General features: G+C 60.3%; 50 protein-coding genes (2 of these 50 only partly in view). 31 read left to right on the top strand and 19 right to left on the bottom strand.

Annotated features, from left to right (window positions below):
* The 5 genes from rsxC to ydgT all read right to left on the bottom strand — a co-directional run.
* Positions 1-355 carry the start of an electron transport complex subunit RsxC gene (gene rsxC, locus F3J39_RS03875; RefSeq protein ID WP_166713836.1) on the bottom strand. It extends 1,928 nt beyond the left edge of the window, so the window shows 355 of its 2,283 coding nt (coding positions 1-355); its start codon is at positions 353-355; its stop codon lies beyond the left edge, outside the window.
* Positions 348-926: an electron transport complex subunit RsxB gene (gene rsxB / locus F3J39_RS03880; RefSeq protein ID WP_039384193.1), complete on the bottom strand. Its 579-nt coding sequence runs from the start codon at positions 924-926 to the stop codon at positions 348-350. The genes rsxC and rsxB overlap by 8 nt, the downstream gene beginning before the upstream one ends.
* Before the next feature lies 1 nt (position 927).
* Positions 928-1,509, bottom strand: coding sequence for an electron transport complex subunit RsxA (rsxA, locus tag F3J39_RS03885; protein ID WP_094111270.1), 582 nt, complete (start codon positions 1,507-1,509; stop codon positions 928-930).
* A gap of 123 nt (positions 1,510-1,632) precedes the next feature.
* Positions 1,633-2,076: a DUF2569 domain-containing protein gene (locus tag F3J39_RS03890; protein WP_166713837.1), complete on the bottom strand. Its 444-nt coding sequence runs from the start codon at positions 2,074-2,076 to the stop codon at positions 1,633-1,635.
* Positions 2,077-2,078: 2 nt separating this feature from the next.
* Positions 2,079-2,294: a transcription modulator YdgT gene (gene ydgT / locus F3J39_RS03895; RefSeq protein WP_039384201.1), complete on the bottom strand. Its 216-nt coding sequence runs from the start codon at positions 2,292-2,294 to the stop codon at positions 2,079-2,081.
* A gap of 619 nt (positions 2,295-2,913) precedes the next feature.
* Between ydgT and ytfQ the strand changes: the two genes are divergently transcribed.
* From ytfQ to yjfF, 4 genes are read left to right on the top strand one after another with little or no spacing between them, the layout of a single operon-like run.
* Positions 2,914-3,870: a galactofuranose ABC transporter, galactofuranose-binding protein YtfQ gene (ytfQ, locus tag F3J39_RS03900; RefSeq protein WP_071668782.1), complete on the top strand. Its 957-nt coding sequence runs from the start codon at positions 2,914-2,916 to the stop codon at positions 3,868-3,870.
* A gap of 55 nt (positions 3,871-3,925) precedes the next feature.
* On the top strand, positions 3,926-5,446 hold the full coding sequence (locus F3J39_RS03905) for a sugar ABC transporter ATP-binding protein (RefSeq protein ID WP_071668783.1): 1,521 nt from the start codon (positions 3,926-3,928) through the stop codon (positions 5,444-5,446).
* Positions 5,439-6,455, top strand: coding sequence for a galactofuranose ABC transporter, ATP-binding protein YtfT (ytfT, locus tag F3J39_RS03910; RefSeq protein ID WP_039384208.1), 1,017 nt, complete (start codon positions 5,439-5,441; stop codon positions 6,453-6,455). The genes F3J39_RS03905 and ytfT overlap by 8 nt, the downstream gene beginning before the upstream one ends.
* Positions 6,452-7,438: a galactofuranose ABC transporter, permease protein YjfF gene (gene yjfF, locus F3J39_RS03915; protein ID WP_039384209.1), complete on the top strand. Its 987-nt coding sequence runs from the start codon at positions 6,452-6,454 to the stop codon at positions 7,436-7,438. Before ytfT ends, yjfF begins: the two co-directional genes overlap by 4 nt.
* Before the next feature lie 485 nt (positions 7,439-7,923).
* Here the strand turns inward: yjfF and araA are convergent, their stop codons facing one another.
* On the bottom strand, positions 7,924-9,426 hold the full coding sequence (gene araA / locus F3J39_RS03920) for an L-arabinose isomerase (protein WP_071668785.1): 1,503 nt from the start codon (positions 9,424-9,426) through the stop codon (positions 7,924-7,926).
* 12 nt (positions 9,427-9,438) lie between these two features.
* Entirely contained in the window at positions 9,439-11,124 is a 1,686-nt protein-coding gene (locus F3J39_RS03925) for a ribulokinase (protein WP_104084806.1), read from the bottom strand.
* Positions 11,125-11,491: 367 nt separating this feature from the next.
* Between F3J39_RS03925 and F3J39_RS03930 the strand changes: the two genes are divergently transcribed.
* From F3J39_RS03930 to F3J39_RS03950, 5 genes are all read left to right on the top strand, one after another.
* Entirely contained in the window at positions 11,492-12,475 is a 984-nt protein-coding gene (locus F3J39_RS03930) for an arabinose ABC transporter substrate-binding protein (RefSeq protein ID WP_104084807.1), read from the top strand.
* Positions 12,476-12,533: 58 nt separating this feature from the next.
* Positions 12,534-14,054 carry an L-arabinose ABC transporter ATP-binding protein AraG gene (gene araG, locus F3J39_RS03935; RefSeq protein ID WP_071668788.1) on the top strand — a complete coding sequence of 507 codons (1,521 nt, stop codon included), beginning with the start codon at positions 12,534-12,536 and terminating at the stop codon, positions 14,052-14,054.
* Between the two features lie 17 nt (positions 14,055-14,071).
* Entirely contained in the window at positions 14,072-15,058 is a 987-nt protein-coding gene (gene araH, locus F3J39_RS03940) for an L-arabinose ABC transporter permease AraH (RefSeq protein ID WP_039384220.1), read from the top strand.
* Positions 15,059-15,112: 54 nt separating this feature from the next.
* Positions 15,113-16,036: an arabinose operon transcriptional regulator AraC gene (gene araC / locus F3J39_RS03945; RefSeq protein WP_039384223.1), complete on the top strand. Its 924-nt coding sequence runs from the start codon at positions 15,113-15,115 to the stop codon at positions 16,034-16,036.
* A gap of 65 nt (positions 16,037-16,101) precedes the next feature.
* Complete coding sequence (locus F3J39_RS03950; protein WP_071668789.1) at positions 16,102-17,142, top strand: oxidoreductase; 1,041 nt, start codon at positions 16,102-16,104, stop codon at positions 17,140-17,142.
* Between the two features lie 36 nt (positions 17,143-17,178).
* Here F3J39_RS03950 and add read toward each other — a convergent pair whose 3' ends face one another.
* The 3 genes from add to manA form a co-directional block, all read right to left on the bottom strand.
* The gene (gene add, locus F3J39_RS03955; RefSeq protein WP_039384227.1) at positions 17,179-18,177 is read right to left on the bottom strand and encodes an adenosine deaminase; all 999 of its coding nucleotides are present in this window, start codon (positions 18,175-18,177) and stop codon (positions 17,179-17,181) included.
* 154 nt (positions 18,178-18,331) lie between these two features.
* On the bottom strand, positions 18,332-19,831 hold the full coding sequence (locus F3J39_RS03960) for a YdgA family protein (RefSeq protein ID WP_039384229.1): 1,500 nt from the start codon (positions 19,829-19,831) through the stop codon (positions 18,332-18,334).
* A 119-nt stretch (positions 19,832-19,950) separates the two neighbouring features.
* Positions 19,951-21,135, bottom strand: a complete 1,185-nt coding sequence (gene manA, locus F3J39_RS03965; RefSeq protein ID WP_104084809.1) for a mannose-6-phosphate isomerase — start codon at positions 21,133-21,135, stop codon at positions 19,951-19,953.
* A 191-nt stretch (positions 21,136-21,326) separates the two neighbouring features.
* Between manA and fumC the strand changes: the two genes are divergently transcribed.
* Positions 21,327-22,724 (top strand): class II fumarate hydratase, encoded by a 1,398-nt coding sequence (gene fumC, locus F3J39_RS03970; protein ID WP_071668791.1) that lies wholly within the window; start codon positions 21,327-21,329, stop codon positions 22,722-22,724.
* A gap of 23 nt (positions 22,725-22,747) precedes the next feature.
* Here the strand turns inward: fumC and tus are convergent, their stop codons facing one another.
* A complete protein-coding gene (tus, locus tag F3J39_RS03975; RefSeq protein ID WP_104084810.1) occupies positions 22,748-23,677 on the bottom strand; it encodes a DNA replication terminus site-binding protein in 930 nt (309 codons plus the stop codon).
* 200 nt (positions 23,678-23,877) lie between these two features.
* On the opposite strand from tus, the gene F3J39_RS03980 reads away from it, so the two are divergent.
* Both F3J39_RS03980 and F3J39_RS03985 read left to right on the top strand, forming a co-directional pair.
* On the top strand, positions 23,878-25,077 hold the full coding sequence (locus F3J39_RS03980; RefSeq protein ID WP_104085335.1) for an MFS transporter: 1,200 nt from the start codon (positions 23,878-23,880) through the stop codon (positions 25,075-25,077).
* Between the two features lie 159 nt (positions 25,078-25,236).
* On the top strand, positions 25,237-25,722 hold the full coding sequence (locus F3J39_RS03985; protein WP_039384233.1) for an Rrf2 family transcriptional regulator: 486 nt from the start codon (positions 25,237-25,239) through the stop codon (positions 25,720-25,722).
* Positions 25,723-25,804: 82 nt separating this feature from the next.
* On the opposite strand, the gene F3J39_RS03990 is transcribed toward F3J39_RS03985, so the two are convergent.
* Both F3J39_RS03990 and F3J39_RS03995 read right to left on the bottom strand, forming a co-directional pair.
* The gene (locus tag F3J39_RS03990; protein WP_145339093.1) at positions 25,805-28,957 is read right to left on the bottom strand and encodes an efflux RND transporter permease subunit; all 3,153 of its coding nucleotides are present in this window, start codon (positions 28,955-28,957) and stop codon (positions 25,805-25,807) included.
* 15 nt (positions 28,958-28,972) lie between these two features.
* Positions 28,973-30,127, bottom strand: coding sequence for an efflux RND transporter periplasmic adaptor subunit (locus F3J39_RS03995; protein WP_108569296.1), 1,155 nt, complete (start codon positions 30,125-30,127; stop codon positions 28,973-28,975).
* A gap of 288 nt (positions 30,128-30,415) precedes the next feature.
* Between F3J39_RS03995 and F3J39_RS04000 the strand changes: the two genes are divergently transcribed.
* The 3 genes from F3J39_RS04000 (at position 30,416) to F3J39_RS04010 (ending at position 31,584) form a co-directional block, all read left to right on the top strand.
* A complete protein-coding gene (locus F3J39_RS04000; protein WP_039384236.1) occupies positions 30,416-30,763 on the top strand; it encodes a helix-turn-helix domain-containing protein in 348 nt (115 codons plus the stop codon).
* An 87-nt stretch (positions 30,764-30,850) separates the two neighbouring features.
* Complete coding sequence (locus F3J39_RS04005; RefSeq protein WP_166713838.1) at positions 30,851-31,312, top strand: ribonuclease domain-containing protein; 462 nt, start codon at positions 30,851-30,853, stop codon at positions 31,310-31,312.
* A gap of 2 nt (positions 31,313-31,314) precedes the next feature.
* Positions 31,315-31,584, top strand: a complete 270-nt coding sequence (locus F3J39_RS04010; RefSeq protein WP_166713839.1) for a barstar family protein — start codon at positions 31,315-31,317, stop codon at positions 31,582-31,584.
* On the opposite strand, the gene F3J39_RS04015 is transcribed toward F3J39_RS04010, so the two are convergent.
* The 4 genes from F3J39_RS04015 to F3J39_RS04030 form a co-directional block, all read right to left on the bottom strand.
* Entirely contained in the window at positions 31,585-33,948 is a 2,364-nt protein-coding gene (locus tag F3J39_RS04015) for a virulence factor SrfC family protein (protein WP_166713840.1), read from the bottom strand.
* Positions 33,945-36,887 carry a virulence factor SrfB gene (locus tag F3J39_RS04020; protein ID WP_166713841.1) on the bottom strand — a complete coding sequence of 981 codons (2,943 nt, stop codon included), beginning with the start codon at positions 36,885-36,887 and terminating at the stop codon, positions 33,945-33,947. The genes F3J39_RS04015 and F3J39_RS04020 overlap by 4 nt, the downstream gene beginning before the upstream one ends.
* 2 nt (positions 36,888-36,889) lie before the next feature.
* Complete coding sequence (locus F3J39_RS04025) at positions 36,890-38,218, bottom strand: SrfA family protein (RefSeq protein WP_039384246.1); 1,329 nt, start codon at positions 38,216-38,218, stop codon at positions 36,890-36,892.
* A gap of 150 nt (positions 38,219-38,368) precedes the next feature.
* The gene (locus F3J39_RS04030) at positions 38,369-39,580 is read right to left on the bottom strand and encodes a benzoate/H(+) symporter BenE family transporter (protein ID WP_071668796.1); all 1,212 of its coding nucleotides are present in this window, start codon (positions 39,578-39,580) and stop codon (positions 38,369-38,371) included.
* A 62-nt stretch (positions 39,581-39,642) separates the two neighbouring features.
* Here F3J39_RS04030 and F3J39_RS04035 point away from each other — a divergent pair, with 62 nt between their 5' ends.
* Together F3J39_RS04035 and F3J39_RS04040 are read left to right on the top strand one after the other, a co-directional pair.
* Complete coding sequence (locus F3J39_RS04035) at positions 39,643-40,224, top strand: helix-turn-helix transcriptional regulator (RefSeq protein ID WP_104084949.1); 582 nt, start codon at positions 39,643-39,645, stop codon at positions 40,222-40,224.
* Complete coding sequence (locus F3J39_RS04040; RefSeq protein ID WP_039384252.1) at positions 40,205-40,762, top strand: isochorismatase family protein; 558 nt, start codon at positions 40,205-40,207, stop codon at positions 40,760-40,762. The genes F3J39_RS04035 and F3J39_RS04040 overlap by 20 nt, the downstream gene beginning before the upstream one ends.
* A 37-nt stretch (positions 40,763-40,799) precedes the next feature.
* Here F3J39_RS04040 and pqqU read toward each other — a convergent pair whose 3' ends face one another.
* A complete protein-coding gene (gene pqqU, locus F3J39_RS04045) occupies positions 40,800-42,908 on the bottom strand; it encodes a TonB-dependent receptor PqqU (RefSeq protein WP_199181673.1) in 2,109 nt (702 codons plus the stop codon).
* A 205-nt stretch (positions 42,909-43,113) separates the two neighbouring features.
* Between pqqU and F3J39_RS04050 the strand changes: the two genes are divergently transcribed.
* Positions 43,114-43,986: an NAD(P)-dependent oxidoreductase gene (locus F3J39_RS04050; RefSeq protein ID WP_071668798.1), complete on the top strand. Its 873-nt coding sequence runs from the start codon at positions 43,114-43,116 to the stop codon at positions 43,984-43,986.
* Positions 43,979-44,761 (top strand): helix-turn-helix transcriptional regulator, encoded by a 783-nt coding sequence (locus F3J39_RS04055; protein WP_166713842.1) that lies wholly within the window; start codon positions 43,979-43,981, stop codon positions 44,759-44,761. Before F3J39_RS04050 ends, F3J39_RS04055 begins: the two co-directional genes overlap by 8 nt.
* Here the strand turns inward: F3J39_RS04055 and leuA are convergent.
* A complete protein-coding gene (gene leuA, locus F3J39_RS04060) occupies positions 44,682-46,394 on the bottom strand; it encodes a 2-isopropylmalate synthase (protein WP_071668799.1) in 1,713 nt (570 codons plus the stop codon). The genes F3J39_RS04055 and leuA overlap by 80 nt on opposite strands.
* A 150-nt stretch (positions 46,395-46,544) precedes the next feature.
* On the opposite strand from leuA, the gene F3J39_RS04065 reads away from it, so the two are divergent.
* The 12 genes from F3J39_RS04065 to F3J39_RS04120 form a co-directional block, all read left to right on the top strand.
* Complete coding sequence (locus F3J39_RS04065) at positions 46,545-47,570, top strand: dipeptidase (protein WP_039384263.1); 1,026 nt, start codon at positions 46,545-46,547, stop codon at positions 47,568-47,570.
* A gap of 139 nt (positions 47,571-47,709) precedes the next feature.
* On the top strand, positions 47,710-47,781 hold the full coding sequence (gene pqqA, locus F3J39_RS04070; protein ID WP_010617686.1) for a pyrroloquinoline quinone precursor peptide PqqA: 72 nt from the start codon (positions 47,710-47,712) through the stop codon (positions 47,779-47,781).
* Between the two features lie 55 nt (positions 47,782-47,836).
* On the top strand, positions 47,837-48,763 hold the full coding sequence (pqqB, locus tag F3J39_RS04075; RefSeq protein ID WP_039384267.1) for a pyrroloquinoline quinone biosynthesis protein PqqB: 927 nt from the start codon (positions 47,837-47,839) through the stop codon (positions 48,761-48,763).
* Positions 48,757-49,512 (top strand): pyrroloquinoline-quinone synthase PqqC, encoded by a 756-nt coding sequence (gene pqqC, locus F3J39_RS04080; protein ID WP_166713966.1) that lies wholly within the window; start codon positions 48,757-48,759, stop codon positions 49,510-49,512. Before pqqB ends, pqqC begins: the two co-directional genes overlap by 7 nt.
* Before the next feature lie 4 nt (positions 49,513-49,516).
* Positions 49,517-49,795, top strand: coding sequence for a pyrroloquinoline quinone biosynthesis peptide chaperone PqqD (gene pqqD / locus F3J39_RS04085; protein ID WP_039384271.1), 279 nt, complete (start codon positions 49,517-49,519; stop codon positions 49,793-49,795).
* A complete protein-coding gene (pqqE, locus tag F3J39_RS04090; RefSeq protein WP_039384272.1) occupies positions 49,782-50,921 on the top strand; it encodes a pyrroloquinoline quinone biosynthesis protein PqqE in 1,140 nt (379 codons plus the stop codon). The genes pqqD and pqqE overlap by 14 nt, the downstream gene beginning before the upstream one ends.
* Complete coding sequence (gene pqqF / locus F3J39_RS04095; protein ID WP_166713843.1) at positions 50,921-53,236, top strand: pyrroloquinoline quinone biosynthesis protein PqqF; 2,316 nt, start codon at positions 50,921-50,923, stop codon at positions 53,234-53,236. Before pqqE ends, pqqF begins: the two co-directional genes overlap by 1 nt.
* Before the next feature lie 110 nt (positions 53,237-53,346).
* Entirely contained in the window at positions 53,347-53,706 is a 360-nt protein-coding gene (locus tag F3J39_RS04100) for a hypothetical protein (protein WP_071668802.1), read from the top strand.
* A gap of 49 nt (positions 53,707-53,755) precedes the next feature.
* Positions 53,756-55,759 (top strand): thioredoxin family protein, encoded by a 2,004-nt coding sequence (locus F3J39_RS04105; protein ID WP_039384283.1) that lies wholly within the window; start codon positions 53,756-53,758, stop codon positions 55,757-55,759.
* Positions 55,759-56,481, top strand: a complete 723-nt coding sequence (locus tag F3J39_RS04110) for a DsbA family protein (RefSeq protein ID WP_166713844.1) — start codon at positions 55,759-55,761, stop codon at positions 56,479-56,481. The genes F3J39_RS04105 and F3J39_RS04110 overlap by 1 nt, the downstream gene beginning before the upstream one ends.
* Positions 56,478-56,984, top strand: coding sequence for a protein disulfide oxidoreductase (locus F3J39_RS04115; protein WP_071668804.1), 507 nt, complete (start codon positions 56,478-56,480; stop codon positions 56,982-56,984). Before F3J39_RS04110 ends, F3J39_RS04115 begins: the two co-directional genes overlap by 4 nt.
* Before the next feature lie 257 nt (positions 56,985-57,241).
* A protein-coding gene (locus tag F3J39_RS04120; RefSeq protein WP_071668805.1) for an MBL fold metallo-hydrolase crosses the window boundary here: on the top strand, positions 57,242-57,671 show its 5' portion. Its footprint extends 407 nt past the window's final position; only the first 430 of its 837 coding nucleotides appear in the window; it begins with the start codon at positions 57,242-57,244; its stop codon lies beyond the right edge, outside the window.

The following is a 57,671-nucleotide window of genomic DNA, read 5'->3' on the forward strand; positions in this document are numbered from 1 at the left end:
TCCAGCGATCTTCACCGTCAGCGCGCAGGAAAATGCACAGCTCTGAGAGCCCGGACGGGTGCGCCGTCATGTGTGGCGCGATAGCCTCTATAGTGCCTGAGGTTGGCGCGTGTACCGGCAGCATGCGTCCGCTGCCAAAGGTGAGCGGCTGGCCGCGCAGCACGCGATCGCCTGGCGAGACGCAGATCTCACCCTCATGGCCAATATGCTGTTTCAGGGGAATAACAAACTGTTCAGGCAGCGGCAGCGTGCTCAGCGGCATACCGTTAGACTGTGTTTTCATTTCCGGCGGATGAATACCGCCCTGAAAATCCCACAGCTTCTCTTTGCGAAACAGATTTAACAGATTAAGCATGATGTTCTGCCGGGATCACTTTTACAGGAATGGTGTTGAGATCCCACTTCCAGCTTGCTGGAGTGGTGGCGACCGGGCGCATTTCAATGCAGTCAGTCGGGCAGGGAGCCACACACAGGTCGCAGCCCGTGCAGACGTCGCTGAGCACGGTATGCATGGCGCGCGTGGCGCCGACGATCGCATCCACCGGACACGCCTGAATGCACTTGGTGCAGCCGATACAGTTCTCTTCGTCGATCCACGCCACGGTGCGTACCGGCGTAAGGATTTCGGCACCGCCATCGAGCGGCTGCGGCTCAACGTTCAGCAGCTCCGCCAGCCTGAGCATGGTCTGCTCGCCACCCGGAGCGCACTTGTTAATCGCTTCCCCGTTGTTGCCGACGGCATCCGCATAGGGACGACATCCGGGGTAGCCGCACTGACCGCACTGGCTTTGTGGCAGTACGGCATCAATCTGTTCGACAATAGGGTCTTCTTCAACTTCAAAACGGCGCGAAGCGTAGCCGAGCAGGCCGCCAAAAATCAGCCCCAGCGCGCTGAGTACAGCGATTGCTATCCAGATAGCGGTCATATCAGAATTTCACCAGACCGGTAAAGCCCATAAACGCCAGCGCCATCAGGCCAGCGGTGATCAGGGCGATAGAGTTACCTTTAAACGGTGCCGGCACGTTAGCCAGCACCAGACGTTCACGCATGCCGGCAAACAGCACCATCACCAGTGAAAAGCCCAGCGAGGCGCTAAAGCCATAGAGCGCAGCCTGCAGAAACGTATGGTTGAGATTAACGCTCAGTAATGGCACACCCAGTACCGCACAGTTGGTGGTGATCAGCGGCAGGAAGATCCCCAGCAGCCGGTAGAGTGACGGACTGGTTTTCCGCACCACCATTTCTGTGAACTGCACCACTACGGCAATTACCAGGATGTAGGACATCGTACGCAGATAAACCAGATCCAGCGGGATCAGAATCAGATGGTTAACCAGCCACGCACACACCGAAGCGAGCGTGATAACAAACGTAGTGGCAAGCCCCATGCCAATGGCCGTTTCCAGTTTTTTTGACACGCCCATGAACGGGCAAAGGCCGAGGAATTTGACCAACACGAAGTTGTTCACCAGCACTGTGCCAACAAAGAGAAGCAAGTAATCGGTCATGGTTTAACCCGGGAAGCCTAAAGGCGTTTATTATCCGGAAATGAGAGCTACATCTCAACCTTTACCCCGGCGAGAGCAGCTCTGAGAGCACGCAGAATTAAATTCCTGACGAATAACGCATCATTACAGAGCGGTGAAGGTCTGTTTAACCCGTCGGGAGCGCTTAAAGTAGGGCACAAACAGGGCCGCGGCCAGCAGCGTCAGAAGCAGGGTCTGCAGCGCTTTGCCGTCTGCAACCGGCGTGAACGCAAAGGTTTTCAGCGCCAGCACGACGGACATCAGCAGCCAGATGGTGTAGTGCCGTGGCAGGCGTCGCGAACGTCTGCAGAATATCCAGCATACCCAGATGCTGTAGAGCCAGACCGCAGCGGCCGTCAGCAGGGAGACCAGCCACTGTGATAACAGCAGATTAGCGTGTGAAAACAGCGTGGTACGCAGCTCGCTGTCAAACAGGGGGCGCAGATAAAGCGCGACAACCAGCGCGCTGGTTAGCATGGTCATAATCAGCCAGGCCAGCGGCAGTAACAGCCAGCCCCCGATGCGCGGTGAGTGAACAGATTCAGACATAATTAAACCACATAGCGCCACACTGATTTAGGCACGCAGCCCAGATCGTATAATCGGCCACCAGAGACCAGTTCAGCGCGGCGATGATCGGCAGCACGATACATATTGATGATGTCGTTATCATCAGTCAGCGAATAGTTGAGATGATCGTAGAGTTTTTCCAGACTCTCAAGATTATTCACTTTGCGAAATTTTAGCAGGTAATCCAGCGCAGTCATGATTGCCATTGAACAGAAAGAACGAAAGAAGGCTCAAGTATAGGGAGCGCGCTGCTGCTGTCTATATATCGGTGTTAAAAAAATTTAAAATTCAGACCAGGTGGAGTAATTACTTCATCAGCAGCGGTTTTTTGAGGGATGTTTCGGGGTATAACAGCCAAACATCTATTTCACAGACACCTTATTTCCGATGCTGTGAGAAAATCTAACAGATGATAACGGCAACATTTTTTGCGTTTATTTTTCGCCGGTAATTAAGTCTTAAATGCAAAATAAAATAATTAAGCCAGCGTAGCCGCTGGTGGAGTGTGCGGGTTATCACAAAATTGCTTATTGCTTTATGAACAACAGCATAACCATTCTTTACGCAGCGGTTGTAATCGCTTCCAGCCCGTTCAAATCTAACCAGTTCTGTTTATTACAGTTATTTGCCCCTTCGGATATTAAAACTTAGCTGTTTTATCCATAAACCTGCCGCGAGCTGATGATGCTATTTAGGCGTAACCCCTTTAAATCATTCTGTTTTGTGAGTTATGTCGCGCTAGTTTTACCTGAATTACGTCAGGCTTAATCTGCGTTTGTACCCCGACTACACACTCCCTTCAGAGGAATGAAAACTATGTGGAAACGTTTACTCCTGACCGCCATGGTAAGCGCCGCGCTCAGCACGCCGGTGCTGGCCGCTGATATGACAGTGGGATTCTCGCAGGTTGGTTCAGAATCGGGCTGGCGTGCTGCCGAAACCAGCGTCGCAAAAAGCGAGGCTAAAAAGCGCGGCATTACGCTGAAAATTGCTGATGGTCAGCAGAAGCAGGAAAACCAGATTAAAGCAGTACGTTCGTTTATTGCTCAGGGGGTGGACGCCATCTTCATCGCGCCGGTGGTGCAGACCGGCTGGGAACCGGTACTTGAAGAAGCAAAAGATGCCAAAATTCCGGTTTTCCTGCTGGATCGCGCCATTGTTGTTAAGGACAAATCTCTCTATATGGCTGTGGTGACGGCGGACAACGTGCTGGAAGGCAAGCTGATTGGCGACTGGCTGGTGAAAACCGTGGGCGACAAGCAGTGTAACGTCGTAGAGCTGCAGGGAACGGTCGGCGCCAGTGTGGCCATCGATCGTAAAAAAGGGTTTGCCGAAGCGATAGCCGGACATAACAACATTAAGGTGATCCGTTCCCAGTCCGGTGACTTTACCCGCAGTAAAGGTAAAGAGGTGATGGAGAGCTTTATTAAAGCTGAAAATAACGGCAAAAACATCTGCATGGTCTATGCCCACAATGATGATATGGCAATCGGTGCCATTCAGGCGATAAAAGAAGCGGGCCTGAAGCCGGGCAAAGATATTCTGACTGGTTCAATCGATGGCGTACCGGATATCTATAAAGCGATGCTGGCCGGTGAGGCAAATGCCAACGTCGAGCTGACGCCGGATATGGCTGGCCCGGCGTTTGATGCGCTGGAGAAGTTTAAGAAAGATGGCACCATGCCGCCTAAAATCATTAAAACGGAGTCGAAGCTCTTCCTGCCGGCGGATGCCCAGACAGAACTCGATAAAAAGAAAAACATGGGTTACTGATCCCCGCAGCCGCCCTGCGGGGGCGGCTCTGCTGACATCAGCGAGGTAGAGCCTGATGAGCACCATTGATGATACACCGCTGCTCACGCTGAGCGGCATCAGTAAAGGATTTCCCGGCGTAAAAGCGCTGGATAATGTGTCATTCACTATCCGCAAAGGCGAGATTATGGCGCTGCTGGGTGAAAACGGCGCCGGCAAATCAACGCTGATTAAAGTGCTGACCGGCGTCTATTCACGCGATGCCGGTAGCATCACCCTTAACGGAGAAGCAATCACGCCCCACAGTACGGCGGATGCGCAGCGCGCCGGGATCGGTACGGTCTATCAGGAAGTTAACCTGCTGCCAAATATGTCGGTAGCAGATAACCTCTATATCGGCCGTGAGCCAAAGCGCTTTGGCATGGTCGATCGCCGGAAAATGAACCGTGATGCGGATACACTGATGCGCAATTACGGCTTTGCGCTGGATGTGACGCGCCCGCTCGGACATTACTCTGTCGCCATGCAGCAGATTATCGCTATCTGCCGCGCGGTCGATTTGTCGGCACAGATACTGATTCTGGATGAGCCTACGGCCAGTCTGGACGCCAGTGAAGTAGAGATGCTGTTTACGCTCATGGCGCAGCTGCGTGCCAGAGGCATGAGTCTGATCTTTGTAACCCACTTTCTTGACCAGGTGTATCGTATTACCGACCGCATTACCGTATTACGCAACGGCCAGTTTATCGCCACGCGTGATACCGCTTCGCTACCACAGATAGAGCTGATTAAACTGATGCTGGGGCGCGAGCTGCTGGAGACCGCGCTGCAGCGACAGGGCAGCACCCTGCGCAGCGATCAGCCGGTAGTGGCGTTTGAGGATTATGGCAGGAAAGGCACCATTGAGCCTTTCAGCCTGCAGGTCAGGCCAGGCGAGGTGGTGGGTCTGGCGGGTCTGCTGGGTTCAGGCCGTACTGAAACCGCAGAGGTGCTGTTTGGCATCCGGCGTGCCGATCGCGGCACCGCGCGTATTAAAGGCAAGCTGCAGACTATTCGCACGCCGGCGCAGGCATCCCGCCTGGGTATGGGATTCTGTCCTGAAGATCGCAAAACGGATGGCATTATTGGTGCGGCTTCCGTGCGTGAGAATATTATTCTGGCGCTGCAGGCGCAGCGCGGCTGGCTGCGTCCGATTAAGCGTCGCGAGCAGCAGGCGATTGCCGAACGTTTCATTAAAAGCCTCGGCATCCGTACGCCGCATGCCGACCAGCCGATCGAGTTGCTGTCAGGCGGCAATCAGCAGAAGGTGCTGCTGTCGCGCTGGCTGGTGACCAAACCGCAGTTTCTGATCCTGGATGAGCCAACGCGCGGCATCGATGTCGGTGCGCACGCTGAGATTATTCGTTTGATCGAATCGCTCTGCGCGGATGGTCTGGCGCTGCTGGTCATCTCTTCTGAACTGGAAGAGCTGGTTGGCTACGCCGATCGCGTCCTGATTATGCGCGATCTGAAGCAGGTGGCTGAAATCCCACTCGAGCAGCTCTCCGTGGCGTCCATTGTGAACGCGATCGCCGAGGGAGGTGCACAACATGCCTGAATCGTCTATGACACAGTCAAAACCTGAAAGACGTAAGCTGAAGCTGCCTCCGGGTATGCCACAGCTTGTTGCACTGATTCTGGTGCTGCTGATTGACAGCCTGGTGGCGAATAACTTTTTTGCCATTCATATTCAGGATGGTCGTCTGTTTGGCAGCCCGATCGATATTCTGAACCGCGCCGCGCCGGTAGCGCTGCTCGCCGTGGGCATGACGCTGGTCATCGCTACCGGCGGGATCGATCTCTCTGTGGGCGCAGTAATGGCTATTGCGGGCGCAACCGCAGCCACGCTGACCGTTGCCGGACATAGCCTGGGCGTGATTGTGCTGGCAACGCTCGGCACCGGTCTGCTATGTGGTCTGTGGAATGGGGTACTGGTGGCGCTGCTGAAAATCCAGCCGTTTGTGGCCACGCTTATTCTGATGGTAGCGGGGCGGGGCGTAGCGCAGCTGATTACGCAGGGGCAGATCGTGACGTTTAACAGCGAAAGCCTGGCGTGGTTTGGCAGCGGTTCGCTGCTCTGGTTGCCGGTGCCGGTGTGGATCACGCTGCTGGTGGCACTGGCTGTCTGGCTGCTGACGCGCAAAACAGCGCTGGGCCTGTTTATCGAAGCGGTAGGTATCAACCTGCGCGCGGCGCGTAACGCAGGCGTTAACGGCTGGCTGGTAGTGATGTCGACCTATGTGATTAGCGGCTTATGTGCAGCGGTGGCCGGGCTGATTGTCGCGGCTGATATCCGGGGTGCTGACGCCAATAACGCCGGCCTGTGGCTGGAGCTGGATGCCATTCTGGCCGTGGTGATTGGCGGAGCCTCGCTGATGGGCGGTCGCTTTAATCTGGTGCTGTCGCTGATTGGCGCACTGATTATCCAGTCGATGAATACCGGGATCCTGTTGTCAGGGTTCCCGCCGGAACTGAACCAGGTGGTGAAAGCGGTGGTTGTGATGTGCGTGCTGCTGCTGCAGTCGCCGCGGTTTATCGCCATGCTGAAGGGGAGGCGTTCAAAATGATAAAGCGTCATTTGCCATTGATGATTACGCTGCTGGTGTTTGTGGCGGGGTATCTGTTCTGTCTGAGCCAGTTTCCGGGCTTCGCATCAACACGGGTTATCTGCAATATTCTGACGGATAACGCTTTTCTTGGCATTATCGCCGTAGGCATGACCTTTGTGATTTTGTCCGGCGGGATCGACCTCTCCGTTGGCGCGGTAATCGCCTTTACCGGCGTGTTTCTGGCCCGCATTATCGGTGATTTCCACCTTGATCCGCTGCTGGCGTTTGCCTTGATTCTTGCGCTGGGGGCGCTGTTTGGCGCCATGATGGGCTGGCTGATTGATGCGCTGAAGATCCCGGCGTTTATTATTACGCTGGCAGGGATGTTTTTTCTGCGCGGCTGCAGTTACCTGGTGTCAGAGAATTCTATTCCGATTGATCATCCTCTTTACGCCACGCTGTCAGGCCTGGCCTGGAAAATCCCCGGCGGCGGGCGGCTGAGCCTGCTGGCGGTAATTATGCTGGTGGTGGTCGCAGGAGGGATTATTCTGGCGCACCGTACCCGGTTCGGAAATCAGGTATACGCCATTGGCGGCAATCTTACCTCGGCGCAGCTGATGGGCGTTTCGACCCGCGCGACGACCATTAAGGTGTATATGCTCTCTACGACGCTGGCGACCCTGGCCGGTATTGTGTTCTCTATCTATACCTCCGCCGGATACGCGCTGGCCGGGCTTGGCGTAGAGCTGGATGCGATTGCTTCGGTAGTGATTGGCGGTACGCTGCTGTCCGGCGGCGTTGGCACCGTGCTCGGCACGCTGTTTGGGGTACTGATTCAGGGACTGATCCAGACGTGGATTAATTTCGACGGCACGCTAAGTTCGTGGTGGACCAAGATTGCTATCGGCATCCTGCTGTTTGCTTTTATCGCGCTGCAGCGCATGTTAACCGTAATGTGGGATCGCCAGCAAAACGCCCCGGTAAAACGTCTCACCCCGTAGGGGAAGCATTTAGCACCATTCTTCCTCGTAGGGGGCGCATTCAGTACCATTCTGCCTCGTAGGGGGCACATTAATGCGCCCCTGGCCGAGATCGGCTCCCGGGCTATACGCCCCCTGGCCGACTACCACGGTCAGTAAAGCCCGGGGCGATCGCAAAGGAACCCGGCGTCCTGCCAGCATTCTCGCTCGTTGCCAGAGCCCAATCTTCACACATCAGGTATCCGCTGCAACCAGGGCGGCATAAATGCCGCCCCTACAGCACAGTATCACCATTCTCCCCGTAGGGGGCGCATTTATGCGCCCCTGGCCGAGATCGGCTCCCTGGCCATACGCATTCATGCGCCCCTGACCGAGATTGGCTCCCTGGCCATACGCATTCATGCGCCCCTGGCCGAGATCGGCTTCCTGGCCGGTTTTAAACCGGGAATTTCAGGCATTAAAAAGCCGCGACGATGCGCGGCTTAGCGTTGGATCAGTAATCGGAATCAGCGGGCTAAACGGTAATAAACTTCGTTCCAGCGCAGCGCATCCTTAAACGCAGGCAGGCGGGTTTCTTCATCGATCACCATCACTTCAATTCCGTTCAGTTCGCCGTAGAGATACATATCCTCCAGATCCAGCGCCTGACTGAATACCGTATGGTGCGCACCGCCGCCGAGGATCCACGCTTCTGACGCAGTTGCCAGCGACGGCTGGGCGCGCCACAGCGCGCGGGCAACCGGCAGCTTCGGCAGCGGTTCAGGCTGTTCAATCGCATCCACTACGTTAACCAGCAGGCGGAAACGATCGCCAAGATCAATTACGCTGGCATTGATCGCGCGTCCGGCAGGCGTTGAGAAAATCAGACGCGCCGGATCGGCCTTACCGCCAATTCCCAGGAACTGGACGTCAATCAGCGGCTTCTCCTCTTTGGCAATGGAAGGGCAGACTTCCAGCATGTGCGAACCCAGTACCAGATCGTTGCCCGGAGAGAAGTGATACGTGTAATCCTCCATAAAGGAGGTGCCGCCGGCACGTGCGCCCGCCTGCACTTTGAGAATGTGCAGCAGCGCTGCGGTTTTCCAGTCGCCCTCGCCGGCAAAGCCATAGCCCTGGCCCATCAGACGCTGCACCGCCAGTCCCGGCAGCTGCGTCATACCGTGCAGCGTCTGGAAGTTGGTCGTGAACGCTTTACAGCCTTCATCCTCCAGGAAGCGCTTCAGGCCCAGCTCAATGCGCGCTGCATCCAGCACGTTCTGCCGTTTGTCACCGTTAACGGCTGCCGCCTCGCTGAAGAGATACTGACTTTCATACTCATCGATCAGCGCGCTGACGTCACCGTCGCTGACGCCATTGATCACCTCGACCAGGTCGCCCACGCCCCAGCCGTTAACGGCGTAGCCAAACTGGATCTGTGCGGCAACTTTATCACCTTCGGTTACGGCAACTTCCCGCATATTATCGCCAAAGCGGGCAACCTTAAGCTGCTGGCTGGCCTGTTTTGCCAGCGCCGCGTTGATCCAGCGGCCGATACGCTGCTGGCTGGTGCGATCCTGCCAGTGGCCGGTGATGACGTTGTGCTGCAGTCCCATGCGGGCGCCGATGAAACCGAATTCGCGGCCGCCGTGTGCGGTCTGGTTCAGGTTCATAAAATCCATATCCATACTGTCCCACGGGATCTCTGCGTTGAACTGAGTATGGAACTGCAGCAGTGGTTTATTCAGCACGCTCAATCCGCCGATCCACATTTTTGCCGGCGAAAACGTGTGCAGCCAGGTGATGATGCCGACGCACTGATTATCGTGATTCGCTGCCCGGCAGAGCGCCAGCGCTTCATCCGGCGATTTAACCAGCGGCTGCAGCACCAGCGGTACCGGCAGCGTGCCAGCCTGATTGAGTCCTTCCATCACCTGACGGGCGTGCTCTTCCACCTGGCGCAATGTTTCCGCGCCGTAGAGGTGCTGTGTACCGATAACAAACCACACCTGCTGTGCGTTATGCTGTTCCATTAAACCACTCCTTTACTGTGCGGATAGGGTGCGCGGCGCGTACTGCGGTTCAGCTGCCTCACACCAGTTTTGATAACGTTGATAGAGCTGCTGATATGCCGCTACGCGTTGTGCGTCGGGCTGCAGCGTGACGGCAACCGGGCTGGCCATCACCTGCTGCGCGGCAGGTACATCGGGATAGACTTCCGCCGCCACGGCCGCAAAAATTGCCGCGCCCAGCGCGCAGCACTCGTCTGAGGCGACAATATCCAGCGGGCGGTTCATCACATCGCAACACGCCTGCATAATGGCAGGGGACTTGCGGGCAATTCCCCCCAGCGTCAGGATGCTCTTTACCGGGATCGCCTGCTGTTCAAAACACTCCATAATCGCCCGCGCACCAAAAGCGGTGGCGGCGATCAGACCGCCAAACAAAGCCGGCGCATCGGTGCCCAGGTTGAGATCGGTGATCACACCTTTCAGCCGCTGGTTTGCATCCGGGGTGCGGCGTCCGTTAAACCAGTCCAGCACCACCGGCAGATGATCGAGCTGCGGATTAGCGGCCCACGCTTCGGTGAGTTCGCGGATCAGATCCTGCTGCAGCGCAGCCAGCTGCGGCTGCAGCTCAGGGTGGCGCTGCGCAGCCTGCTGCAGAGGCCAGCCGAGCAGGCGGCTGAACCAGGCGTAGATATCGCCAAAAGCAGACTGGCCCGCTTCACAGCCAATGGCGCCGGGAACGACGCTGCCGTCAACCTGGCCGCAGATGCCCCGGATAGCACGATCGCCGACGGTTTCGCTGTCTGCAATCAGAATATCGCAGGTCGATGTACCGATGACTTTAACCAGCGTATAGGGCTGAGCACCGGCACCAACCGCACCCATATGGCAGTCAAAGGCGCCGCCAGAGATGACCACCTGTTCAGATAACCCAAGGCGGGCAGCCCATTCAGCGCTCAGCGTGCCAACCGGCAGGTCAGCGGTCCAGGTATCGGTAAACAGCGGCGAGTCGAGCTGTTCTGTCAGCATCGGATCAAGCGCGTTGAGAAAGGCCACGTCCGGCAGGCCCTGCCACTCCGGATGCCAGAGCGATTTATGCCCGGCGGCGCAGCGCCCGCGGCGCAGCTTATCGGGGGCGGTCGTACCGCTTAGCAGCGCCGGCACCCAGTCGCAGAGTTCAACCCAGGAGACCGCCGCCTCCCGCACGGCAGCATCCTCCCGCGAGACGTGTAAGATTTTGGCCCAGAACCATTCAGATGAGTAAATGCCGCCGATATAGCGGGTGTAGTCGGTAAAGCGCCCGCTGTGGCAGAGACGGGTGATCTCTTCAGCTTCCTCAATCGCGGTGTGATCTTTCCACAACACAAACATGGCGTTGGGATTCGCCGCAAACTCCGGACGCAGCGCCAGTACATTGCCGTTGCGATCGACAGGGGCCGGTGTTGATCCGGTTGTATCCACGCCGATCCCGGCAACCGCTGCGCGCTGCGCGGGTGTTAACGCCTGAATCACGCTGACCAGCGCCTGCTCCAGCGCATCGATATAGTCCTGCGGATGATGACGAAACCGGTTGGCGTGCGCGTCGCAGAACTGGCCCTGCGCCCAGCGCGGATAGTTGACCACCGCTTTTTCCAGCTCTTTGCCGCTGTGGCAGTCAACCGCCAGCGCACGCACTGAGTCACTGCCAAAATCCAGCCCAATTGTTATGGCGCCAGCACCCATCGGGATTCTCCTGTGTGAGTTATCTGGGTTCTATCCTGCGAGGCAATGCCATAAGCCGTTAGTCATCAGCGGCTGAGAATATGTACTTTTCTGTCATCGGACAGGTTGTGTGATCGGCCGCAAAAGTCAGACACCGGTTAATTTTGCTGAATATATGGATATTTTTGCCTTCGTTTTGCTATGTGATACCGCTCTACATTTTGCGCCGCGTTTCTCGCTACAACTAGCCCAGCGTTTGCACAGCCTTTCAGCAACTCTTGAGCTAACGCGCTGATTTTGCGCTGTACACGAAAGCAGAATTCAGATGGTAGCGTTTACACAAAAACGTTAATAACAGCGATAAAACACCATTGTGCCGGAGAGCATCATGCATAAATTCACTAAAGCGCTGGCGGCCGTCAGCCTCGCCGCGGTTATGTCACATTCCGCTATCGCCGAGACGATGAAGCTCGGTTTTCTCGTTAAACAGCCAGAGGAGCCGTGGTTCCAGACCGAATGGAAATTTGCCGATAAAGCGGGCAAAGATCTGGGTTTTGAAGTGATTAAAATTGCTGTACCGGATGGTGAAAAAACGCTTAACGCCATCGACAGCCTGGCGGCCAGCGGCGCAAAAGGTTTTGTCATCTGCACCCCCGATCCCAAACTCGGTTCGGCCATTATGGCAAAAGCGCGCAGCTACGATCTGAAAGTGATCGCGGTAGATGACCAGTTTGTCACAGCGAAAGGCAAGCCGATGGAGACCGTTCCGCTGGTGATGATGGCGGCAACGAAGATCGGCGAGCGCCAGGGTCAGGAACTCTATAAAGAGATGCAGAAGCGCGGCTGGGACGTTAAAGAGACCGCGGTAATGGCGATCACTGCTAACGAGCTGGATACGGCGCGTCGTCGTACCGGCGGCTCTATGGCGGCCATTAAAGCAGCAGGCTTCCCTGAGAAGCAGATTTATCAGGTTCCTACCAAATCCAACGATATCCCCGGCGCGTTTGATGCCGGTAACTCCCTGCTGGTGCAGCACCCGGAAGTCAAACACTGGCTGATTGTCGGTATGAACGATAACACCGTGCTGGGCGGCGTGCGCGCCACAGAAGGTCAGGGCTTTAAAGCAGCAGATGTGATTGGTATCGGCATCAACGGCGTGGATGCGATCAGCGAACTCTCTAAAGGCTCTGCGACCGGTTTCTATGGTTCGCTGCTGCCCAGCCCGGACGTTCACGGTTATAAGAGCAGCCAGATGCTCTACAACTGGGTCACTAAAGGCGAAGAGCCCGCCAGATTTACTGAGGTGACAGATGTGGTGCTGATCACCCGCGATAACTTCAAAACCGAACTGGCGAAGAAAGGATTGATGTAACGCACAGGGTGCGCATTTATGCGCACCTGAAATCCGACAGGCACTATCAGGAGTATCCATGGAGACCGATCAGGCATTTCTCTCTTTTCATGGCATCAGCAAAACCTTTCCTGGCGTAAAAGCCCTGCAGGATATCGGTTTTGAGTGCCGCGCCGGTGAGGTGCACGCGCTGATGGGCGAAAACGGCGCGGGAAAATCGACGCTGCTGAAAATTCTCAGCGGCAGCTACCAGCCCACGAGCGGTGAAATCCGCATCAAAGGCGAGGCGAAGCGCTTCAGTAATACGGTTGAGGCGCTGGATGCCGGCGTGGCCATTATCTACCAGGAGCTACACCTGGTGCCGGAAATGAGCGTGGCGGAGAATATCTATCTCGGCCAGCTGCCGCATAAACGCGGCCTGGTAAACCGCAAGCTGCTGCGCTACGAAGCGGGCCTGCAGCTGAAAAATCTCGGGATGGATATCGATCCCGACATGCCGCTGAAATACCTGTCGCTGGGGCAGTGGCAGATGGTGGAGATCGCCAAGGCGCTGGCGCGCAATGCCCGCATTATCGCCTTTGATGAGCCGACCAGCTCACTCTCAGCCCGTGAAATTGAGCATCTGTTTCGCGTTATCCGTCAGCTGCGCGCTGAAGGACGGGTGGTGCTTTATGTATCGCACCGCATGGAGGAGATTTTTGCCCTGAGCGATGCGATTACCGTGTTTAAAGATGGCCGCTATGTGCGCACCTTTACGGATATGCCCAATACCCATCATGACGATCTGGTCGAGGCGATGGTCGGGCGCAACCTGGGTGACATCTATGGCTATGCGCCCCGCGAGCTGGGCGCCGTGCGTCTTCAGCTCGACCAGGTCGAGGCGAAAGGGGTGCGCATGCCCATTTCGTTCAGCGTGCGCGCCGGAGAAATTGTAGGACTGTTTGGTCTGGTGGGCGCCGGACGCAGCGAGCTGATGAAAGGGCTGTTTGGCGCCACGCAGCTGCGTAGCGGCACGGTTTCACTTGATGGCAGGCCGCTCGCGATCCGTCAGCCGATCGACGCCATCCGGGCGGGCATTATGCTCTGTCCCGAAGATCGTAAAGCGGAAGGCATCATTCCGGTGCACTCCGTGCGGGAGAACATCAATATCAGCGCGCGGCGGCATAACCTCACGGCGGGTTGCCTGATCAGGCCCGGCTGGGAGGCAAAAAATGCAGAAAGCCACATCCGTTCGCTCAATATCAAAACGCCTGGCCCGCACCAGCTGATCATGAATCTCTCCGGTGGCAACCAGCAAAAGGCCATTCTGGGCCGCTGGCTCTCAGAAGAGATGAACGTGATCATGCTGGATGAGCCGACGCGCGGTATTGACGTTGGCGCAAAACATGAGATCTACAACCTGATTTATCAACTGGCAGGCAAAGGGATTGCGGTGCTGTTTGCATCGAGCGATCTGCCCGAAGTCATGGGCCTCGCCGACCGCATTATTGTCATGCGCGAAGGTGAAATTGCCGGAGAACTGACGCACGACACGGCAACCGAACAGCTGACGCTCAGTCTGGCGATGCCGAAAACCCCTCAAACGGCCGCCGTGGCCTGATGTACAGGAGAGCAACAATGGCTTCATCTACCACTTCCAATACGCCACCGGTGCAGCGCAGCGGCCTGCAGCTGGGGCGTATCTGGGATAATTTCGGCATGCTGGTGGTTTTTGCACTGCTGTTTATTGTCTGCGCCATTTTTGTGCCGAACTTCGGCACCTTTATCAATATGAAAGGGCTGGGCCTGGCGATGTCGATGTCCGGCATGGTGGCCTGCGGCATGCTGTTTTGCCTGGCATCGGGCGACTTTGATCTCTCCATCGCCTCGGTTATCGCCTGCGCCGGCGTAGTGACGGCGGTGGTGATCAACATGACCGAAAGCCTGTGGATTGGCGTGGCTGCCGGGCTGCTGCTTGGCATGGCAACCGGTTTTGTTAACGGATTTGTTATCGCCCGGCTGAAAATTAATGCCCTGATCACCACGCTGGCAACGATGCAGATTGTGCGCGGCCTGGCCTATATCTTCTCTGACGGTAAAGCGGTAGGGATTGAAGATGAGCGCTTTTTTGCGCTGGGCTATGCCAACTGGCTCGGCGTGCCGGCGCCTATCTGGCTCACGATTGCCACCATGATCGCGTTTGGCTTCCTGCTGAATAAAACCACCTTTGGCCGCAACACGCTGGCGATTGGCGGCAATGAAGAAGCCGCCCGGCTGGCCGGCGTGCCGGTGGTGCGGACCCGCATCATTATCTTTATCCTTTCCGGGCTGGTTTCAGCGGCGGCGGGCATTATTCTGGCCTCGCGCATGACCAGCGGTCAGCCCATGACCTCGCTGGGCTATGAGCTGATTGTGATCTCTGCCTGCGTGCTGGGCGGCGTCTCGCTGAAAGGCGGCATCGGTAAAATTTCATATGTGGTGGCAGGGGTTCTGATCCTGGGTACCGTAGAGAATGCGATGAATTTACTGAATATCTCGCCATTCTCACAGTATGTCGTGCGTGGTCTGATACTGTTAGCCGCAGTGATTTTCGATCGCTACAAACAGAAAAACAGAGCCGTTTGATTCCGTCGGCGCAACGGGTGTTGCGCCGCGCGTCATGCAGAGAGTGAGGGCACTATGTACCATCGCGAACCCCCCAGTGAACAACAGAACCCCCTGCTGCCGGGCTATCCGTTTAACGCCTGGCTGGTCGCGGGACTCACGCCGATTAACGCGCAGGAGCCGCTCGATTTTTTTATCGACCGCCCGCTGGGGATGAAGGGCTATATTCTTAACCTCACCATTCGCGGTAAAGGCCGGGTTTTTGACGGCGAATCCGCCTTTGACTGTGAGCCGGGCGATCTGCTGCTGTTTCAGCCGAAAACACCCCATTATTATGGACGGTCGCCCGACAGCCCGTGCTGGCACCATCGCTGGGTCTATTTCCGGCCGCGCGCCTACTGGATTGACTGGCTGGAGTGGCAGGAGCAGAAGCAGGGCGTGGGCCGGCTGCGCCTGACTGAAGCGTTATGCGGCGAGTTTGATCGCCTGTTTGCCAGTATTGAGCAGACCCACAATTCCGGTCGCCGCTTTGCTGAAGAGCTGGCCATGAACCTGCTGGAGCGTCTGCTGCTGCGCGCGGTGGAAGAGGATCCGCGCAGCCATCAGCAGATTCGCGATCCGCGCGTAATTGAAGCCTGCCAGTACGTGACCAACCATCTTGCCAGCGAAGTCAAAATTGAGGAGGTGGCACGGCATGTTTGTTTATCTCCTTCGCGGCTGGCGCATCTGTTTCGCGAACAGATGGGCATCAATCTGCTGCGCTGGCGAGAAGATCAGCGGGTGATCCGCGCCAAGCTGCTGCTGCAGACCACGCAGGAGCCTATCGCCTCCGTGGGGCGGGAAGTGGGCTATGACGATCAGCTCTACTTTTCACGCGTGTTTCGTAAACGCACAGGCGTCAGCCCGAGTGATTTTCGCCGCCGCAGCCAGGATGCGCATGACGCGCTTGAAGCGCAGCAGAACTGGCCGGAACCCGGCCGGGCGATCTCTTTCAGCTGATTCCGCCTTGTTCTCACCGGCTGATTCGTCTTAAATCAGTCGGGTATATGACAAAAGGAGTGAGAATGAGCGATAAACTACGTGTCGGCCTGATAGGCTATGGCTTTGCCAGTAAAACCTTTCATGCCCCTTTAATCGCCGGAACAGCTGAAATGGAACTGGCAGCGATCTCCAGCAGCGATGCCGGTAAAGTGCACGCTGACTGGCCCTCTGTACAGGTCGTTGCCGATCCGCAGGCGCTGCTGGACGATCCCACCCTGCAGCTGATTGTGATCCCCACCCCCAATGACACCCACTTTCCGCTGGCCAAAGCGGCCCTGAATGCCGGCAAGCATGTGGTCGTCGACAAGCCTTTTACCGTCACGCTCTCGCAGGCGCGTGAGCTTGATCAGCTGGCAAAATCGAAAGGGCTGCTGCTGTCGGTCTTCCATAACCGCCGCTGGGACAGCGATTTTCTGACGCTAAAAACGCTGCTCGGCGAGGGCACGCTGGGCGAGGTACGCTATCTGGAGTCGCATTTTGACCGCTTCCGCCCGGAAGTGCGCCAGCGCTGGCGCGAAATGAAAGGACCGGGCAGCGGTATCTGGTTTGACCTCGGCCCGCACGTGCTGGATCAGGCGCTGCAGCTGTTTGGCATGCCGGTGGCGATCAACGTGGACATGGCAGAGCTGCGCCCCGGCGCGCAAACCACTGACTACTTTCATGCGGTGCTGACCTATCCGACGCGTCGCGTGGTGCTACACGCCAGCATGCTGGTGGCAGCAGAGTCACCGCGCTTTGTGGTACACGGCACGCGTGGCAGCTACGTAAAGTATGGCCTCGATCCGCAGGAGGATCGTCTGAAATCGGGTGCCAGACCGCCGCAGCAGGAGTGGGGCTATGACATGCGCAACGGCACGCTGACGCTGGCAGAAGGCGATATGCTGGTGGAGCAGGAGCTGCTGACGCAGCCGGGTAACTATCCGGCCTACTATGCGGCAATCCGCGATGCGATAGCCGGCACGGGGCAGAACCCGGTGCGGGCTGAAGAGGCGATACAGGTCATGGAGCTGATTGAGCTGGGTCTGCAGTCTGCAGAGAAGCGTCAGACGATGTCACCACGCTGATGTTGCGCGCCGCCCAGCGGCGGCGCGTGTTCAGCCTTAGCCCGCTACGCGCTGGCGCAGCGCCGTTTTCTCCGCTTCGCTCAGAAACGCAATCGCCACGCCATTCTCCTGCGCCTGGCGGATCTCTGCCGCAGAGAGGCCGGCTGCAGGGGCCGCCACCTCATATTCATGCGCCAGCTCCACGCCCTGAACCGCCGGATCGTCAGTATTCAGCGTGGCCAGAATGCCATGCTGCAGAAACGCTTTCAGCGGGTGTTTCTCCAGCGAGGAGACGGTGCTGGTCTGAATGTTTGAGGTCAGGCAGGATTCGATGCCGATGCGCTGCTCAGCCAGGAAATCCATCAGCGCGCGATCCTCTATCGCTTTAACGCCGTGACCGATACGCTCCGCGCCCAGTTCACGAATCGCCTGCCAGATACTCTCCGGACCCGCCGCTTCGCCGGCGTGTACGGTAATACGGAAGCCAGCGTCACGCGCCCGGTTGAAGTGGCTCAGGAACTCACTGCCGGGGAAGCCCAGCTCATCGCCGGCCAGATCCACGGCGGTGATACCGTCGCGATGGGCCAGTAATCCTTCCAGCTCGCGCAGGCACGCCTCTTCGCCAAAGGTGCGGCTCATAATGCCAATCAGATTAACATCCACACCGTACTGCTTCACGCCTGCGCGTACGCCGTCAATCACCGCTTCTGTCACGCCCGCCACCGGCAGGTTATGGGTCATCGCCATATAGCCCGGCGAGAAGCGCAGTTCTGCATAGTGAATACCGGCACGCGCCGCATCTTCGACATTTTCCAGCGCAATGCGGCGGCAGGCGTCAAGATCGCCCAGCACTTTGACGCCCCAGTCGAGCTTTTGCAGAAAACTCACCAGATCGGGCTCGTTCGCGGTGACCTGCACGTGGGGACGCAGCGCGTCAAGAGAGCTGGCGGGCAGAGAGAGATTAAACTGGCGGCCGAGATCGAGAATAGTTTGGGCGCGGATATTGCCATCAAGGTGGCGGTGAATATCGGTAAGAGGAAGCTGCTGGTCGATCATGGCGCACTCGCTTGTCAGGAATAAAGTGCAGAGCATTATAAAAATATCTTGCGCAACTGCGCCAGCGATTTGCGCAAAGCAGGGTGCAGATGGTGAATATTAAAGCGGTAAAGCGCCGCTTCTTCCCGCAGGATGAAGCGGCGCACAGTGCCGGTTACTGCGGCATGCCTTCACTGGTTGGCATACCCAGCATATAGCGGGAGAGGAACTGCTCCAGTGACATCTTGTCGCCGTTCATCGTTACCTGCCCGTTTGCATACTGCAGGCTGGTCACAATGTTATTATCCTGCTGCTGCGTCAGACGGAACATCTGGCCCATCGCAGCCACGCCTTTGACCTGCTGATCCGCCAGCTTCTGCGCATCATCGCCCTGATATCCTTCGGCCAGGCCGACATGACGCATCGCTTCTGTCGCCATCGGCATATTGATATTCAGTTTGCCATCCAGCGTTTTCAGCATGCGATCTACCGCGGCACCCAAGCTCTGCGCCTCGCCGCTGACGGCGGCCGGATCGTTGAAGCCGATATTCAGGTTGAACGTGCTCTCACCCTTATCATTTTTCCAGCTCAGCGGGGCAATGCTGACCGCCGGCGCACCTTTCAGCAGCAGCGGCAGGTTGTTACGCAGAATGGTCTGCACGCTGGCCTGATAGCGAATCGGATCGTCGGCAACACCCGGCTGGCGCAGCAGATCCTGCATCTGCGCGTTGTAGGTGTCAGAAAAAGTTTTCACCGCCTGCGCATCAAACTGCGAAAATTTCATCGCCAGACGCGCTTCACCAAACGGCTGCTGCTGCAGGTTGATATCGCCCACTTTATAATCGATAGTGCCGCCAATCTTGCCCTCTTTATTATCAAAAGAGGATTTGCCGTCAATTTTCTGCAGCGTCATTCCCTGCTGGCCGTTGATGCTGGCTTCCAGTTTATCCAGCGTGATGGTCTGATCGCCCACGCGCACGCCTTCCGGACTCAGGTGAGTATCACCGCCCAGCGCCAGACCGTTAAGCGTAAACAGCACCGGCTGCTCCAGCTGGTTTTTACTGGTGACGGCGATGCTGGAGAACTCACCTTTCAGGCTGACTTTATCGCCTTTGCTGTCGGCGCTGACGTCAAGCTTACCGCCGTTGGTGGCCAGCCGGTCACCGGTCTGCGCGTTGCTGTAATCCACCGGCAGCAGCGTCAGTGCCGTATCGGTAGCCCCGCTGTAGCCAATGCGCGTATCGGCGGCAACCAGTGATTTACCGTCAGTCAGCGCGAACAGCTTTTTCACCGCATCGGTATTAGCAAGCTCGGAATGCACCGAGGCCATCGCGGGCAGAATGTTACCGCGCTTCAGTTGCGCAAACGGGAAAGGGCCGTGATCGATGGTCTCATTCAGCACAATGGTCTGGCCCGGCTTAAGCAGCGGATTATCCACCGTTTGGGAGCTCGCCTGCACAACCAGTTTCGTGCTGCTGCTGAACAGGCCGCGCTGATAGTCCTGATAGCTCAGCGTCAGGCGGCTGTTGGGGGACCAGGCGTTAATCTGGCTGTTGGCCTGTTGCAGCATCTCATCCTTGTGGCTCTCAATCTGCTTGCCGGTAAACCACGCTGCGCCGGTCCAAACCACACCGAGCGCGACAATCACACCTGCTGCAACCTGAGTCTTTTTCATCGCTGAGTCATCCTTATCCTTGCGTCCGCGTCCCGTCGGGGTGACGCGCCGGGTGAAGAAAAACGCCCGCAGGCGTTTAAAGTAATAGTCTGAAAGAATAGCAGTTAACGCGCGCAGCGTCAGCCGTCTGCAGTAAGCATACTGAAGACGCGCGCCAGGCGTCCGCTGCCTGAGGCCGCAACCGGGGGCTCGCTGGCGGCGACAAAACAGGATTCGCCTGGCTGCAGGACAAGCTGGCTATCCGCGCTGGCGAGCCGCGCTTCTCCCTCAATACAGAACAGCAGGGCGGCGCTGGCCGGTGCCAGCGGCTGCGCTACGGCAGAAAGCAGGTGGATGGCAAAGGAAAAATCATTAACCGGCACCGGGAAACAGAGCGCCTGCGCATCGCGCTCAGGCTGCAGCCGCAGCGTATCGGCGGCGCGGGGGGTAAAGTTCAGGTTAGCCAGCAGCTCCGGCATATCGATAAATTTTGGCGTCAGGCCGGCGCGCAGCACATTATCTGAGTTAGCCATGACCTCGAGTGCAGTGCCCTGCAGGTAAGCGTGCGGCGTGCCGGCAGAGAGAAACATCGCTTCGCCGGGCTGCAGCAGCAGCAGGTTAAGCAGCAGTGGTGCAAACAGGCCGTTATCATCCGGGTAATCAGCCGCCAGCTGCCGCACAGTCAGCCACGGCTCCTCATCGTGTGCCGCAGCCGCTGAACAAAGGATCGCCAGCGCGCGCCTTTTTTCATCCCCCTGCAGCGAGAACAGCGTGGCAAACAGGCGGGCAAGGGCGTCCGGGCTGGCCTGCTCAATAAAGTGCCCGATTTGCGGATGGGCGCCCGCTACCGCGCTCAGCAGCGATACCATTTCGGGCCGCTCGCGGAAGCCGTTCAGCGCCTGAAAAGGGGTCAGCGCATAGAGCAGTTCCGGTTTATGGCTGGCATCTTTATAGCTGCGCTGCGGCGCATCCACCGCAATGCCGGCTGCATTTTCACGGGCAAAACCGGCGGCAGCTGCGCGCTTATCGGGATGCGCCTGCACCGAGAGCGCTTTCGCCGCGCAGAGCACTTTGAACAGAAACGGCAGTTCACCGAACCGGTCGGCAACGGCGCTTCCCAGCATGGCGACCGGATCGCGCGCAATGAAATCGCGCAGCGAGGCGTGCCGGCCGTCAACAATCAGCGTGGACGGGCTTTTCGGATGCGCGCCCATCCACAGCTCTGCCAGCGGCCGGCCCTGCGGATCGGCAATACCATAAAGTTCCGTTAACGCCGTTGTGCTGCCCCAGTCGTAGTACTGCAGTGAGTTGTTCAATTTATGCATGTTGCGCCCTCAGCTGAACAGTTATTGCCCAGTAAAGCAGAAAATTTCAGCAATTAGCGCGACCTGTGTGCAGGAAACGCGATGTGCCCGCATACTGTTTTATTGATTCGGATAACAATCCGGCCTGAAGCGGGGCGGTAAGAGGCCGCGCCCGGGGATTGCTTTCACTACTGAGAAAGGAGAAGAGGGCTATGGCAGCCAGTCGCACTGAAAAAGATTCAATGGGTCCTGTTGATGTGCCGGCAGATAAACTCTGGGGCGCACAGACGCAACGCTCGCTGGAGCATTTTCGTATCTCAACCGAGAAAATGCCGGTTGAGCTGGTCCGCGCGCTGGCGCAGACCAAGCGGGCAGCGGCAGAGGTTAACCGCGATCTGCAGCTGCTGCCGGACGATCGCGCGACAGCAATTATCCGCGCGGCGGATGAAGTGCTGGCAAACCAGCACGCCGATCAGTTTCCGCTGGCGATCTGGCAGACCGGCTCCGGCACGCAGACCAATATGAATATGAATGAAGTCCTGGCTAACCGCGCGAGCGAGATCCTCGGCGGCGAGCGCGGTATGGCGCGGCTGGTGCACCCTAATGATGATGTCAATAAAAGCCAGAGCTCTAACGACGTTTTTCCTACCGCTATGCACGTGGCGGCCGTTACGGCACTGCGCGAGCAGCTCATTCCGCAGCTGGAGGTGCTGAAAACCACGCTGGCCGGTAAAGCGGATGCATTCAGTGATATTGTGAAAATTGGCCGTACGCACCTGCAGGATGCCACGCCGCTGACGCTGGGACAGGAGATCTCAGGCTGGGTGGCGATGCTGGAGCATAATCTGAAGCACGTTGAAAACAGCATTCCCCATCTGACCGAGCTGGCGCTGGGCGGCACCGCCGTAGGCACCGGCCTGAATACGCATCCTGAATATGCCGTCCGCGTGGCGCAGGCGCTGGCCGCGCTGACCGGTCAGCCGTTCATCACCGCACCCAATAAATTTGAAGCGCTGGCGACCTGCGATGCGCTGGTGCACGCACACGGCGCGCTGAAAGGTCTGGCGGCGTCGCTGATGAAAATTGCCAACGACGTCCGCTGGCTCTCATCCGGCCCGCGCTGCGGCATCGGCGAAATCAGTATCCCGGAAAATGAGCCGGGCAGCTCCATTATGCCGGGCAAAGTCAATCCGACCCAGTGCGAGGCGATGACCATGCTCTGCTGTCAGGTGCTGGGTAACGACGTAGCGATCAATATGGGCGGCGCGTCCGGCAACTTTGAGCTGAACGTATTCCGTCCTATGGTCATCCATAACTTCCTGCAGTCGGTGCGGCTGCTGGCCGACGGCATGGACAGCTTTAATCATCACTGTGCAACCGGTATTGAACCGGTGCGGGAGCGTATCGATCAGCTGCTGAATGAGTCGCTGATGCTGGTGACCGCGCTGAACACGCACATTGGCTATGATAAAGCAGCCGAAATTGCCAAAAAGGCCCATAAAGAGGGGCTGACGCTTAAAGCAGCCGCGCTGCAGCTCGGTTATCTCGATGAGGCGCAGTTTGATGCCTGGGTGCGCCCGGAAGAGATGGTTGGCAGCATGAAAGCGTAATCCTGCAGGTGGCGGCCGCTTCATCAGGCGAGGCGGTCGCTCCAGAGGTGCAGGCGCGGGATGATCAGATGCAGCGGCTGCGCCAGCGGCTTATAGCGGTGGGCGATATTCTCTGCATCATAATCCAGCAGTTCGCCCAGCACCGGCACCTGGGTTTTATCACGACACAGCACCAGCAGCGGAGAGGGGCAGGCCAGCTGCGTCTGTTTCTTCTCGCTGGCGCGCCAGACGCGGGCAATAGGCTGCACTTTAACCGGCCGCTTGATTTTCAGCTTTGCGCCTGCGGGCAGCGATCGCACCAGTTCCAGCTCCAGCTGCACTTTTTCTGCCCACTGCTCACGCGTCCAGGGAGCCTGAGCGCGATTCGCTTTCAGGCTGCGTTCCAGCTGCTCAATAACGGCTTCCCGCGTCAGATTTTTAATGATGTTTTTGTTCGCCCAGCCAAAGCGCAGCGTATCCGGCGCATTGAGCAGGGGCACGTTGCGATAGGCGTTCAGCGTAATCAGCCCGCGCAGATGCTGATGCACAAATTCAAAGCGGGCCTCGCTCGGCAAGCCGGACTCTACGGTGATGAGCTGCTCCAGCCGCTGTTTAAGCGCGTTGATTTCGCTGACCTGCTGCGTGATCTGCTCAGCGGCCTGCTCGTCCGCCTCAATACAGATTGCTCCCGGCAGCCGCACGGCCGCTTTGGTACTGATCTTTTCTGACTGATGCTGCATAAACAGCCGGCAGTAGTGGGTGAGGGCCATCTCACGCGCGCTTTTGCCCAGATGCTGCGTCACCGCTATTTTGTCAATCTCATCATGTTCGTGCCCTTTTTCAATTGCCGGCAGGCTGAACACGCGCGCCACCAGCAGCGGCTGCTGCTCAATGCTGGTGCGCAGCGCACCAAGGCGCTGTTCCAGCGTGTTAACGCACTCATGTAAATCAGCGACTAAATCGTAGCGAGCCATAATCTTCTCCTTTGTTACAACATACTTAATGTACCTGTGCCTGCGCCGCTGACAAGCTTCCAGTTTAGTTACAACAAACTTTTAAAATTTAAGTTTTACCAGAATCAGCCCCGGAGACCAATAATGGCCTGACAAGAAGAAGGTTCAGCCTGCAGAATATCCATGATATAACAATGCTTTATCTGATACGGGAAGCGCCCGTGCACTATCATTCAAAACCCGCGATACCCGCCATTATTACGCTGGGTGCGGTTCAGATCCTTTCCTGGGGCGGGTCGTTCTACCTGATGGCGGTGATGGCCGCTCCGATTATTGCTGAAACCGGCTGGTCTCAGCAGTGGGTTTATGGGGCGCTGTCGCTCGGCATCCTGGTCTCCGGCTTGCTGGCGCCACTCAGCGGACGACTGATTGCCCGTGGTTACGGGCCGCTGATACTGGCAGGCGGCGGTGTGGTAATGGCGTCAGGGCTGGTGGTGATGGGGATGAGCTACCAGCCTGGCTGGTTTTTTGCCGCCTGGCTGCTGATTGGCACAGGAATGGCAATGAGCCTTTACGATGCGCTGTTTGCAACGCTCGGCACGCTCTATGGCGGACAGGCGCGCAGCACTATCACCGGCGTGACGCTGATTTCGGGCTTATGCACCACGCTGGTCTGGCCGGGAACGGCATGGCTGATTGCGCTCGCCGGCTGGCGTGATGCCTGTTTCATCATTGCTGCGCTGCTTACTCTGCTGGTCTTTCCCGCCTACCGCTATGCGCTGCCGGCGCCGGTCACGCAAACCGGGAGCAGGGGAGGCCGGACCGGCGCGATCTCTGACACTCTGCAGAGCGCGCTCTCGCCGCGACTTTTCTGGCTGCTGTGCGCCATTTTTACCCTCGCTTCGGTTATTATGACCGCCATCTCGGTTCAGCTTATTACGCTGCTTCAGTCCGGGGGCTATTCGCTGAGCGCAGCGCTGGCGCTGAGTGCCGTTCTCGGTCCCTGTCAGATTGGATCGCGGCTTCTGGATGTAATGTTTAAACGTAGTCATCCCATATGGACCGCGCTGTTCTCTGTGGGACTGGTGGCAGCAGGGCTGCTGCTGCTGGCGCTGTTTCCGGCAATGGCGCTGGTCGCTATGGTGCTCTATGGCGCAGGAAACGGTTTGCGGGCCATCGTGCGCGGTACGCTGCCGCTGGCCGTTGTCAGACCGGAACAGTATGCCGTTATCACCGGTCGTATGGCGCGCCCGGCGCTGATCGGACAGGCGCTGACGCCGCTGGCGGGGGGCTGGCTGGCAGCGCATGCCGGCGCTGACGTGACCCTCTGGGTACTGTGCGGGCTGGCGGGTATAAACGTTATGCTGGTGGCGCTGCTTAAGCAGCAGTTACCGGCGCAGGCGTCGTCCGTGCAAAACTAAGCAGCTTGTGCGCTAACCGGGCCGCAGATGGGGAATCCGTGCCCTGTGCGGTTGGGGTTGCTTCTAAAAAGCAACAGTGTTTGTTATATTTATTGCTCATTGTTCACTCATTGACGCGCTATAAAAACAAAAAGATAAGCCGCAACTCAGGATATTGAAATGTTAGATTATCGCTTCCCGACAGCTCTGCAGATGGTTTTAAGCGTCGCGATGGCGGAGCAACTGGGAAAACGCTCGACCAGCGCTATTCTGGCGTATGGTCTGGAGGCGAATCCCAGCTTTATTCGTAAGCTGATGGTTCCGCTGACGCGCGACGGCATTATTGTTTCGACGCTGGGTCGCACCGGCTCCATTCACCTGGGCCGGCCCGCAGCAGAGATCACGCTACGCGATATCTATACGTCAGTCATTGAAGACAAAAAACTGTGGGCGTCGCGGCCGGATGTTGCACCGCGCTGCCTGGTCAGCGCCAACCTCTGCTGGTATTTCAAATCGATTGCTCAGGAGGCGGAGGAAGCATCGCTGAAAGTGCTGGAGACGCGCACCGTGGCGGATGCGCTGAACGAACTGAAAAGCAACGATACCAGCAATTGCGAACCGCTGCCGGACGCTGAACCCGCCGGACTCTGCCAGAAAACCCGTTGATACCGGCGCTGCATGCGCGTCCGACGGTCAAGAGGATATAAAAAAGCCCGGCTTCAGCCGGGCTTTTCCATTTGTACCGCTTTTAAAGTGACGTTGCGCTTTCCGCACGCGTGCGGCGCGTTACCAGCTTGCGCAGCGTAACGTAGAACACCGGCGTCAGGAACAGGCCAAACAGGGTCACGCCAAGCATCCCGGCAAACACGGTTATACCGGTCACACCGCGCACTTCTGCGCCAGCCCCTTCACCCAGAATCAGCGGAACCGTACCGGCGATAAAGGCAATCGAGGTCATCACAATCGGCCGCAGGCGCAGACGACACGCCTCCAGCGCGGCAGCGGTCACGCTTTTACCCTGCATCTCCAGCTCACGTGCAAACTCCACAATCAGAATAGCGTTTTTGCACGCCAGCCCCATCAGCACCACCAGCCCGACCTGGACAAACACGTTATTATCACCGCCGGTCAGCCAGACGCCCGCCAGCGCGGAAAGCATGGTGACCGGGACAATCAGGATCACCGCCAGCGGCAGCGTCCAGCTCTCATAGAGCGCTGCCAGTACCAGAAACGCCAGCAGGACCGCAACCGGGAAAACGATCAGTGCGCTGTTGCCCTGGGTCGCCTGCTGATAGCTCAGGTCAGTCCATTCGATATTCATGCCGTTGGGCAGCATCTGCTCTGACATCATCTCCAGCTGCGTCATCGCCTGCGCGGAAGAGAGCACGCGCGGATCGGCATCGCCAATCAGATCCGCAGCGGGATAGCCGTTATAGCGGATCACCGGATCGGGGCCGTAGGTGGTGGCGACATGCACCATGCTGCCGACCGGCACCATTTCGCCCCGGTCATTACGGGTACGCAACGAAGTAATATCCTCAACGCTGTCACGGAAATCGCCGTCCGCCTGCGCCATCACGCGCCAGGTACGGCCAAACTTATTAAAATCGTTCACGTAGGCGGAGCCGAGATAGACCTGCAGCGTGGTAAAGAGATCGGGTAACGCCACGCCCTGTGCACGGGCTTTGTCGCGATCGACCTGCACATCCAGCTGCGGGACATTGGCCTGATAGGAGGAGATCGGAAACATCATGCCCGGCGTCTGCATCACGGCACCGGAGAGGGTGTTAATAGCCTCCTGCAGTGCGCCATAGCCGAGGCCACCGCGATCCTGCACATAAAGCGAATACCCCGATCCCTGGCCCAGACCCAGAATCGGCGGTGGCATAATTGAGAAGCCAAAGCCCTGCTGAATCTTAGCAATTTTTGCATTCAGCTCCGCGTTGATCTCTGCCGCGCTGCGCGTCCGTTCGCTGAACGGTTTCAGGCCAAAAAACACCGTGCCGGCGTTAGGCGTATTGGTAAACTGCAGCGCGTTCAGGCCGGGAAACGCAACCGCATAGGCGACGCCGTCAGTATGCATGCCAATCTCGCTCATCTCGCGGATCACCGCATCGGTGCGCGCCAGCGAAGCGCCTTCCGGCATTTTTACGCCGCCAATCAGATAGAGCTTATCCTGCGTGGGAATAAAACCGCCCGGCACGCTGTGAAACAGCAGGCCTGCGCCGGCAAGCAGCAGCAGATAAACCGCAAACACCGCGCCGCGCCGGCGCAGCGTGGTGCCTACCAGGGATTCATAGCCTGTTGCACTGCGCTGGAAAAAGCGGTTGAACGGGCGAAACAGCCAGCCAAACAGGCGGTCAATCAGCCGGCCAGGCAGATCTTTAGGCGCGTCATGGGCTTTCAGCAGTTTAGCCGCCAGCGCCGGCGAGAGCGTCAGCGAGTTAATGGCGGAGATCACCGTCGAGATAGCGATGGTCACGGCAAACTGCTTATAGAACTGCCCGGTCACGCCGGAGAGAAACGCCATCGGCACAAACACCGCGCAGAGCACCAGCGCAATGGCGATAATCGGACCGGACACCTCGCGCATCGCCTGGTGCGCGGCGGCCACCGGCGTCAGACCCTGTTCGATATTGCGCTCAACGTTCTCAACCACCACGATGGCGTCATCCACCACGATGCCGATAGCCAGCACCAGCCCGAAGAGGCTGAGCGTATTGAGTGAGAAACCCAGCAGCCAGAGCACGCTAAAGGTGCCAACCACGGAAACTGGTACCGCCAGCAGCGGAATAATCGACGCGCGCCAGGTCTGGAGAAACAGGATCACAACCAGGACAACCAGCGCAATGGCTTCAAACAGCGTCTGCACCACGGCGTGAATAGAGTCGCGAACAAACACCGTGGGATCGTAAGGTGCAGCCCACTGCACATCCTCCGGGAAGCGCGTGGCCAGCTCGTTCATTTTGGCCCGCACCGCGTCGGAGAGATCGATAGCGTTCGCGCCCGGCGCCTGGAAAATACCGATGCCGACCGCATCCTTGTTATTCAGCTGAGAGCGCAGGGCGTAGCTGCCGGAGCCCATCTCAATGCGCGCCACGTCGCGCAGCCGTACCAGAGAGCCGTCAGCCGTGCTTTTCAGGATAATGTCACCAAACTGCTCTTCGCTCTCCAGCAGACCCTGGGTATTGATAGAGAGCAGGAAATCGCTGGCTTTGCGGGTCGGTTCCGCGCCAAGCTGTCCGGCGGAGACCTGTACGTTCTGCTCACGCATGGCGGTAATCACCTCTGCGGCCGTCATGCCGCGCGCGGCGACTTTGTTGGGATCGAGCCAGACGCGCATCGCATACTCACCCGCGCCGAAGATCTGAATCTGGCCGACGCCGGGGAGGCGTGCCAGCTCATCTTTCACCTTCAGGGTGGCGTAGTTGCGCAGGTAGAGCGAATCATACTTGCCGTGCGGGGAGAAAAGATGCACAACCAGCGTCAGCGTGGGCGACATTTTCTGGGTGGTCAGCCCCAGCTGGCGTACCGCTTCCGGCAGACGCGCCTCAGCCTGCGCCACGCGGTTCTGCACCTGTACCTGCGCCCGATCGGGATCGGTGCCGGGGCGGAAGGTCACGGTAGTGACCAGTACGCCATCGGAGCCGGCCACCGACTTCATGTACATCATATTTTCAACGCCGTTGATCGCCTCTTCCAGCGGGGTCGCCACGGAATCCGCGATCGCTTTTGGGTTAGCGCCAGGATATTCGGCGCGTACCTGCACGCTGGGCGGCACCACATCCGGATATTCGCTGATTGGCAGCAGCGGGATCGCAATTAACCCGGTGGCAAAAATCAGTATCGACAGCACCGCCGCAAAAATGGGACGGTCGATAAAAAAACGAGAGAAATCCATAGAGTAGGGTCTCGGTTAAGGAGCGGGGCGCATCGCGACTGAGTGAGCCTGTACCGGCATGCCGGGCATAAAGACTTTTTGCAGACCGTTTACGATCACGCGATCGCCTGGCTGCAGACCCTGCTGAACAATACGCAGTCCGCCAGAGAGATCGCCAGGCTGGATATCGCGCCGCTGCGCTTTGCCTGCGGCATCAACAATGTAGACATAGCGGCGGTCCTGATCGGTGAGAATCGCCTTGTCATCAATCAGCAGCGCGGTGAAATCGGCACGACCCGGCAGCCGGACGCGGGCAAACAGCCCCGGCGTCAGTTCGCGCTGCGGGTTATCGAGCAGCGCGCGCATGCGAATGGTGCCGGTACTGGCAGTAAGCTGGTTATCCAGAAAATCCACCGTGCCGCGATGCGGATAGCCGTGTTCGCCGGTCAGGGAAACCTGCAGCGGCAGGGCGCCGCGCTGTTCGCCCTGGCGCGCCAGCTGCTGATAGTGCAGAAATGTCGCCTCATCGACATCAAACCAGACATACATCCGATCCTGGGAAACCAGCGTGGTCAGTACGCTGGCGCTGTCGCCTGCGGTGACCAGATTGCCGGCGGTGATCAGCGCGCGGCTGGCGCGGCCATCAATCGGGGCGGTCACGCGGGTAAAACTCAGGTTGAGGCGGGCCATATCAACCGCCGCCTGCGCCGCCTGCACGCTCGCCTGCGCCTGCTGCGTGGCCGAACGACGCTGCTGCCAGATCTCGCGGGATACCACCTGGCTGTTGATCAGCTTATCGGTACGATCCGATTCACTGCGCGCCAGCGCCGCCTGCGTGCGCGCACCGGCGAGCTGCGCCTCAGCCTGCGCCAGTGCGGCACGGTAGCTGCGGTCATCAATGGTGAACAGCACCTGACCTTTTTTAACCTCATCGCCTTCGCGATAGTTTACCTGATCGATATAGCCGGAAACGCGCGGGCGCAGCTGAACGCTCTCGACCGCCTCGATCCGGCCATTGAAGTTATCCCATTCGCTGACCTGCTGCCGGATCACCTGTGCCGCACTCACCTCCGGCGGCGGCGGCGGAGCGTTTTGCGCCACGCCGCGATCGCAACCCGCCAGCAAACCTGCCAGCAGTGCCGCGCCTGCCAGGCCAATAGCCTGACGAACCCTGTCTTTTTTTCCGGACATTATTGTTATTCCACGTTGATGAAGCACGAAAGACGACGTAAAAATATGCAACTTTAACGATTGCATTAATCGGGAGGAGTGTAGGTCGCGGCGAAGTGCATCTGCAAGAATATCTGATACACTTTATGTGCGGTCTGACGGGCGCTCAGCGCAGAGAGAAAAACCCTGCTTTATGTGCGGCATTTAATGTAATAATAAAACTTGCATTAAGTGCGATAGTCAGTCACCCTTAAAGTGTAACTGCAACTGATACTGATACTGTTCGTAACGGCGACGGGAGAGAATGGGATGATGAGCGACGCGTTTATGCACGATCTGATTGACTGGATCGATAACAATATCGAAGCACGGCTGGATCTTGATACCGTGGCTGACCGGGCGGGCTACTCCAAATGGCACCTGCAGCGTATGTTCAAAGAGCACACCGGTTATCCGCTGGGCGAATATATCCGGGCGAAAAAGCTGAAAAAATCAGCGGACCGGCTCACCACGACCAACGAGCCTATTCTGAACGTAGCGATTTCGCTGGGTTTTGATTCACAGCAGTCGTTTAACCGCAGCTTTAAGCGCCAGTATGGCGTAGCGCCCGGCGCGTGGCGTCGTCACGCTTCACATGCACCCGGTGCCATGCAGTAAGTTCTCCGCCAGGGCCAGCTACGCTGGCCCGCGTCAATTTCCCGCCTGAATCTGCTATGCTGACCTCCTTTTTTCAGGGGTGTCGCCATGTCAATATTACGCTGGATCGGCCTGCTGGCGATCGTCATTGTTTGCTGGACCGCGCTGCGGCCACAGGTTAGCACTCCGCCTGCCGATCCCACGGCTGGCCACGCCACGGCTTCTTCTTCTGCCACCATTGATGCGCTGACGCAGGCTGAACGCGTTGCGGACTGGCTGGTGCAGCATCAGCGTCTGCCCGATTTTTACCTGACCAAAGCGGCCGCGCGCCGTCAGGGCTGGGAGCCGGATAAAGGCAATCTGTGCGAGGTTCTGCCAGGACGCGCCATCGGCGGTGACCGCTTCAGCAATCGCGAACAGCAGCTGCCGCGTCAGGCGGGACGGCAGTGGTATGAGGCGGACGTCAATTATCGCTGCGGGCGCCGCGGCGCTGACCGTCTGATCTACTCCTCCGACGGGCTGATCTACCTCACCCGCGATCACTATCGCAGTTTCAGAAAGGTGCACTGAGCGTGCTGACTATAGATATCGACTTCGCCACGCTGCGCGACCGCGCGGCGTTTTATCAGGCGCTGAATGCGCAGAGCGGTGCGCCTGCTGCTGTCGGCGCAAATCTGGACGCGCTGTGGGACTGGCTGACCGGCGGCATGGCGCTGCCGGCAACGATCTGCCTGATACATGCAGAGCAGGCCGCGCAGCAGGCGGAGTTTGCGCCGGTACTGGCGCTGCTTGAGGAGGCGGCGCAGCTGCTGGAGGGCGAGCTGCACCTGGTCTGGCGCTGATCAGGCGTGCAGCGGCAGCAGCAGCACCGACAGCGTCTGCCGCGCGCCGGCGGGCAGATCGCTGCCGCCCGTATAACCATTATTCTCCACAATCAGCTGGTTGAGTCCGACCAGCCAGTCATAGATGTAGAACGCCGTATGATTAGCGGGCGCAGCCGTCAGGCGCGTCAGGCGCTGGCCTGACGAGAAGCTGACGCTCGGCGCGGGCGGACGGGAAAAAATCGTCTGCCCCCGGTTTACGCGACTTTCAGGGCGCTCGCTCTCCGGACGCTGTAAAAAACCGAGCCAGGCGACAAAATCACCCAGCACCGTCATGGCGCGCGAAACCTGACGATCGGTGCGTGCTTCATGCGTGCTGCTGTCCGGCTCATTCAGCGCACTCTGCAGCCTTGCCAGCAGCTTAAGACGAAAACTGGCCGCAATCAGCTCCTCGGTCAGCAGCTCCATGGTGGGCTTGTCGACGTTCAGCAGCGTCAGCAGGCTGCGGTTCTCAGGCAGCTGGCGCAGATGCGCCAGCCACAGCGTCAGAACCTGCTGCGGAAACTGCTGCTCGCTGCGGACGCTCGTATGCTGCGGCTCGCCGGCGGGAGCGGGCGCGTCGCTGAACAGATCGAACTCAAAGCCGATACCAAAATAGCTTTGCTCCGCAGCGGGCTTGCCGCTGTGCGCCGTTACCGCGCCGCTGCTCTGACTCAGCCAGAGCTGGCGCACGGCATCACGCGACGGCTGCAGCCGCTCCAGCAGCTCACCGTGCAGGCCGGTGCGGTGCTGCAGACATTTCAGCAGCGTATCGGCGATGGTCTGTTTACGCAGCGCCTGCTCGGGCGAGGCGCTCGCTTCTGTCCACGGCTGCAGCCGGGCCGCGACTTTCTGCTGCAGCGCGCCCGTCAGCAGCGCCAGACGGTCGCGACGCGCCTCGGGCTGCATCTCTTCCTGCAGCCAGCTGCTCATGCGATCGACGCCTGCGCGATCCTGCGCCAGCATTGAGCCCCAGCTCTGACCCGGCTGGCCAATCTGACGCTGCACCGCCTCGTCGACATTGATCTGCTGCGCCTGATAGCGCGCATCGTAAGGGGTTATCGCCCAGATCAGACGCGGTTTTTCGCTGCCGCTGCTTACGCTCTGCTGCATCTGCCACTCGCGCAGCGCGCTGGCGGCGGGATCGGCGTCGTGGCGCTGGCTGGCGGCGGTGCAGATCAGCATCAGGTCAATGCCCTGGCGCGTGGCGTAAAAACCGGGCAGCAGGGCGCGCTTCTGCTCCAGCAGCTGCGCACGCAGCGGATCGCGCAGACGCAATTGTGCCTGCTCCTCCTGCAGCTGGCGATCGGGAAGCGTGCCGGGGGCAGGCAGATCCAGCATGTCCGCCTCATCATAGAGCGCCTGACGCGGCGTGGAGCTGAGCGGTATGGTCAGCTCCAGCGTCAGCAGCGCCAGCTCGCCGAGCGCGACCCGCTGTGGCTTACCGCTGCGGTTGGCTACCACCGGACAGACCTCAATCATCTCCTGCAGATCGGCGTCGTGACCGATCAGCTTTTCAGCCGGCAGCTGCGCATCATCCACCAGCAGCGAGAGCTGCGCCAGCACGCGCGGCGCGTGGCGCAGCTGCTGAAGCAGGTGCAGCAGCGGACGCAGCGTGTCGCTCAGGGCAGGCTGACCAGGCCAGAGCAGGGCATAAAGCTGTACGCGATCGTCAACGCTCAGCCAGGGGGCCAGTTCGGCGGCCTGGGGCCAGAAATGGCGATCCAGCGCTTCCGCGTGACGATGATGACGGCGGCTCCATCCCCACAGGGTGATGAGCGCGTCGCTCTCTGCGCCGGGCTGTGGCTCGCTCTGGCGGTGACGCTGCAGGCGCTGCAGCGTGGTCTCAATGGTGCGGATATCCGCGCCGTCACGCTCAATGCGGGCGCTGGCGAGCAGCAATCGGATCAGCTCCGCTTCATTAAGCAGGGTCAGCTCAACCGGCCACGTGCCGGAGGTCGCTTCACGCTGGTGACTAAAGCGCGTGGCCGCAGCGAAATCGAGATTACCGGGATTGATATGCTGAAAATAGTTGAGCACTTTGTCGCTGAATCGGGTCATCAGCTGACCCTGCGCATCGCCCACCATCTCACTCAGCAGCCAGGCTTTACCCGCCTGCGACTGACCAAACAGCGCCAGCGTAACCGGACGCGCCAGCTGCAGCGCCAGCGCCTGGCTCTCAGCGCGCGCGCGGCGCAGCTGCAGGCGCAGCGTATCTGCTTCCAGCGCCAGGCGCGGCGAGTGCGGCTGCTGGGCATCGATCCAGCCGAGCGCGCTGTCCAGCGTTTCCCGCAGCAGGCTCAGTCGCTTAGCCGGGGTGGCGGTGGTTTTTCTGGTCGTTCTCATCGTTTACAGACGCTCCCGCTGTCAATCCAGTATTGCGCGTTGGCATTGCCGCTGCCGGAAAGGGTATTGAGCTTCAGGCTCAGCTGCTCCAGCGGCACCCGCGTGCCATCATCCAGCCGCGCGTCGCTGAGGATCAGCCGCTCCGGCCCGTTATTATCTGGTCCCGGCTCTGCTGCCAGCTTAATACGCAGCACGCTTTCGCCCGCGACTTTGCGCGCCAGCTGCGGGTCGGTAATGCTCAGGCTGTAGAGCGGCGACGCCGGCCAGCGGTCGTTCTCCAGCTGACGAAAACCGAGGCAAACGTTGCCGCGAATGCGAAAGCTGCTTTTGCGATCCAGGGCAAAACTGCTGCTGTCGAGATCGATTTCGCTGTAGCAGAGATTATCATCGCTGAGCGTGGCATTTTCATCCAGAACGCCAAGATAGCGAATGGTCGAATAGGGCTCAAAATCACCGGCGCGGAACCAGAAGCTGCTGAGACGCAGATCGAGCGCCAGCAGGCAGAGCATCGCGCCCACCGCCGCGGTTGATTTCGGGTTATCGATGCGTCCCTGTTTATTAAACGGATACCAGTCGCTGGTGTGATACCCCTCCAGCGACAGAATACGGCTGCCCGGCAGCGGCTGCAGGTGACGCACCAGCGCCTGGATGCCGGGGAAACGCGACGGCCGGCCGGTCAGCAGCAGAACATCACACTGATAGAGCGACACCACTTCGCACATGGCGCGCAGCGCCGGGATAATAGCCATACGGTGCTGCAAAAATTCGCCGTGCAGCTGCGCCATACTGACCACCAGCGGCACCTGCAGCAGATCAAACCGGCTCTCGCTGCCCAGCGTGCGCTGAATTTCGCCATTCACAAACGCCAGCACCGCGCCTGCCGGCTGCTGCGGCACCAGTTCGCCAAACAGCGCGTTGATCTCGCTGTGGCTGTCGAGCGGATCCCAGTTCTCATACCGCTCCAGCACCGCCTGCGCCAGCGGGATAAACAGCTGCAGCGTAACCTGCTGACGCAGCGTCGCCTGTCCATCCATCCGGCTGTCGTGGCCAAACAGCTTCTGCATCAGCGGCTCGGGCAGGGTGACGCCCGCTTTTTGCAGGCTCTGCTGCAGCGCCGGCAGGATCCAGAGCTGGATCACATCCAGCAGAATATCATCGCCGGCAACCTTAAAGCCTTCGCGAAACAGCAGGCGCGGCGTAATTTTCACATTATTGCCCTGGCCATCATCCAGCCGGTACTGGGTGATCGCGAGGTCGGTGGTGCCACCGCCGATGTCGATTGAGGCGATGCGCAGGCTTTTGCCCGGCAGCTCATCGCTCTCACGCGGGCGATCGGGGCGCGCCATACTGCTGAAAAAATCTTCCGCCCGCCCGGCAAAGTTCACCTGCGTTTCATTAAACAGCCACACCATCTGGCCGCAGGTGGCTTCGTCCCACTCCATCTGCACATCCGGCAGCAGGCGGTGCGCGGGCGCTGTGTCCCAGCCCTCCGCCTGCCACACCAGGGCGAGCGCCTCCTGCATGCGGCGGCGAAATATCTCCCGCTCCGGCTTGGGCATCGCGGAGGGCAGCGTCAGGATCACATGCCGCAGCTGGCGCGGCGCCTGGCTCTGCGGCATGCGCTGGCGCTGTGCAACGCTGTTCATCTGCATCATCGCCTGCGCCAGCAGCTCGCAGAGCATAAAAGTCATCAGCGCGCTGCGGCTGTAGCTGGCGGAAAACACCGGCAGGCGATCCTCTTCCGGCAGCGCCTGCAGCGGCTCTCCCTCATCGTTGATCATCAGCGTAAAGGGCAGCGCAATAGCCTGCGCCTCTTCGCTCTGACCGCCAGCGTTAAAGCGCCAGCCTGGCTGATAGCGCGCCTCATCCCACAGATAACGACGCGGGCTGGAGATACCGGTGCTGCCTTCCGTGCCGGCGCGCTGCAGCGCCAGACGGCTCGCTTCACGCCCCACGCGGGTCAGCGAAGGCCACATAAATGCGTTATCGCGCCCGCTCTGCAGTGAGAAACTCGCTTTGCCAAAGCTCGCCTCTGCGAACTCCAGCCGGCTGTCGAACAGTTCGTTATACACGCGGTGCGGCTGCGATAAATCGCGCAGCTGCATCTCATACGTCTGACGCAGGCCGTTGCTCTCTTCCGGGTGATCCTCCACCAGAATGCCGCAGGTATGCGAGTTGCCGACATCGAGAATGAGATCCACACTGACCGCCGGGGTTTGCAGCGACGCCGCCTGAATAGCGATCTCCGCCAGATCGAGCTGCTCACCCAGCAGCTCCAGCAGATTGAGATAATGCGCCTGATACTCAAACTCGCGCAGCGCCTGCGTCAGCGCCAGCTCCCCGCGCGATTCCAGCGCGACCGCCCGCTGCACAAAGGTCTCACGCAGCCAGCCGTCGACCCAGGTCAGGTCAAGAAACTCGCCCAGCTCATAGTTGTGCCACGCCAGCGCAAAACTCACGCCGTTCTGCGCGTCGGCCGCGCTCAGGCCGAGCTGTTCACCGCCTTCTGCTTCCGGTACCAGCCGGGTGTCAAAGGCGAGGGTAATGCGGTGCGTATGGCCCGCTGCATCCGGTTCGCTGAGCGGCGCAAGGCGGGCGCGCGCCCAGTTATCGGGACCGCCGATAAAGCGGCGACCGCTGGTGCAGCGCAGCACCGGCAGCGGCAGCCACTGATTAGCCAGCAGGGCGAGGGAGTCGGTCAGGGCGACATCCGACTCCGGGCGTACGACCTCGGCCGCGCCTCCCTCCTCCGGGTAGAGCAGGAATTTACCGTTATTGCCATCCACGTGCAGGCGCAGCAGCGGACCGTTGGCGGTCTGGCGCACAAACTGGCGGCGCGCCTGAGCAGAAGGCAGGCGCAGACCAAAGTCGAGAAACTGCACGCCGCTCGCTTCAATCAGCGTGATTTTCTGTTTGTCATCAATCAGAGGAGCCAACATGGTTACTTACTCTCACGCTTAATCGTCAACGGGAAGGCCTGTTCAGCCCCATACTGTGCGTTACAGCTGGCAATACCGTCGCCCGCTTTGCATATCAGCTCCGGCATGCGATAGCGCGACTTGTCGCTGCAGCTGGCGGTATAGCGGCTGCGTACCACCATGGTTCCGGCGCTGGTCATCGCAGCGGTGATATCCGCTTTACAGCGAATATTATCGCCCTGACTGATCCAGGCGGTGCCTTTGCCGTTGCGGATCTTATAACGCAGGCTGGGTGGTTTGCCGGTAGGCAGGTTGGTCTGCCGCAGCGTCACGCGCCAGGTGCCGTCGATAAATTTCACCGAGCCGAGGCGGGCGTCATCCGTGGTCATAACCAGGTCATCCGCCTTTGCCGCTTCGGTATGTTCCGCCACAATTTCTGGCGGTGCGGCGTCCGCCGGTGCTGCGGGAGCCGCAGCCATACGCTGCGGCAGCGTCGCGGAGAGCGTCGCAGCTTTGACCAGTACGCCGGGCAGAACCGGCGCGCTGACCGGGGCGGGGGCTACGGCTGCCGTCAGGTCAGCCGCGGGCGCAGGCGTTTCGCTGCGCTGCATCCAGAGCGTGACGCCCGCGGCTACTGCCGCCGCCGGCAGCAGCAGGGCAAGCGGGCGCAGGCGGGACGGGCGGCGGACCGGAGCGGGCGCTGCCGGTTCTGCCACCGGCGGTGCCTCAGGCGATACCGGCTCAGACGCCGTAACGGCTTCAGGTTCAGGTTTAGTTTCTGGTTCAGGCTCAGCAACCGGTTCAGTACGCACCGGCTCCGGTATGACGGAGGGCTCAGGTTCTGCTACCAGCGCCGGCAGCGTCAGCTCCAGCGTGTCGCGCAGGCAGGCAAGGGCGTCATCGCGCGTGCGCGCCAGCGGATCCACAAAGCCCCAGAAGGTGATCACCGGTTTAGCGTCAACCAGATAGACATATTGCTGATCGGGAAACTGAAAGCTTTTGCCCAGCAGCGCACCAAACAGACGCAGCGCCGGCTTGTCCGCCGCGCGCGCGCGTTCGCTCAGCGCCTGCAGCGCCTGCTGGTACTGCGTCAGCAGCTCCAGCGCCCGGCGCCGCTCGCTGTCGCTGGCGGCGAGCCAGGATTTGACCTTACCCGCGTGCGGGGCGTACCAGTCAAGGCGATCGCCGCTGTCGCTGGCTTGCGGAATAGCGAGACAGCTGGCGAGCGCATCCTGATGACGCAGCCGCAGCGTTTCGCGAATTTGCAGCGCGGAGATCCATACCGGCTGGCCGCTCTCACCCAGAGCCAGTACCGAATCCAGCTTGCCGCTGCGCAGAAAAGTTTTTGCCACTCGTTGGCCCTTATCGATGGAGGTCACGTGCAAAACATCGTGTATTGATGGCGTAAAAGTGATCTTAAGCCAAATACGGAAAATCAAAGGCGCGAAAAGAGGGGGTAAACAGGCTGTTTTTCCCCGGCTCCGGTATGAAGTGGTTACGGATTAACCGCGGCGACGAGCGGTCAGCAGCAGATGGACCAGCACGCCGCCCGCCATGCCCCAGAAGGCGGAGCCGATACCGGCCAGAGAGATGCCGCTGGCGGTGATCATCACGGTAATAATGGCGCTGTCGCGCTGATCCGGCTCCTGCAGCGCGCGCTGCAAACTGCCGGCGAGGGTATTAAGCAGCGCAAGACCCGCCAGCGTCGCAATCAGCACGGCGGGCAGCGCGCCGAGCAGCGCTGCAATCAGCGCGCCGCACAGCCCGGCCAGCAGATAGAACCCCCCGGCGCAGACGGCGGCGATCCAGCGGCGCGCCGGATCGGGGTCGACCTCATCGCCCATACAGATAGCGGCTGAGATCGCCCCCACGCAGACCGAAAAGCCGCCAAACGGCGAGCAGAGCAGCGCGATGGCCCCGGTCCAGCTGGTCAGCATGGAGACCGGCGGCTGATAGCCGTGCGCCTGCAGCGTGGCGATACCGGGCGCATTCTGTGAGGCCATGGTGATAAGAAAACAGGGCAGCGCGACGCCGGTCAGAGCGGCAAGCGTAAAGTGCGGCATCACAAATGCCGGCAGGGCAAAGCTGAAGGAGTCCGGCGGCAGGATCACGCTTTGCTGAAGCAGCGTGACGCCCGCCCCGGCGATTAGCGCCAGAATAATGGCGTAGCGCGGCAGCCAGCGGCGACAGAGCAGCCAGACCAGGCACATGGTGCCGCACAGCACGGCGTTGCTTTCCAGGCCGGTAAAGGTGCCGATGCCGTAGCGCAGTAAAATACCCGCCAGCATCGCCGCCGCGAGCGCGGGCGGAATAAAGCGCATCAGCCGGGCAAATATCCCGGTTACGCCGCTCAGCAGGATCAGCAGGTTAACCGCCACAAACACCCCGATGACCTCATTCAGGTTTAGCCCCTCCACGCTGGTCGCCAGCAGCGCTGCACCCGGCGTTGACCAGGCCGCAATAACCGGCAGGCGGGTGCGCAGCGAGAGCGCCAGCGTGGCCACCCCCATCGCCAGCCCCAGCATGGTAAACCAGCCGGCGGTCTGCGCCGGTGTGGCTCCCGCCGCCTGCGCCGCCTGCCAGATAATGGCAGCGCTGCTGCTGTAGCCGACCAGCACGGCGACAAAACCGGCGACCAGCAGCGGAATAAACGGGAGAGAGCGGGTGTCAGCCAGATGCATAGAAAACGTCCTGTTGTGCGTTATAACGCACATTGTGGCACGCGTGCCCTGCCGCGACAAGTGATACACTGGAGGGTACGCTTTCAGGAGACGATATGGATAATCTGCAACACGAGTTAGGCCAGACGCTGAAGCAGCTGCGTCAGGATCGGGGCTGGAGCCTGACGCTGGCGGCCGCCCGTACCGGCGTCAGTAAAGCGATGCTGGGACAGATTGAGCGCGGCGAATCGAGCCCCACGGTAGCTACGCTGTGGAAGATTGTGACCGGCTTCAACGTGCCATTCTCCCGCTTTATCCACGGCAGCGCGCCACACTCCGCCAGCACCACGGTATTCAGCGAGGCCAGCGCACAGATGCAGGTTCGCCCGCTGCTGCCGTTTGATAGCCGGGTAGGGGTTGATCTGCTTGAGGTGACGCTCGCCGGCGGCGCGCAGAGCAGCTCCTCTGCCCACGAGGCCGGGGTCATTGAACAGGTGGTGGTGCTGGAGGGCGAGCTGCTGCTGGGCCTGGAGCAGGGCGCGCAGCGGCTGCGGGCGGGTGAGGCGTATCAGTTTGCCGCCGATAAACCGCACAGTTACGCGAATCCGCTCGCCACGCCGCTGCGTTTCCACAGTCTGATACACTATCTCTCTGCTAACGAACTGACGAGGAGTCCCCATGGCACTAACCACGCTTGATGCACACACCGCCCTGATTATCATTGACCTGCAGCACGGCATTGTCCGTTTGCCGGTGGCACCGCTGAGCGCTGACGACGTGATTGCGCGCGCCGGTGAGCTGGCTGGCGCGTTTCACGCGCGCAGTCTGCCGGTCGTACGGGTTAACGTCGCGGGCGGCGCGCCGGGGCGCAATGAGATGCCGCGCCATGACGCTGATTTACCTGCCGACTGGGCAGATCTGGTGCCGGAGATGCAGCCGCAAGCGGATGACATCTGCATCACGAAAAAAACCTGGGGTGCATTTCATCAGACCGACCTGCACGCGCAGCTGCAGCAGCGCGGCGTCACGCAGGTGGTGGTGTGCGGCATTGCCACCAGCATTGGCGTAGAGTCGACCGCGCGCGAGGCGTATGCGCTCGGCTATAACGTGACGCTGGCCACCGACGCCATGACCTGCCTCGATGCGCACACGCATGAAAACAGCGTCACGCGCATTTTTCCGCGTCTGGGTGAGACCGGCAGCACCGCAGAGGTACTGGCGCTGCTGGCGGAGTAAGGCCTGCCGGTGCCTGATTTGGTCAGGCACCGGGCGGTCAGTTAAAGGTGTAGCTTACATTAAGACCGGCGCTGTAATTACGACCCGGCGCCGGTTCGTAGTAGCGTCCGTTGCTCTCATTCACAATCACCGAGCCGATATAGTGGCGATCCAGCAGGTTATCCACGCGGCCAAACAGATCCAGCATCCAGTCGCTGATGTGCCACTTGTAGCCGCTGTTCAGACCAGCCAGCGTGTAGGCGGGCGCCCGCACGCTGTTCTCGTCATTGGCCGCAATATCGCTCAGATAGCGCACGTCAGCCCCGGCGTAAAAGCCCTGTTCCGGCGCATACGCTATGCCTGCATAGGCCATGTTACGCGCAATGCCCGGAATACGATGGCCGCGACAGCTCTCGTCACCGCAGGCGTTACTGCGGTAACGGGCGTCCAGCAGCGTCCACGCCGCTTTCAGCTGCCAGTCATAGCCAATCTGCTGATCGAACGCCAGCTCCAGGCCGCGGCGGCGCGTCTCACCGGCGTTTTTAAAGGTTGAGCGTCCTTCATAGCTGCCGGCTGAAACAATCTCATTGCGGGTATCGGTCTGAAACAGCGCGGCGCTGAGCATTCCGTTGCCGAGGCGTTTTTTCGTGCCGAGTTCCAGCGTCTCGCTGGTGGCGGGCTGCAGATCCAGGTTCAGGCCGCTGGTACCGCGGGCGCGATAGGAGAGCTCATTCAGCGTGGGGGTCTCGAAGCCGCGTCCGGCGGAGAGGTAAGCGTTCCAGCCCGAATCGATAGCGTAATTCAGCGCGGCGGCCGGCAGCCAGCGGTGATAGCGACGGCTGCCGCTGTCGTCGGGATCGCTTTCGGTAACGTAGCGATCGTCCGAGGTAAAGTTCACCGTGCTGAAGCGCACGCCCGCATCCAGCGACCACGCGTCCGTCAGCTGCCAGGCGCTCTGTAAATAGGGATCGAGGTTCCAGATCCGGTTGCGCTCATCGCGGCGGCGCTCGCCCTGCACGCCCAGCGTGCCGTCCGGGGTAAAGTTGCGGTAGCCCTTGCGCTTTTCCGTCATGGTCTCATAGTCGAGACCGCCGGTCAGCGTCACCGGCACGCTGAACAGCGCGTCGCGATGGGTCCAGCGCGTATCGATACCCTGATAGTGGCGCGTCAGCGCAATCACGCCGCCGGGATGACCGGGTCTGTTCTGCGCCACAACCGGAATGGACTGATACTGCGTGGTTTCACGCTCGCCGGCCCAGAGCATCAGGCTCAGGTCGTCATGCTCGCTCATCTCGCGCTGATAGCGCACGCCCGCCTGGGTCTGATCCACGCTTTTGCGGGCGTCATAGAGAGAGACATTACTGGCAACCTGACGCGGATTATCGCGCCACTGTGCGTCGGTCAGGCCGCCCGGATCCTGCGCCTCCAGATGCACGCTGTTAAACAGCAGCGTCAGGGTACTCACCTCATCAATGCGCACGCCGAGCTTTGCGTTACCGAGGTTTTTCTGTGCGGCGCTGTGGTCGCGATAACCGTGGGTGGTAAACCGTGAAGCGGAAAGGGTGTAGCTGACGTCGCCCGGCTGCGTGCCGTCTCCCGTCGCACCGCTGGCCTTTATGCTGTTGCGCCAGCTGCCAAAGCTGCCGTACCAGCTGCCCGCTTCCAGCACAGGGGGCTGTTCGCCGCTGGCGGTTTCAACGTTAATCACGCCGCCTGATGCGTTGCCATAGAGCGCTGAAAAGGGGCCGCGCAGCACGTCCACGTGCGCCACCGAGCCGATATCGATATTCGATGTCTGCCCCTGGCCGTCCGGCATGGTAGCGGGGATACCGTCGACGTAAAGACGAACGCCGCGTACGCCAAACGTTGAGCGCGAGCCAAAGCCGCGCACCGAGAGCTGCAGATCCTGGGCGTAGTTCTGCCGGTTGAGTATCTGCAGGCCAGGCACGCTGGCGAGGTTCTCCGACAGATTGACGCGCGGCGCGGCCCGGCGCATATCCTCGCCGCTCACGACGCTTACCGCAGCGGGCGTATCGAGTTCAGAGAGGCCGCTGGCCGCGGGTGCCGCGCTGACCACCAGCGTACGCTCTGCGTTATCTGCGGCGAGCAGCGGCAGCGGCAGGAGCGCCGGCAGCAGCAGCGCCTGACGCAGTAAAGCAATATTCATAATCAAAACCGTCAGAAAAAGAGAGAAATCAGAAAAGCTCAGTGAGCGGTATGTTACCGGTTATGTCATTTGATTGAAAAGCGTAAAAAACCGCGCGGATCGTGGCCGGTATGATGAAAACGTTATCGTCGCGCCACGCACCTCTGGCTGCGTACTACGCTTTCTGTCACTGTAAAGAGAAGTGCTTACATCATCAGGAGAGAAAATGCGTCAGCAACCGGTTGTAGCCGTACTGGGTCTGGGAGCGATGGGCCATGCGTTCGCCGCCAGCTTACTGAAAAAAGGGTTTCGCGTGCAGGGCTGGAATCGTACCCGGTCTAAAGGAGAAGATCTGGAGGCGGCAGGCCTGCAGCTGAGCGGCAGCGCGGAAGCTGCTGCTGCGCAGGCGGATGTGGTGATCACGATGCTGGCCGATGGAGATACCACCCGCGACGTGGCGGCGCGCATCGCGCCGGTGCTGAAGCAGAACGCCACTCTGGTACAGATGGGCACCATTGGCGTCGCGGCAACCGACGCGCTGATCGCACAGATCGCCGCGGCGCGTCCCGATATCAACGTTATTGATGCGCCGGTCTCCGGCACCAAAGCGCCGGCGGAAAACGCCCAGATTCTGGTGCTGGCCAGCGGTGACCGCACGCGGGCTGAGGATGCTGAACAGGTGTTTGCCGCGATCGGCAAAGGCACGCAGTGGCTGGGCGAGGCGGGCGCCAGCTCGCGCATGAAGCTGGTGGTGAACAGCTGGCTGATTGGCCTGATGCAGAGCCTGGCCGAGAGCACGCGGCTGGCAGAGCAGTTTGGTTTCAGCACTGACGATCTGTGGCAGGTGCTGGAGGGCGGTCCGCTGGCGGCCCCCTACGCGAAGGTCAAACTCGGCGCGATTGCCAGCGACGACTACACCCCGCAGATGCAGCTTACCTGGGCACTGAAGGATGCGAAACTGGCGCTGGAGGCGGCGGGAGAGACCCGGCTGCCGGCGCTGGAGAACATTGCGCAGCTCTGGCAGCAGGCAGTGGAGGCGGGCTACGGCGAACAGGATCTGGCCTCCGTCTACGCCTGGCTGAAGCGCGGAGATGAGTAAACAGATAAGCTTCGATTTTTCCCGGCGCCCGCTGATACCCTTTGCGCACGATTACGCGCACGGTGCCCGCGAGCCGTGGCACTATCACACCTGTGCGCAGCTGATCCATACTCTGAGCGGCGTGATACGGGTGGAGACGGCGCACGGCAGCTGGATGGTGCCGCCCAGCCGCGGGGTCTGGCTGCCAGCCGGCACGCGGCATGCGCTGCAGACGGGCGGCCAGGTCGCTGCCCGCACGCTGTTTATCGATCCGCTGGCGCGCGCTGATCTGCCGGCCAGCTGTCAGGTGGTGCAGATCTCCGCGCTGCTGCGTGAACTGATCGTGAGCGCGCTGTCGCTGCCGGAGGACTACTCTCCCGGCAGCCGCAGCGAACGCATTTATGAGCTGATCCTCGATGAGATCAGGGTGATGAATGTGCTGCCGTTTGACCTGCCGATGCCGCAAAGCCCGCGCCTGCTGGCGCTCTGTACCCGGATCCAGCAGAGTGCCGGAGAGCCGTGGACGCTGACGCAGGCCGCGGCGGAACTCTGCGTGGCAGAGCGCACGCTGTCGCGCCATTTCAGCCGCGAAACCGGACTGCGCTTTGGCGACTGGCTGCGGCGCGCCCGGCTGAGCCAGGCGCTGATGCGGCTGGCGCAGGGAGAGAGCGTGTTGCGGGTGGCGCTGGATCTCGGCTACGAGAGTCCGGGTGCGTTCAGCGCGATGTTTCGCCGCGTGCTGGGCGTTTCACCGGCGGGCTACTTTCCGCCGGCAGAAAGGCGTTCGCCGCATTGAGCAGCGCCTGCAGCGAGGCGCGCGTTACGTCACTGTCGATTCCGACCCCCCAGGCGCGTTTGCCGTTTGCGTCAGTACAGCAGATATAGGCAACCGAGCGACTGTCGCTGCGCTTACCCAGCGTATGTTCATGGTAATCCTCAATGGCGATTGCGCGCCCGTAGTGCTGCTGCAGCGCGCTGACGGCGGCGGAAAGCAGGCCGTTACCGCTGCCATTCAGCATGCGCCCGCCCGATGCCGTCGTAAACTGCAGGCGGATACACGTTGCCCGTTCGTCACTCTGGCTCTCCGCCGTGTCAAGCTGGCGCGCCGGCTGCGTCAGGCCGTAGTGGTGGCAGAACAGCTGCCAGAGGGCATGATGCGTCATCTCGCCGCCGTTCGTGTCAGTCTGCTGCTGCACCCGCTGGCTGAAATCCTGCTGCAGCGCGCGCGGCAGCTGCAGTCCGTGGTTCTGTTCCAGCAGCCAGGCACTGCCGCCTTTGCCCGACTGGCTGTTAACCCGGATCACCGCTTCATAGCTGCAGCCAATGTCGCGCGGATCGAGCGGCAGGTAGGGGATCTGCCAGCGGGTTTCCTGCCGCGCTGCACGTTCGGCAAAGCCTTTGCGGATGGCGTCCTGATGGGAGCCGGAAAAGGCGGTAAAGACCAGCTCACCGGCATAAGGGTGGCGCGGATGCAGCGGCAGCTGATTACACGCCGTCACCGTCTCAATCACCTGCTGCATATCGCTGAAATCAAGCCCCGGTGCCACGCCCTGGGTGTAGAGGTTCAGCGCCAGCGTCACCAGATCAACGTTGCCGGTGCGCTCGCCGTTGCCAAACAGGCAGCCCTCGACGCGATCGGCCCCCGCCAGTAGCGCCAGCTCGGCGCAGGCGGTGCCGGTACCGCGATCGTTGTGCGGATGTACGCTGATGGTCACCGCCGCACGCTGACTGAAGTGGCGGCAGAAGTATTCAATCTGATCGGCGTAGACGTTAGGCGTGTTCACTTCCACCGTGGCGGGCAGGTTGATAATCATCGGTCGCTGCGGGCCAGGCTGCCAGATCGCCGCTACCGCTTCACAAATCTCCAGCGCAAAGTCCGGCTCGGTAAAGCAGAACGTTTCCGGTGAATACTGAAACGTCCACGCCGTATCAGGCTGCGCGGCACAGCGGTCGCGGATCTGGCGGGCGGCGCTGCACGCCAGGGCGACAATCTCCGCTTTGCTCTGGCAGAACACACGCTCGCGAAACAGCGGGGCGGTGGCGTTGTAGAGATGAACAATCGCCTGCCGGACGCCCGTCAGCGCGTCGAACGTGCGATCGATCAGATCGCTGCGCGCCTGGGTGAGCACCTGAATGGTGACATGGGGCGGAATGTGATCTTTCTCGATCAGTTCCCGCACAAACGCATAGTCGGTCTGCGATGCGGCAGGAAAGGCCACCTCAATTTCGCTGAAGCCGCAGCGCAGCAGCAGCTGCCAGAACGCCAGCTTGCGGGCGCTGTCCATCGGCACCGCCAGTGCCTGGTTGCCGTCGCGCAGATCCGTTGAGAGCCAGCGCGGCGCGTGAGTGAGCTGGCGCGACGGCCACTGGCGATCGGCCAGCGGCAGCACAGGGGTCGGGTAATATTTATCAGCAGGGTGAGTCAGCATCGTCGTCTCCTTTAGCAGAGCCTGTAGTGTGGCGCAGGTGGATCGCTGCCCGCCTGCGCGTAGCGGACAACCACGCGTGCAAAACGGACAGGTTGGCGAAAGCGGTGCGGGCGCGTAGCATAGCGGCACGGTTTCCGGCTCAGGCAGGCTATGTCATTTATTACGTTCGACGGTCACAACGACCTGTTACTGCGGCTCTGGCTGCATCATCGCGACGATCCGGCGCGCGCATTTTTCTCCGGTACAGAAACCGGGCATCTCGACTTTCCGCGCATGCAGCAGGGCGGCTTTGGCGGCGGGCTGTTTGCGCTGTTTGTGCCCCCGGCTGGCTATCTCAGCGAGGTGGCGCCTGAGCGCGCCGGGGAGCAGCTGCCGCCGCTCACCATTCTCTGGCAGCAGCTCGCGATTCTGAAAACGCTGGCGGCGGAATCAGGCGGACGCGCCCGGCTCTGCCTGAACGCGGAGGAGATTGCCGCCTGCCGGCGCGATGGCGTACTGGCGCTGGTGGCGCATATCGAAGGCGCCGACGGTTTCGACGGTGCCGGCGCAGATCTGCAGGCGTTTTATCAGGCTGGCGTACGCAGCATCGGGCCATTCTGGAATCTGCCTAACCGCTTTGGTCACGGCGTCACCGGCGCGTTTCCCGGATCGCCCGACAGCGGTGACGGGCTGACGGAGGAGGGGGAGCAGCTGATTACGCTGGCCTGTCAGCAGCGTATGGTTATCGATCTCTCGCATATGAATGAAAAAGCCTTCTGGCAGACGGCGCGGCTCAGCACGCTGCCGCTGGTCGCCACGCACTCCAACGCACACGCGCTCTGCGCACAGCCGCGCAATCTGACTGACGATCAGCTGCGTGCCATTCGCGACAGCGGCGGCGTGGTGGGGATAAATTTCGGCAACGCCTTCCTGCGCAGTGACGGAAAACGCGATGACAGCACCGCGCTGACGGAAATTGTTAAACACGCCGCGCATCTGATCGCTATTATGGGCCGCGATCACGTGGCGCTGGGATCGGATTTTGACGGCATCAGCGTACCAGCGACGTTAAAAGATGTTACCGGTTTACCGCGGCTCTATGCGCTATTGCAAAGTCTCGGCTATGATCAGGCATTGACTGAACAGCTCGCGTGGGGCAACTGGCAGCGCGTGCTGCGTCAGATCTGGCAGGCCTGAACCGCGTTTCCCTGATGAATCAGGGTTGATCTCCGCGCGACATTGGCGCAACATCGCCGCGCCTGGTGTACTGCCTGCAGTCGCCAGCGGCATTTATGGCAGAGCCTGCTCTGCGTTTTCATTGATGAGGAAGAACACTATGTGGAAAAAACCTGAGTTTGTTGACCTGCGTCTGGGCCTGGAAGTGACACTGTACATCTCCAACCGCTAAGACTCTCTGCCCGCCGCTCGTGCGGGCATTCTCTTTTTCTGCTTCGGTCTTTCACATGTTTATTAAAGTTCTCGGTTCAGCGGCAGGCGGTGGCTTTCCGCAGTGGAACTGTAACTGCGCCAACTGCAGCGGTCTGCGTAACGGCACCATTCAGGCGCAGGCGCGCACCCAGTCCTCAATTATCGTCAGTGATGACGGAGAAAATTGGGTGTTATGCAACGCCTCGCCTGATATCAGTCAGCAGATTGCGCAGACGCCTGAGCTGGTGAAAAAAGGGGTGCTGCGCGGCACCGCGATCGGCAGTATTATTCTGACCGACAGTCAGATTGACCACACCACCGGGCTGCTCAGCCTGCGCGAAGGCTGCCCGCATCAGGTATGGTGCACCCCTGAAGTGCATGCCGACCTTACCAGCGGTTTTCCTGTCTTTACCATGCTGCAGCACTGGAACGGCGGCCTGAAGCATCATGCGCTGACGCCGCTTGAGCCGTTCAGCGTGGCGGTTTGTCCCGATCTGCAGTTTACTGCGATCCCGATTCTCAGCAACGCCCCCCCTTACTCTCCGTACCGCGACCGGCCGCTGCCGGGGCACAACGTGGCGCTGTTTATAGAAAACCGCGCCAGCGGACAGACGCTGCTCTATGCGCCGGGTCTGGGCGAACCGGATGGGGTGATCATGCCGTGGCTGCAGAAAGCGGACTGCCTGCTGATTGACGGCACCGTCTGGCAGGATGATGAACTGCTGACCACCGGCGTCGGCAAAAACACCGGACGGGCGATGGGCCATCTGGCACTGGCTGAAGAGCAGGGCCTGATGGCGCTACTGGCCGCGCTGCCGGCAAAGCGCAAAATTCTTATTCATATTAACAACACTAATCCTATCCTCGACGAACACTCGCCTCAGCGCCAGTTTCTGACGCAGCAGGGCATTGAAGTGAGCCAGGACGGGATGGCGATCCATCTGCAGGAGTCCGCATCGTGATCACCGACGCTCTGACCCCCGAGGCGTTTGAACAGGCGCTGCGCGCCAAAGGCGCTTACTACCATATTCATCACCCTTACCATAAAGCGATGCATAACGGTGAGGCAACGCGCGAGCAGATCCAGGGCTGGGTCGCAAACCGTTTCTATTACCAGACCACCATTCCGCTGAAAGATGCCGCGATCATGGCCAACTGCCCCGATCCGGCCACGCGGCGTAAGTGGGTACAGCGCATTCTCGATCACGACGGCAGTCACGATGGCGATGGCGGCATTGAAGCCTGGCTGCAGCTGGGTGAGGCGGTAGGCCTGACGCGTGAGGCGCTGCTGTCGGAGCAGTACGTGCTGCCCGGCGTACGGTTTGCCGTTGACGCCTATCTCAATTTTGCCCGGCGCGCTGACTGGCAGGAAGCGGCGTGCAGTTCCCTGACCGAGCTGTTTGCGCCGCAGATCCATCAGTCGCGCCTCGACAGCTGGCCGCAGCACTATCCGTGGATCAAAGAGGAGGGGTATTTCTACTTCCGCAGCCGCCTGAGCCAGGCTAACCGCGACGTTGAGCACGGGCTGGCGCTGGCGCTGGAGCGCTTTACCACGGCGGAACAGCAGAACCGCATGCTGGAGATCCTGCAGTTTAAACTCGATATTCTCTGGACGATGCTTGACGCCATGACTATGGCCTATGTGCTGCAGCGTCCGCCTTATCATACGGTCACCGATCGGGCGGCCTGGCACACAACAAGACTGGTGTAAGCGCATGAAAGATACCCTGATCCCCGCTTTCCGGCGCGGTTATCGTCTGCAGTGGGAAGCCGCGCAGCAGAGCCACGTCGTGCTCTATCCGGAAGGCATGGCGAAACTGAATGAAACGGCAGCGGCCATCCTGGAGCTGGTGACCGGTAAGCAGGATGTGGCCGCGATCGTCAGCACGCTTGACGCCCGTTTTCCCGAGGCTGGCGGCGTCGGCGACGACGTGAAAGATTTCCTGCAGTCAGCCGTTGAACAGAAATGGATCCAGTGTCGTGAACCCGAATAAACCTGCCGTCAATGCGCCGCTCTGGCTGCTGGCGGAGCTGACCTATCGCTGCCCGCTGCAGTGTCCTTACTGCTCTAATCCGCTCGATTTTGCGCAGCAGGAGAAAGAGCTGACCACCGAACAGTGGATTGAGGTGTTCAGCCAGGCGCGCGCCATGGGTAGCGTACAGCTCGGCTTCTCCGGCGGCGAGCCGCTGGTACGCAAAGATCTGCCCGAGCTGATCCGCGCCGCGCGCGACCTTGGCTTTTACACTAACCTGATCACCTCCGGCATTGGCCTGACAGAGAAAAAGCTCGACGCTTTTGCGGACGCCGGTCTGGACCATATTCAGATCAGCTTTCAGGCCAGCGATGAAACGCTGAACGCCGCGCTGGCTGGCTCGCAAAAAGCGTTTCAGCAGAAGCTGGAGATGGCGCGGGCAGTGAAAAAGCATGGCTACCCGATGGTGCTGAACTTTGTACTGCATCGGCATAACATCGATCAGATCGATAAAATCATCGACCTCTGTATCGAGCTGGATGCCGATGACGTTGAGCTGGCAACCTGCCAGTTTTACGGCTGGGCGCACCTGAACCGCGAGGGGCTGCTGCCGACGCGCGAGCAGATCGCCCGTGCGGAAGAGACGGTCGCACGCTACCGGGCGCGCATGAGCGAGAGCGGCAACCTGACCAATCTGCTGTTTGTGACGCCGGACTATTATGAAGAGCGTCCCAAGCCGTGCATGGGCGGGTGGGGCTCCATTTTCCTCAGCGTAACCCCGGAAGGCACCGCGTTACCCTGTCACAGCGCGCGCCAGCTGCCGGTTGAATTTCCCTCCGTACTGACGCAGAGCCTGCAGTCGATCTGGTATGACTCGTTTGGTTTTAACCGCTACCGCGGCTTTGACTGGATGCCGGAGCCGTGCCGCTCCTGCGATGAGAAAGAGAAAGATTTCGGCGGCTGCCGCTGTCAGGCGTATATGCTGACCGGTAACGCTGATAATACCGATCCGGTCTGCAGCAAATCGCCGCATCACGGGCAGATCCTCGAGGCGCGGCGTGAGGCAAACTGCAGCGATATTAAAATTGCCCAGCTGCAGTTCCGCAACCGGGCCAACTCCGCGCTGATTGTCAAACAGCGTCTCTGATGATGCAGCGTACCCTGACGCTGGCCAGCGGCCTGCGCTGCCACCTGTATCACCAGCCTGACGCCCGCGAGGCCGCGGCGCTGGTGCAGGTCGGGGCCGGCAGCCTGCATGAGCCCGATCGCTGGCCCGGACTGGCGCATCTGCTCGAACATCTGCTGTTCTGCGACAGCGCGCGCTTCAGTGGCAGCCAGCGCCTGATGCCGTGGGTGCAGCAACAGGGCGGCGAGGTCAACGCCACCACCCAGCTCAGCCGCAGCGCGTGGTTTTTTCAGCTGCCGGCCGCCGCGCTGGAAGGCGGCGTTACGCGGCTGGCGGATATGCTGATCGCCCCGAACCTCGCGCCTGACGCCATCCGCCAGGAGTGCGCCGTTATCGATGCCGAGTATCAGCTGCTGCAGAGCCACAGCGAGACGCTGAGCGAGGCGGCGCTGCTGCACGCGCTGGGCGGGCGCTTCAGGCGCTTTCGCGCCGGCAGCAGGGCGGCTTTTGGTGACAACGTCACGGAGCTGCAGCGTGCGCTGCGCCACTTCCATCAGACCCGCTTTACGGCAAATAGTCTGGAGCTCTGGCTCTCCGGGCCGCAGTCGCTGGATGAGCTGGCAACGCTGGCCGCAGCTTTTGATCGCCTGCCGGGCGGCGAGGTACCGGCGCTGCCGGTGGTGCCCCGGCAGCCCGGCAGCCATGCGCTCGCGCAGCTTGAGCTGCCGGGTGAGAACGCATTCTGGCTGACGCTTTTAACCCCCTTCGATCGCACACTTAGTGACAGTGTCACTCTGCTGCGCAGCTACTGGCTCGATGAGGCTGAAGGCGGCCTGCTGCATCAGCTGCGCAGTGAGGGCGCGTGTGACACGCTGCAGGTCAGCTGGCTGTGGCAGGATACCCGGCACGCGCTGCTCGCGCTGCGCTTCAGTGCAGCGAAGATCTCACCTGCGCAGGCCCGACATATAGAGCAGCGCGTCTGGCAGCATCTGCAGGCCGTGCAGCACAATACGCAGCGCCAGCATCAGCACTATCTGCAGCTGGCGCAGCGCGACTTCCGCGCTGAGACGCCGCTGCGTCAGCTGCGGCTGCGGGCGGCAGCAGAAGCGCCTGCGGCCGATCTGCCTCCTGACCTTGTCCTGGCGATCCGCCAGCTGACGCAGGCTGGCCGGCTGCGCCTGCTGACCCGGCAGCCGCTGAGCGATGCTCTGACCTGCATCACGCAGGGATTTACGCTGCGCTGCAGCAGCAGCGTGCTTTGCGGTGACTTACCGGCGGCGGTGCGCTGGCAGTTTCCGCCGCGCGCCCTGCAGGCTGCCGCGGCAGGTTTTTGCGGCAGCGCAGCCGCGTTACCGCAGGCGCTGCCGGTTGAGCCGGCGGAGACGCTGCTGCTGCGCCCGGCGTGCTACCAGCCGCTGGCTGACCACGCAGGAGTGGCCTGTCAGCGGCGTTTGCGGCCATTGCTGGCAGAGCTGCGTCATCTGGGTGGGCGTGGCGTCTGGCAGCAGCAGCAGGGGATCTGGCAGCTGCTGCTGGATATTCCGGCCGACGCCGCCGTGGCCTGGCAGCTGCTGCCGGCTATCACGGCGCAGCTGAGCGCAGCGGATGAGGCCGGCGACCCGCCTGAACCCGCGACCATTGTTATCCGCCAGCTGCTGCAGACGCTGCCGTTTCAGCTGCTGTATCCGGCGGCAGTCCGCGGCTGGCAGGCGGCGTGGTGCGGGCACGATCGGCACCTCAATCACTGCGCCGCCCAGAGTCTGGCGAGCCTCAGGCAACAGACAGCGCCCTCTGCGCCGCCACCGCTGCGGCGCGGCATTACGCCCGTCGCCTGCCAGGGGCGCGACCAGGCGCTGCTGCTGTTTATCCCCCTGACGACGCCGGATGATATCAGCCTGGCGGCGCTGCAGGCGCTGGGGCTGTTTCTGGCACCGCGCTTTTTTCAGCGGCTGCGTGTGGATCAACAGATAGGCTACGTGGTCACGGCCCGCTATGAGCGCTGCGCCGATGTGGATGGACTGCTGTTTGCGCTGCAGTCGCCCGATATCGACTGGGTACGCCTGCTGGCCCACTGCCGGCGCTTTCTGCTGGATATGAAGACGGCGCTGAGCGAGTGTGATGCCGAAATGCTGCACGCATGGCAGCAGACGCTGCGGGAACGCTGCCAGCCGTACGCTAACCGGCAGGTGGCGCAGGATCTGCTGCGGCGCGAAGCGGGCGGCGCGATCCTGACGCCTGAGGCGGTCTCTGCCCTGACGCTGCCGCGCATGCAGCAGCTTTTCCGGCGGCTGGTGCGTCAGCGGCGGCGCTGGCGGCTGCTGATCAACCGGCACTAAACCGGTACACACCGGCGCCGCCGCCTGTCCCGACAAAAGTTTACACGGCAAAACTTGGCGTTTGCGGCGGCGTTACATAAAATGCCCGCACTTTTCTCTGAGGCTGCGGCATGATGATATCGCCCCAACGCGCAACGTGGATCCTGGCACTCGCCTGTCTGGTGCTGGCATTTTGTCTGGTACAGCGCAGCTTCAGTATGCCCGTTCAGCCTGTTACCGTCTCTGCCGTGTTGAGTGAGTCCGGCGCGCAGGATGCCTCCGCCAGCAGTGACAAGCCCTGTGCGCTGAGCGCAAAATCCCTCAGCGCCAGCACGCCGGTCTTTGATGCGGCGCTGCCGCTGCTGATGCTTGTCATGGCGCTGGTCGCCGCGCTTGCCGTTCCGCAACGCCTCTCTTTCTTCTGGCGTCATCAGTCGCACCGTCCGCCGCTGCGACGGCGACATCTTACGCTCTGCGTCTTCCGGGAATAACACCGCACGCTGTTTCGCGTACCCCCTGTTATTTACCGGAGAATTTATCATGACTGTTTTAATCAGGAGCCTGCTGCTCCTGCTGGCAGGCTGCGTGCTGAGTGCGCAGGCTGCGGATACCGGCTGGCTGCGCAACGCGCAAAACAGCCACGCTGAGGTGCGCCTGCGCGCCGCGCCGCAGGCGGGCGACACCCGGCTGCTGCTGGATATTCATCTGGAACCCGGCTGGAAAACCTACTGGCGCACGCCGGGAGAAGGCGGCGTGGCACCCGTCATCGCCTGGCAGACGCCCGGCATTAGCGCTCAGTGGTTCTGGCCTGTACCGGCGCGCTTTGACGTCAGCGGGCTGACCACGCAGGGCTATAAAGGCACTGTCACGCTGCCGATCGTGCTGCAGCGCCCGCCGGGCAGCGATACGCTTACCGGCACGCTGACGCTCTCTACGTGCAGCGACGTCTGTATCCTGACGGATTTTCCGTTCAGCCTCGATCTGACCCGGCCGCCCGCGGCGGCGTTTGACCGCGACTTTGCCCGCGCGATGGGAGAGGTTCCGCCTGACTCCGGCCTGACTGACCAGCTCAATGCCAGTTTTGTTAACGGTGAGCTGCAGATCCGCGCGGTACGTCAGGCGGGCTGGAGCACGCCGGAACTCTTCTTTGACTATCCGGCGGGCAGCATGCTGGCAGCACCGGTGATCAGCGTGCAGGGCAACACGCTCAGCGCGCGCGTGGCCGTGACCGATGAATGGGGCGATGCGGCACCCGACCTGCGCGGCCGCCAGCTGTCGCTGGTGATCGGCGATAAGGGGCTGGCGCAGCAGAGCCAGGTGACTATTGAGGCAGAGCCCCTGCTGAGCGGCGGGACGCGCGCGACGCTCTGGTCGGTGCTGCTGCTGGCGCTGCTCGGCGGCCTGGTGCTGAATCTGATGCCCTGCGTGCTGCCGGTCATGGCGATCAAGCTCAGCGGTCTGGTGCAGCAGCAGGGTCAGACGCGCCGCCAGACGCGCCTGCAGTTTCTGGCCTCCAGCGCCGGGATCCTCTTCTCCTTTTTGCTGCTGGCACTCCTGATGAGCGCGCTGCGCCTGAGCGGTCAGGCGCTGGGCTGGGGCATACAGTTCCAGAGCAGCGGATTCCTGCTGCTGATGACCGGTGTCATGTTTCTGTTCAGCGCCAGTCTGTTTGATCTGCTGCATTTCCGTCTGCCCTCCGCCTTCAACACCCGGCTGGCCACGCACCAGGGGAACGGATTAGCGGGGCATTTTGCGCAGGGTGCGTTTGCCACTCTGCTGGCAACGCCCTGCAGCGCGCCATTTCTCGGCACGGCGGTAGCCTATGCGCTGACCGCGCCACTGCCCCAGCTCTGGCTGCTGTTTGCGGCGCTGGGTATCGGCATGAGCGTACCGTGGCTGCTGGTGGCCGCGCTGCCGGGCGTCGCACGCTGGCTGCCGCGTCCGGGACGCTGGATGGTGCATCTGCGTACGCTGCTGGGCACTCTGATGCTGCTGGCGACGCTCTGGCTGGTTACGCTGCTGATCCCGCACTGGGGCAGTGGTGCAGCAGGCCTGCTGGCCGCCGCGCTGCTGTTGCTGCTGCTAATCTGGCTGCTGCGCCGCCGCGCGCTGCAGCAGGCGGGCGCCGTCGCCATCGCGCTGACGGTAGCGGGCGCGCTGTTCCTGCTGATGCGTCCGGCAGAGGATGCCGGTGAACTGCGCTGGCAGCCGCTGTCAGAGCAGGCTATCGCCGCGGCGCTGCAGCAGAACCGGCGTGTGTTTGTCGATATCACCGCTGACTGGTGCATTACCTGCAAGGTCAATAAGTCCCGGGTGCTGAATCAGCCTGACGTTCGCGCCGCGCTGAGCGCTGACGATATCGTGCTGCTGCGCGGCGACTGGACACAGCCCGACCCCGCCATTGGCGACTTTCTGCGCCAGCGCGATCGGGCGGCGATTCCGTTTAATCAGATTTATGGCCCGGCGCTGCCGCAGGGTCAGATTTTGTCACCGCTGCTGAGTCGCGACGCGGTGCTTTCCACACTGAGTAAGGCGAAAAAATAATGAAAAAATCTCTGTTTGCAATGCTGCTGCTGCTGAGCGCACCGGTACTGGCTGCCGCTCCTTTTACGCCGGAGCAGGAGGCGCGCATCAAAGCGCTGATCCGCGAAACGCTGGTACAGAATCCCGCCATACTGGCTGAGGCCGCTGATGCCTTTGATAAAGAAGCCGCGCGACAGCAGCAGAACGTGGTGGCGCAAATGGTTGAAAAAAATCGTGACATGCTGTTCAGCGATGCCGGTTCACCCCGCATCGGCGCTGAAAAACCGGCGCTGACGCTGGTCTACTTCACCGATTACAACTGCGTATTTTGCAAAAAATTTGAGGGTGATATCACCACGCTGCTGAAAGCGCATCCGCAGGTTGCGGTGGTCATTAAGCCGCTGCCTTATCGTGCCGAAAGCTCGCTGAGTTCAGCGCGGCTGGCGCTGACGGTCTGGGAGCAGCAGCCAAAAAACTTTCTGAAGCTGCATGAAAAGCTGATGGCGAAAAAAGGCAATCACGACGAGGCCAGCATCAGCGCCGCGCTGAAAAAAACCGGTATCAGCCTGTCGACACCGAGCAAAGCGAGCCTGGATACCATTAATCACAACCTGACGCTGGCGCAGCAGCTGGGCGTGCAGGGAACCCCGGCCACGCTGGTGGGTAATCAGCTGATCAGCGGTGCGGTGCCTTATGCCCAGCTGGAGGCGGCCGTGAAAGATGCGCTGAAGGCGGCACCGTGAGCCGGCTGAAGCGCTGGCTGCGTGAAGCGCTCTGGCTGCTGCTGGCAGGCGTGCTGATTATGCTGGCGGTCGACTGGCTGCGCGCGCCGCAGCTGCCTGCCGATCTGGCCCAGCAGCCGCTTACTACGCTGCAGGGTGAGCAGAGCCTGGCCGGGCTGAGCGCATCGAAACCGGTTCTGGTTTACGTCTGGGCCAGCTGGTGCGGCGTCTGCAAACTGACCACGCCGGTTGTGGCGAAGCTCAGCCAGCAGGGCGTGCCGGTAGTCAGCGTGGCGCTGCGCTCGGGTTCTGATACGCAGGTGACCCGGTGGCTGGCAAAAAAAGGCCTGCAGGGGTTAGCCGTTAACGACGCGCGCGGCGAGCTGGGCCAGCGCTGGCAAATCGCCGCCACGCCGACGTTTATCGTGCTCTATCAGGGCCGGGTTGTCAGTACCACCAGCGGCTGGAGCAGCCGCTGGGGACTGCTGCTGCGTTTATGGTGGGCTGAACAGTTCAGCGGATAACAGAGGGCGCCTGCGGGCGCCTTTTTTAATAATAGCTGGTTCAATTTGCGCTGATTAATAATCTTTAAAACAGGAAAGTAATAATTATCCGGACAATTATCCCGGCGCTGCGGTTATTTTATTTTTTTTGCGGCTGGCTTTATTTAAGGCAGCAATTAAATTTTTGCAATAATGCCGCAACTGATGCATACCTGAATAACAGGCTAATTTCTGATTATCGCGGCGGGATATTTTCGGGCGCCGCAGTGAGGGAGAGTATGCGTATTCATCATCTGAACTGTGGTTGCATGTGCCCGCTGGGCGGGGCGCTGTTTGATGGCTTCAGCCGGGGTCCCTTTGCTGAACTGGTGTGTCATTGTCTGTTAATTGAAAGCGATCGCCACGGCCTGATTCTGGTGGATACCGGACTGGGAATTAATGATATGCGCTATCCGGAACGCCGGCTCTCTGGTTTTTTTCGTCTGCTGAATAATATTCGTTACAGTGAGCAGATGAGCGCGCTGGCGCAAATTCAGCTGCTGGGTTTTCAGGCGGAAGATGTGCGTCATATTATTCTGACCCATCTCGATTTTGATCACGCAGGCGGCATCAGTGATTTTCCGGCGGCGCGGATCCATCTTCTGCAGCGTGAGCTTGATACGGTACGCAGCGGACGTGAGCAGAGCTGGCTGGCGCGTCAGCGCTTCC

Origin of the sequence: Pantoea sp. Acro-807, from assembly GCF_011752675.1 — a bacterium.
GTDB lineage: Bacteria > Pseudomonadota > Gammaproteobacteria > Enterobacterales > Enterobacteriaceae > Pantoea > Pantoea eucrina.

Excerpts from the sequence above, each read along its gene's own strand:
- rsxB (WP_039384193.1), bottom strand. The coding sequence starts at position 926 with ATGACCGCTATCTGGATAGCAATCGCTGTACTCAGCGCGCTGGGGCTG.
- rsxA (WP_094111270.1), bottom strand. The coding sequence starts at position 1,509 with ATGACCGATTACTTGCTTCTCTTTGTTGGCACAGTGCTGGTGAACAAC.
- F3J39_RS03890 (WP_166713837.1), bottom strand. The coding sequence starts at position 2,076 with ATGTCTGAATCTGTTCACTCACCGCGCATCGGGGGCTGGCTGTTACTG.
- ydgT (WP_039384201.1), bottom strand. The coding sequence starts at position 2,294 with ATGACTGCGCTGGATTACCTGCTAAAATTTCGCAAAGTGAATAATCTT.
- ytfQ (WP_071668782.1), top strand. The coding sequence starts at position 2,914 with ATGTGGAAACGTTTACTCCTGACCGCCATGGTAAGCGCCGCGCTCAGC.
- F3J39_RS03905 (WP_071668783.1), top strand. The coding sequence starts at position 3,926 with ATGAGCACCATTGATGATACACCGCTGCTCACGCTGAGCGGCATCAGT.
- ytfT (WP_039384208.1), top strand. The coding sequence starts at position 5,439 with ATGCCTGAATCGTCTATGACACAGTCAAAACCTGAAAGACGTAAGCTG.
- yjfF (WP_039384209.1), top strand. The coding sequence starts at position 6,452 with ATGATAAAGCGTCATTTGCCATTGATGATTACGCTGCTGGTGTTTGTG.
- araA (WP_071668785.1), bottom strand. The coding sequence starts at position 9,426 with ATGGAACAGCATAACGCACAGCAGGTGTGGTTTGTTATCGGTACACAG.
- F3J39_RS03925 (WP_104084806.1), bottom strand. The coding sequence starts at position 11,124 with ATGGGTGCTGGCGCCATAACAATTGGGCTGGATTTTGGCAGTGACTCA.
- F3J39_RS03930 (WP_104084807.1), top strand. The coding sequence starts at position 11,492 with ATGCATAAATTCACTAAAGCGCTGGCGGCCGTCAGCCTCGCCGCGGTT.
- araG (WP_071668788.1), top strand. The coding sequence starts at position 12,534 with ATGGAGACCGATCAGGCATTTCTCTCTTTTCATGGCATCAGCAAAACC.
- araH (WP_039384220.1), top strand. The coding sequence starts at position 14,072 with ATGGCTTCATCTACCACTTCCAATACGCCACCGGTGCAGCGCAGCGGC.
- araC (WP_039384223.1), top strand. The coding sequence starts at position 15,113 with ATGTACCATCGCGAACCCCCCAGTGAACAACAGAACCCCCTGCTGCCG.
- F3J39_RS03950 (WP_071668789.1), top strand. The coding sequence starts at position 16,102 with ATGAGCGATAAACTACGTGTCGGCCTGATAGGCTATGGCTTTGCCAGT.
- add (WP_039384227.1), bottom strand. The coding sequence starts at position 18,177 with ATGATCGACCAGCAGCTTCCTCTTACCGATATTCACCGCCACCTTGAT.
- F3J39_RS03960 (WP_039384229.1), bottom strand. The coding sequence starts at position 19,831 with ATGAAAAAGACTCAGGTTGCAGCAGGTGTGATTGTCGCGCTCGGTGTG.
- manA (WP_104084809.1), bottom strand. The coding sequence starts at position 21,135 with ATGCATAAATTGAACAACTCACTGCAGTACTACGACTGGGGCAGCACA.
- fumC (WP_071668791.1), top strand. The coding sequence starts at position 21,327 with ATGGCAGCCAGTCGCACTGAAAAAGATTCAATGGGTCCTGTTGATGTG.
- tus (WP_104084810.1), bottom strand. The coding sequence starts at position 23,677 with ATGGCTCGCTACGATTTAGTCGCTGATTTACATGAGTGCGTTAACACG.
- F3J39_RS03985 (WP_039384233.1), top strand. The coding sequence starts at position 25,237 with ATGTTAGATTATCGCTTCCCGACAGCTCTGCAGATGGTTTTAAGCGTC.
- F3J39_RS03990 (WP_145339093.1), bottom strand. The coding sequence starts at position 28,957 with ATGGATTTCTCTCGTTTTTTTATCGACCGTCCCATTTTTGCGGCGGTG.
- F3J39_RS03995 (WP_108569296.1), bottom strand. The coding sequence starts at position 30,127 with ATGTCCGGAAAAAAAGACAGGGTTCGTCAGGCTATTGGCCTGGCAGGC.
- F3J39_RS04000 (WP_039384236.1), top strand. The coding sequence starts at position 30,416 with ATGATGAGCGACGCGTTTATGCACGATCTGATTGACTGGATCGATAAC.
- F3J39_RS04005 (WP_166713838.1), top strand. The coding sequence starts at position 30,851 with ATGTCAATATTACGCTGGATCGGCCTGCTGGCGATCGTCATTGTTTGC.
- F3J39_RS04015 (WP_166713840.1), bottom strand. The coding sequence starts at position 33,948 with ATGAGAACGACCAGAAAAACCACCGCCACCCCGGCTAAGCGACTGAGC.
- F3J39_RS04020 (WP_166713841.1), bottom strand. The coding sequence starts at position 36,887 with ATGTTGGCTCCTCTGATTGATGACAAACAGAAAATCACGCTGATTGAA.
- F3J39_RS04030 (WP_071668796.1), bottom strand. The coding sequence starts at position 39,580 with ATGTGCGTTATAACGCACAACAGGACGTTTTCTATGCATCTGGCTGAC.
- F3J39_RS04035 (WP_104084949.1), top strand. The coding sequence starts at position 39,643 with ATGGATAATCTGCAACACGAGTTAGGCCAGACGCTGAAGCAGCTGCGT.
- F3J39_RS04040 (WP_039384252.1), top strand. The coding sequence starts at position 40,205 with ATGGCACTAACCACGCTTGATGCACACACCGCCCTGATTATCATTGAC.
- pqqU (WP_199181673.1), bottom strand. The coding sequence starts at position 42,908 with ATGAATATTGCTTTACTGCGTCAGGCGCTGCTGCTGCCGGCGCTCCTG.
- F3J39_RS04050 (WP_071668798.1), top strand. The coding sequence starts at position 43,114 with ATGCGTCAGCAACCGGTTGTAGCCGTACTGGGTCTGGGAGCGATGGGC.
- F3J39_RS04055 (WP_166713842.1), top strand. The coding sequence starts at position 43,979 with ATGAGTAAACAGATAAGCTTCGATTTTTCCCGGCGCCCGCTGATACCC.
- leuA (WP_071668799.1), bottom strand. The coding sequence starts at position 46,394 with ATGCTGACTCACCCTGCTGATAAATATTACCCGACCCCTGTGCTGCCG.
- F3J39_RS04065 (WP_039384263.1), top strand. The coding sequence starts at position 46,545 with ATGTCATTTATTACGTTCGACGGTCACAACGACCTGTTACTGCGGCTC.
- pqqB (WP_039384267.1), top strand. The coding sequence starts at position 47,837 with ATGTTTATTAAAGTTCTCGGTTCAGCGGCAGGCGGTGGCTTTCCGCAG.
- pqqD (WP_039384271.1), top strand. The coding sequence starts at position 49,517 with ATGAAAGATACCCTGATCCCCGCTTTCCGGCGCGGTTATCGTCTGCAG.
- pqqF (WP_166713843.1), top strand. The coding sequence starts at position 50,921 with ATGATGCAGCGTACCCTGACGCTGGCCAGCGGCCTGCGCTGCCACCTG.
- F3J39_RS04100 (WP_071668802.1), top strand. The coding sequence starts at position 53,347 with ATGATGATATCGCCCCAACGCGCAACGTGGATCCTGGCACTCGCCTGT.
- F3J39_RS04105 (WP_039384283.1), top strand. The coding sequence starts at position 53,756 with ATGACTGTTTTAATCAGGAGCCTGCTGCTCCTGCTGGCAGGCTGCGTG.
- F3J39_RS04110 (WP_166713844.1), top strand. The coding sequence starts at position 55,759 with ATGAAAAAATCTCTGTTTGCAATGCTGCTGCTGCTGAGCGCACCGGTA.